We start from the raw sequence: 46,622 nt of genomic DNA on the forward strand, positions 1-46,622 counted from the left end.
AAATAATTCTTTTGATTTAAAGGTTTCGCCTTTGGCATTGGTTGCAACCACGTTGCCGTGAAATTCTATGAGCTTTTCCTTCTCCCGCTGAATGCCGGTATCGGCAATGATATTTCCCGCAAAATCGCCTGTGGCCCGATCATAATAATCGATCTTGACACCTTTAGGCATAATTTTATAAGGCTTCTTGATCTGATACTCAACCATAAGCGGCGCCGTAAGATGGATCTCCACTTTGGTCGAATCGCTCATGATCACATCGAGCCCGGTAGTGCGCTGGGCCACGGTATCAACTTCATTAGCCGATATTTCCCTAACTTTTTTCAGATCGTTTTCGCACGAGGACAGGAAAGCCGCCAATGGCAACAATAACAGGCATAATACCGGTATGTTAACTGCAGAGCGGCTCATGACAGCGAATTAGTCAAATTTATACTTGGTAAACCACTTATCGTTAAGCGTAAAGCCCAAGTGAATGTTAACGTAGTTTTCTTTAACCAAACCGTTAACCAATGAACCACGCTGACCAACTTCTGCAGCGATGTTGATTTTGTAGTAACTACCGTTGTTTGAGCGAAGCGGTAAGCCCAAACCTATAGTACCGGCATACCTTTTAATAGTACGGCCATTGATGTGCATATAGGTTTCATCATAAAGAGCACCTAAACGGTAATCAACAGTGGCAAGGTAGTTTCTGATGGTTGAGATATTAGGCGTATATGAACCACCTATGTTGAATGTTTTGCTATCCTGTAAGCCCTGGTTTACACCGGCAATTGATAAGTCGGACCATTTACCCATAGAGTAATCGGCACCAACAAGAAACTTTCCATCGTTTTGAAAAGAGATACCGAACCTGTTGATCTGCGGTAGTTTCAGTTTTGATTTTGGGCCGGTTGTACTCACCACACTATCGGCAGCTATGTCCTGGTTACCGTTGGCGTCATTAAAATACTGGCTAACAACAAAACTGCTTTGCGTATGTAGCTTTGTACCCGCCGAAGCCGAATAGCCGAAAACGAGGTGTTTTGTTTCAGAAAAATCAAATGAATATTGCAAACCGTAATCGTAATTGATACCACCAATGGCATTGCTCGATTCAATTTTTGAATTTATTGCACCTGCAAGATTAGGGATTTCGGTGGTGGCAATATCTTTAATGTTACCAAATATGTATGATACGTTTGCACCTAATAGCAAGTGCTTGCCTATACCAAAACCATATCCAAAATATGCTTTTGATAAGCTACCATCGCCGCTGTAGCTATAATTGGTTACGTTGGTATCAGCAGGCGAACCTGAATTTCCCATTTTATTAACCGTTCTTTTATAGTTGTAACCACGCTCACTGTATGGCAACAAACCAAAGCTTAATGCCGAACGCTTTGAAGTAGGAATAGCGAACGCGATATGATTAAGCCTGAAATTGCTGTTTTTTTGACTTGCCGCTCCTGTTTGGTTCAGTGTTAAAAAGTTGGCATATAAACCCACATCAATAGTTGTAAGGTTAACGGCGCCGTATGATGCCGGGTTTATAACGTTGATGTTATTAAAAAAACCTATTTTGTTGGTAGCAACAGCTATACCGCCCATACCTATATTCTGGCCCATAAGTTGAGGATCAATATCGCCAATACCGTAACGTGAATATGGAGAGCTTGAAGTTGCCGTTGATTGCGCGTGTACAGAGAAAGCGGCAACAGCCAATAAAAGTGTTATAAAAAACCGGGTATATTTAATCATTATGCTTTTGTATAGCTGCGTTTAATCCTTTTAAAACCAAATACGGTTCAATTTTTATGTAGCGGGCAAAGATGCTATTTTTCAATAGAGTATCAAAAAAAATGCTGTCGCCCCCGCTTAATATAATGTTCAGTTGCTCACCGACGGTTTTATAACTTTCAATAAAACCGGTAAGCTCATATTTTATTCCGTTTTGTACTCCCGAACGGATGGCGGTTGTTGTATTGTTACCGTATGCCGCATCAAAATCAGCGTCGGCCTCAATGAGCGGCAAACCTGCCGTGTAATTATTTAAAGCCTTATAACGCATATTTAAGCCCGGCGATATACTCCCGCCAAAATAATTCCCTTCGGCATCAACACCATCATAAGTAATGGCAGTCCCTCCGGTTATTACCAGGCTGTTTTGCCCCGGGAACATGTGATACGCGCCTATAACAGCCGCCAGCCTATCGGGGCCGAGGGTTTCGGGGGTTAAATAATGGTTATTTATTCCGCTGGTCATAAATGTATTAAATTGAATCAGCGGAATTTTTTGCCCCAGTATAGCCTGCCAGGCTTCTTTACTTTTTTTTACCGATGATACAATTGCCTTAACAGGGTTGTATTTGCTAAGTAAACCATCAAGAGCTGGCTCGTCAATGGATTCATATTGGTTCGCCTCAAGCATTACATCCAGGTTAAAAACCGCGATTTTGATGAGGGTATTACCAATGTCGATAACCAGACTGGTCATCAGGCCCTAACTATTGATAATATTGATTCAAAAATAGCTAAACCGTCCTCATTGGCTAACAAGCTATCGGCAGCACGCTCAGGGTGTGGCATTAAACCAAACACATTCCTGGTTAGGTTGGTAATACCAGCTATGTTTTCCAATGAGCCGTTAGGGTTCGAATCGGCAGTGATATTACCGGCCTCATCACAATACCTGAACATTACCTGGTCATTATCATTAAGGGCTTTAATTACATCGGCATCAGCAAAGTAATTACCTTCACCATGTGCAATCGGGATCCTTAATGGTTGCTGAGGATCAAGCTGCGCTGTAAGCAGCGACTGTGATGTTTGTGGTTTTAAGTAAATGTTGCTGCAAATAAATTTGCGGTTGGTGTTGTGCAATAAAGCACCTGGCAACAAACCTGCTTCGGTCAGGATCTGGAAACCGTTGCAGATCCCCATTACGTAACCACCTTTTGCTGCAAACTGGATCACCTCCTGCATAATTGGCGAAAAACGCGAAATAGCGCCTGAACGCAGGTAATCGCCAAATGAAAAACCACCGGGTAAAACAACAAAGTCAACACCTTGCAGATCATGATCTTTATGCCATAACCTTACTACCTGCTGACCCATTATCTTTTCTAATACATAAATGATATCTTCATCACAATTAGAGCCGGGAAATATAACTACTCCAAACTTCATCAGTATTACTTTTAAAATGGGGTGAACCTAAATAGCTTGTTATTATAGTTTCAGGCTACAAAACTAACATAACCACCGAAATAAGGACGAATGTAAAAGTTAAAATTTGTTAAACTGAAAATAAATAATGCTGATAAACAACAGTAGATACAGTATTTCATAAAACCAGCGCTTTGTTGCATACAAAAAATAATAGGCAAAAAACACCGTTGCCGGCACCACGCAAAGCAAAAAATGGCTCAGGCGAAACTCTGAATTAAGATAAAATGAAAGCGCCGTAGTCAGAAAAATGAAAAACAACAACTGAAATGTTTTACGGATCTGTACGTAACTTTTAAAGAAATTTTGTTGCAGTTTAAAAAAACAAAGCACCAATATCAAAATAACCGGCGCCAGCAAAAGGTAGTTATAAGAGTTTATGCTGATATGATCCGGAAACTTTTTACCTAAGGGCAGCCAGATATGCGTAAACCGGGGCAGCATGTCGTTCAGGAAATAGATAACCGCCAGGAAAAAAAATACGGTTACATAACCCAGTATCGAAATAACCCACTCGCGCCAGTTAAACGGCCGGTACACAATAAGCGCCACCCAGATAGCTAAAAACAAATAAATAAACGGGAAATACACAAGCGAGCCCACCGCTACGATCATGCCTACATCATAAGTTGCCGATTTAACATCCTCACCCTTATAAAGGTTGAATAATTTATACAGCATCCATATAAGCAGAAAATTACATATAAGCGGCGCACTTAATGTTAAAAAAGGCGTAAACAAACCGGCAAGCGTAACATACATTAACGCTGGTAAAAAAGTTGGTTTGCCCAATAAGTTATGGTGATTGATGAGCGAATTAAGCAATAATGCTTGCGCGAATACCAGCCCGCCCGCAATTATCACATTCAACAGTGGCGAAAAAGCGTATTCATATTTTACCGGGACCAGCAGCCGGGCAAATGGTTCAACAAAAATAAATTCAACCTTTTCGGGGACTTGTGCCATATAACCCACCCGGAGCACGAACAGCAAAATAGCCAGCCATAAAATATTAAGGGGATTATAGTTCCGGAAAAGATTGATCATATTATGCGGCCGTATTTGCGGTTGCAAAATTAGCAGAAAAACAGCTTACGTTGCAATGCTTTAAACTCTTGCGTATTGCTTTACCAGTTTATCAACTATAGCGGCTGTTTCGTCAGGAAAATCAACGATGATTTTTTTGCTGTCGTTTATCCAGTTACTTAAATGGCCTGTGAATTTTTCATTGATTTCACTCACCACCGGAACGCCCAGTTTAGAGGCCGATAGCGCGTTGCACTGCTGCTCATATTGCCCCTTCATGGGTATCATCATTACCTTTTTCTGCAAAAACAACGCTTCGGCAGGGCCTTCAAAACCACCGCCGGTAAGCAAGCCGGTACAGCTGGCCAAACTTTTATTGAAAGCCTCATTATTTACCGGGAATATCTCCACGTTACCAGACTGATAGGCTTGTTTCTGGCGTTTTGAAAACACCTGCCATTTAACCTCTTTTTGTGTACTCAGGTACTTCAGCAGGGTTTTATCGTCATATGCCGGCAAATAAACGGTATAATGCCCCAGATCAGAAGTTTCCATCTGCCTGATCTCGCTGCGGATCACGGGCGTATTGATAAACGTATCATAGCGCTCAAAATGGAACCCCACATGATAAGTGGTAGGCGAATAATTTTTTAAAAGCCACTGCGCAAAAGGGTCCTTTTTTTCGGGCCTCGGCGTATTGGGCGATACAAATGAACACTGATGGCTTAATGAAACAGACGGCACGCCTCTCAATTTGCAGGCCCAGGCACTTACAGGTTCAAAATCGTTGATGATAAGATCATACTGTTTCAGGGGGAGGCTCCGTAAATCGCGCTGAAACTGACGAAGGTTCATGATTTTCCAGGTGGCCCAGTTATCTACGCCACCATTAGTGCCAAATACAAAACTTACGCCATGAAACTTATATTTCAGGGGTTGAGATAACGAAACTTCCGCTTCGGTGCCGCTCACCAGCAGGTCAACCTCACCGTACTGTTGCAGCAGGGGTACAATTTCCCTTGCCCGGCTAATATGTCCGTTACCTGTTCCCTGTATACCAAACAGTATCTTCATTAAAATAATTTCTTTTCAAAAAGGATGATGATTGCGCGGTGCAGGTGTAGCAGACATGCTGATTTACCTCCGCCAATATTCAGGGGGTTAATTTAGTAAAGAAAAATGTTTTCGCCGTGTAATTTAATCGTGTTCGTGCTTAAAACGCTCCAGCAGGTTTTTAACGTCAAGCATGGCGTTCAAATCTTCCGAATCGGTTTTATCTTCTTCATCCGCATCGGTATTGAAATCATCAGGCTTATATCTGAATACTTCCCACTTACCGTCGTTATACTCCAACGCGCTCAGGCTTTCTACCCAATCGCCCGAGTTTAGATAAAGTACCGAACCGTTATTTTGGGTTGATGTAATTTCCCTGATCTCGGCGTGGTGAATGTGACCACAAATTACATAGCTGTATTCTTTATCCACAGCCAGGTCGGCCGCGGTTTGTTCAAACTGGTTAATGAATTTTACAGCCTCTTTAAAACTGGCTTTCACCTTTTGCGAAAAGCTCATTTTCTGCCTGCCAATAGCTGTCAGGAACCAGTTCACAAAACTGTTAATCAAAATAAGCGTATCATAACCCACTGCGCCCAATTTGGCCAGCCACTTAGAGTGCTGCATGGTAACGTCAAAAACATCCCCATGAAAAATCCAGGCCTTTTTACCGTCGATATTAAGCACAAGTTTATCAAGCAGCTGAAAAGTGCCCATGTTAAAATCGGTAAACTTGCGCAGCATTTCGTCATGGTTGCCGGTTAAATAATAAACCGGGATACCATCAGTAACAAACTTAAGGATACGGCGCACCACTTTCATGTGTGCTTCGGGCCAGTACGATTTACTAAATTGCCAAATATCAATAATATCGCCGTTCAGGATAAGGATTTTGGGCTTGATGCTTTTTAAATATTTAAGCAATTCTTTTGCGTGACAGCCGTAAGTACCAAGGTGCACATCAGATATTACTACAATATCAACTTCGCGTTTTGCCATTAAATTAAGGGGCTATTTTACAGGCCGGCATGATTTGGTTAGCCGGAAAAAACAATATGTTATTAATAAAGCAACGATTACTCGTCGTCCTCATCTTCGTTAACTGTCAATTCATATGGACTTGCGTAGAAGCAGCCGACAAGTATCAGCAACCCTATAACTACCAAATAAGCATACTCAAAATTCATTACAAAGATTTTTACAAATGTCTGAAATCTAACATTATCCTACTGTTAAGACTACATTAAATGTAAAAGGTTACTTTGCTGTACTAAATTTATTTTTTATCCTGTCGAGCTGTTTTAAGTGGTGCTGTAAATGGATGCGGATAAACTTAAACCATTGTTTGGCATTAAGCATTCCGAGGCGGGGATGTCTGTATTTATTGGCCGGCGAAGAACCTGCAATAAGCGGCATGGTAGTATCAACCCGCTTGCGGCATTTTATGATCAGGTTTTTAGCATCTTCCTTACTGATTTTATTGGCAGCCATTTTATCACCAACCGTATTGGGAACTGTTGTTTTAACGGGCGGAAACTTACCCAACAGCAGCAAGATCCTACCTTCCCAGTTAATGCCTTTTTTGGTGGGTTCGCAATTGCCATGCGTACAACGTTCAAGCGCTATTGATGAACCAAGCGTAGCCTGCATAATGTGACTATACACCTCCGCAAACGACCAGCCGCCATTTGGCGGAGCAACATCAAACAACTCATCGGGTATAATATCCAGTTGTTTGCGGTATTCGTCAAGGGCTGCGTCAATGGCTTTACGTTCTTTAGCAATACTCATAAAAGTAAAGTTAACTCTTTTAAATGAGCAATCTGCACGGTTACATCATCCGGCTTTTCGAGGTTAAAAGGGTTAAAATAAATGGCGTCCATGCCAAAATTCAGCGCCCCGCGAATATCGGCCTCTATGCTATCTCCTATCATTACGCTTTCGGCTTTTGATGCACCAGCTAAATCAAGCGCATGCTGAAATATCGCTTTATCGGGTTTATTGACGCCTATATCTTCAGAAATGATGATGTTTTGAAAATATTTTGCCAGGTCAGTTCCGGCTATTTTTATGCGGGTTGAATCTTTAAATCCGTTCGAGATCAGGTGCAGGGTATACTTCGATTGCAGGTATTGCAAGGTTTCGTGCGCGTGCGGAAACAGGTTGGTTTTAGTAGGACAAAGTTTTACGTACTCGTCCTCAAAATCAAGCGGCATCAGGTCGGGGTGCAGACCAAGATCAGTAAAAGTTGACTTGAAACGGGCTTCGCGCAATTCATCTTTGGTGATCTCGCCAATATGGTATTGTGCCCAAAGACGGTGATTGTTACGGGTATAAGTTTCGATAAATAACTCGGCAGACTCCAAGCCTATTTCTGCAAGTTGATGGATCACATATAACTCCTGCAAGGCTTCTTCGGCATTTTTATCAAAATCCCAGATGGTATGGTCGAGGTCAAAGAAGATGTGTTTATACTTTATATAGGATTTCGGATTTTCGATTTCGGAATTATTCATTTTCGGATTTTCGATTTCGGAATTTTTTATTCCCTGATTAAAAATTCAAAATTAAGAAATTCAATCCTACTAAATCCGAAATCCAAACTTCGAAATCCGAGATCAGAGTAAATTCGAAATCAAAATAAATCCGAAATCGAAAATCCGAAATCCGAAATCGGACTACGATTTCTCTCCAAAGGCCAGATCCCCTGCATCGCCCAAGCCAGGTACTATATAAGCTTTGCTGGTCATTTCATCATCAACAGCGCAAACCCAAATTTTGGCTTTGGGCAGGTTTGCTTTTACATGAGCTACCCCTTCGGTGCTGGCAATTACAGCGGCAATGTGCAGTTCTTTTATAGAGTATTGGGCCATCAGCTCCTTGCAAACGGCAACAACGCTTTGCCCTGTAGCCAGCATGGTATCGCACAAAATAAAAATCTTATCATCAAGGTTAGGTGTAGCGATATGATCAACCTGGATCAGGAAGCTGCCATTGCGTTTCACCTTGCGATAAGCGGTGATAAACGCCGATGACGACTGATCAAAGAACTGCATAAAGCCTTGATAAAACGGCAAACCGGCCCGCAATATAATGCCCAATACCGGCTCGTCTGCAAGTACGTTAACGCTGGCGGTGCCCAGCGGGGTCTGAATTTCTTTTGTTTCGTAATGTAATGATTTGCTCAGCTCATAAGCCAGTATGGCGCCCAGCCGCTCCTGGTTTCGCCTGAAGCGTTCCTTATCCTGCTGGATAACAGCATCCCGCAATTCGGCCAGAAACTGGTTGGCAATGGTATCGGTTTTATTGAGGATGAAAATCATGCTTAAATTTAAGCGTTTTTCGGCAATAGCATCATTATTTGTTTATTAAATGTCATATCGGGTCGTCAGTAATAAATTTTATTTTGAATATATGTAGTCAACTACGTAGATTTGTACATAAATATTAAAGTCATGAATACTACACCGATTATAAGCTCATTAAACAATACCTATTGCCAGCAGATCATTGATATCATTTTGCCAATTCAACAAATAGAGTTTAACGTGCCCATTACACTTGAAGCCCAACCCGACTTGTTGGATATTGAAACCAACTACCACCAAACCGGCGGCAATTTTTGGGGCGCTAACTACAACGAACAGCTTGTTGGCACCATAGCTCTGATTGCTTTTGGCGATAATGCCGCGGCTATCCGCAAAATGTTTGTGCTTAAAGATTATCGCGGCAAGGAGCTGGGCATTGCGCAACTATTGTTGGATAACCTTATTGCCTATTGCAGGCAAAACAATATTACATCCATTTATTTAGGTACGGTTGAAGTGTTGAAAGCCGCTCATCGCTTTTATGAAAGAAATGGCTTTACACGGCTTGCCAAAAACGATCTGCCAGAATCATTCCCGCTTATGGCTGCGGATACTATTTTTTATGAGTTACATTTGAACAACTAATAGCGGAATAATGAATGTAATTGACGAATCGGGAATTTTAGCGATCTCAACAAGACTGCAGCGTTTGGCCGAGCAGCTGCGTAAAGAAGGGGTACTCATTTACAAAGCCAACAATATTGAATTTGAACCCAAATGGTTCCCGGTTATTTATACGTTGCATTTTAAGCCGATGCTGAGCGTAGTTGAAATTGCCGCCGAAATTGGCTACACCCATCCTTCAACAATAAGCCTGTTAAAAGAGTTGGAAAAAGAAAAACTCATCCGCTCAAAAAAAGATAAGGCCGACGAAAGGAAGCGGCTTATTATGTTAACAACAAAAGGCCAGGAACTTATAGAACGTATGAAACCGGTTTGGGAAATTATAAAAGCAGCCGCCGCCGAAATTGCCGATACCCAAAACAACCTGATGAAGGCAATTACCGAAGCTGAAGAAAAATTAAAACAGCAAAGTTTTTTGGATAGGGCACTGCGGTTGAAAGCGGAGATGTAAATGATTACCACTGGTCACGAGTTAAAATCATCTTAAAAACCATGTCATTGCGAGGAGCAGACAGGGCCGTGCAATGGGGCGACGCGGCAATCTCGTCGTTATGCCTGTGCGGTATGCAAAGCCGCTAAGCATAGCTACGAGATTGCCACGCTATCGCTCGCAATGACATAACTTTCTATTTTATCTCCCCCGGCACAACAATGTTGACATACGGTTGTCATTACCATGTACTTATTTTGATTTACAAACCCTGTTTCTGGATTATTTGTATTTTTACATAACAACATGGATTTTCAATTAACATCTCAATATAAACCCACCGGCGATCAGCCCGAAGCTATACGGCAGCTGGTTGAAGGTATCAACAATGGCGACCAGTATCAAACCCTTTTGGGTGTTACCGGATCGGGCAAAACGTTTACAGTTGCCAATATTATAGCACAAACACAAAAGCCCACACTCATCCTGAGCCACAATAAAACCCTGGCGGCGCAGCTGTATGGCGAGTTTAAGCAGTTTTTTCCCGAAAACGCGGTAAACTACTTTGTGTCATATTACGATTATTATCAACCGGAAGCGTTTATCCCTACCACAAACACCTACATAGAAAAAGACCTGCAGATAAACGAAGAGATAGAAAAGCTTCGTTTACGCACTACTTCGGCTTTAATGTCGGGCAGGCGCGATGTTATCGTGGTATCATCCATATCATGCATCTACGGTATGGGTAACCCGGACGACTTTGCAGATTCGGTTTTCAAATTTGCCGTGGGTACCCGTATCAGCAGGAATGCTTTTTTGCACCGTCTTGTCGAAATTTTGTATGCCCGCACCACTGCCGATTTTAAACGCGGAACATTCAGGGTAAAAGGTGACACCGTGGATATTTTTCCAGCTTATCTGGATTACGCGTATCGAATTTCATTTTTTGGCGATGACATTGAAGAGTTAAGTGCCTTTGACATCGGTACCGGCAAAACCATCGAAAAAATGGCCCACATGGTGGTTTATCCCGCCAACCTGTACGTAGCACCCCGTGAGCGCTTTTTGCAGTCTATCTGGGCCATACAGGAAGAATTGGAAACCCGCAAAAAGCAATTTATTGACGATGGCCGTTTCCTGGAAGCTAAACGTTTGGAAGAAAGGGTTAATTACGACCTGGAAATGATCCGTGAGCTGGGTTACTGCTCTGGCATCGAGAACTATTCCCGCTTTTTTGACGGACGCAAGCCTGGTGCAAGGCCATTCTGCTTGCTCGACTATTTCCCGGAAGATTACCTGATGGTGATTGACGAAAGTCACGTAACCGTTCCGCAGATCAGGGCCATGTATGGCGGTGACCGTTCGCGCAAGATCTCATTGGTTGATTATGGTTTCCGCTTACCGGCCGCTTTGGATAACCGTCCGCTTAATTTCCAGGAGTTTGAAAACCTGGCGCCGCAAACTGTTTACGTAAGTGCTACCCCGGGCGATTTTGAGCTGGAAAAATCGGGTGGTGTTGTGGTTGAACAGGTTATTCGCCCTACCGGACTGCTTGACCCGGTTATCGATGTTCGCCCGGTAATAAACCAGGTAGATGACCTGCTTGACGAAGTAGATAAAACCATTAAAAAAGGCGATCGCGTGTTGGTAACTACACTTACCAAACGTATGGCCGAAGAGTTGGCCAAATACATGGACAGATTGGGCATTAAATGCCGTTACATCCACTCAGAGGTTAAAACCCTGCAGCGTGTGGAAATTTTACGGGGCCTGCGCCTTGGCGAATTTGATGTACTGATAGGTATCAACTTATTGCGCGAAGGTTTGGATTTACCTGAAGTATCGTTAGTGGCCATTTTAGATGCCGACAAAGAAGGCTTTTTAAGATCGGAACGTTCATTGATCCAGACTATCGGTCGCGCTGCCCGTAATGACCGTGGCCGGGTGATCATGTATGCCGATACCATAACCGATTCGATGCAGATAACGATGGATGAAACCAACCGTCGCCGGGAAATCCAGATTGCCTACAATACGCAGCATGGCATTACACCGCTAACTGTTGGCAAAACCCGCGAGGAAATTATGGAACAAACATCGGTTGTTGACTTTAAAGGCGGGGTACAACAAGCCTACGTAGAAACGGATACCGTTACCCTTGCTGCCGACCCTATTGTTCAATACATGACCAAAGCCGATCTGAAAAAATCAATCGACAATACTAAAAAAGACATGCTTGCCGCCGCCAAAAACATGGATTTCCTTTTGGCAGCCAAGCTACGCGACGAAATGTTTGCTTTGGAAAAAATGATGGAGGAGAAGTTTTAGGCTTCAGATTTCAGATGTGCAAATTCCAAATGTGCAGATGATTGTCTGAACCTGGATTTATCGGATTTTTGGATTGATAGAATTAGCAGCTGTTTTTTTCATTTGCATATTTGCACATCTATAATCTGCATATCCATTAATTTGCACATCTGCACATTTGAAATTTGCACATTATCAACTCAAATCATAATAAAACATTTTTAACGTTATATACCTTATATTTGTAAGCTCAAAATTAACAGTATGATTCTTATTCGTTTCCTGATCATATCTATCTGTATATTATACATAGTACGCAGTTTGGCGCGTTACCTGCTGCCATTCCTTTTTGAAAGCGTGGTAAATAAAGCGCAACAACAATATCAGCAACAACAACGTAATTATAACGAGGGTCCAAAACCTGATGGCAAAATCAGGATTGATCATATTCCGCAGCCTAAAAAAGGCAGTGTGCCCGATAGCGAAGGTGAGTTTGTTGATTACGAAGAAGTAAAATAACCTAAATCAATAAACTATGGACACTAACCCGGTATTTAACAGGCGTCATAACCATAATAATACGCCCGCCTCGGTAACACTTATTATCACCAACTTTATAGTATTTGGCCTGTCCACCCAAATGTTTACTTCCTGTGCCGGCATTAACACTTTCTTCTGGGTGGTTTTGGCGGCTTTAGCTGTATATAATTACTTTACCATTCGTAAATACCGCGAAGATTATGACAAACCCCAGGTCATAGCCTACGTGGTGAGCCTTGTTGTAATGATAGGCTTATATTTTGTTTTGCGGTACGCACAACACTGCTAACAAATTCCTTAACAAAACTTATAATTCCTATTCTCATTGTAATTTCTATTTTTGAGGAATATAATATCCATTTCAAAAAATTTAAATGAATAACTGGTTTAAGCGTAACGGCATTCATTTTGCCATAGCTGCAATTTTCTTAGTGATCTGCTTTATCTATTTAACCCCGGCATTTCAGGGTAAAACGTTAGGGCAAAATGACGTTACAAGGGCACAATCAACCCAAAAAGAAATTAATGATTATAAGGCCAAAGATACCACCATACTTTGGACCAATCAGATTTACGGGGGCATGCCTACCTACCAGGTTTGGGCACCTTATAAAGCCAACTTAACAACCCATATTGTTGATATTATCAACAGAACGTTCCCTGCGCCAATAGGTACAGTATTGTTGTTTTTATTGGGCACATACTTTTTATTCATTGTATTAAAGGTAAATCCATGGCTTTCGGCGGCGGGAGCGGTGGCATTCACCTTTTCATCATATAATATCATTCTTTTGGTAGCCGGTCACTCAAACCAGGCATTTGCTATAGCCTTTTTCGGGCCGATACTTGCGGGTATTATCCTCACACTTCGTGGTAAGCATTTGTTAGGTTTTTCGGTTACCGCGTTGTTTTTGGCCATGGAGATCAGGGCCAACCACGTACAAATGACCTATTACCTGATGCTGGCTCTATTGATCATGCTGGGTATTGAACTTTACCACGCTATTAAAAATAAAACCTTAAATGATTTCATTAAATCGGTTGGATATATAGCAGCAGCGCTTGCACTGGCGGTGGCGGTAAACGCATCTATATTATGGAGTACTGCCGATTATGGCAGCGAAAGCATCCGCGGTAAATCAAACCTTACCAGGCAAGCCTCAGAACCAAACAACGGTTTGCCTCGTGACTATGCCTACGAATGGAGCCAGGGCGTGGGTGAATGTTTAACGTTCCTTATCCCTAATGCTTATGGCGGTAGTAGCCAGGGATCAATTGACCCTGAATCACATGTAGTTAAGGCTTTAAGCGGTACGGGCGTGGACCCTAATCAAGTAGTTGGAATTTCGGCTCAATATTTACCGCTTTATTGGGGAGATAAACAATTCACAGAAGGGCCGTTTTATTTCGGGGCTGTAATTTGCCTGTTGTTTGTGTGGGGCTTAATGATTGTTAAAAACCGTATCAAATGGTGGTTATTAGGCGCGGTTGTTGTAACCATGTTACTATCTTTTGGCCGAAACTGGCCTTACCTGTCTGATTTGTTCTTTAATTACTTCCCGCTTTATAATAAGTTCCGTGCAGTAGAATCAATATTGGCTGTTGCCGGATTTTGCTTCCCTATCCTTGCCGTATTGGCGGTTAACGAGGCCATAGTGAATGAAGACAAGGCAAACTTATTCAAAAAACTCAAGATTGCCCTTTATATTACAGGAGGTATAACACTTGTTGTTGCAGCTATACCTTCATTACTCCTATCGTTCAGCGTTCGCGAACAAACTGCTGGTATTATCTCTCAAATAGCTCAGCAATTTAAATTAGATGGAGCATCCGTTACCCGTGCATTAATTGCAGACAGGGAATCAATAGCACAGGCAGATGCTATCCGCTCACTTATATTTATCGTCATTTCATTTGGTTTGGCCTGGGCTTTCCTTAAAAAGAAGATTAACCCAACTGTCCTATCTCTCGGCTTTTTAGCGTTGATTCTTGTTGACCTTTGGAGTATCGACAAACGGTATTTAAACACAGATAGCTTTGCTCCAAAACAGGACAACGAAACCCCGCAGCCACGCGAGGTTGACCAATTTATCATGAAAGATAAAGACCCTGATTTCCATGTATTTGACGCTACGAAGTATCTTCCTGGTGATGGCTTTACCCCGTTTTTCTACAAATCTTTAGGTGGCTATTCTGCAGCGAGGTTAAAACGCTGGCAAGAATTATTTGATAATCAATTAACCAAAAGTATCAACCAGGATGTGCTGGATATGATGAACGTTAAATACATCATCAATTCTGATCCTAAAACACAAAACGTAGGTATGCAGGTAAACCAAACTGCCTGCGGTCATGCATGGTTTGTTAAAAGCATTAAATATGCTGATAATGCCGACCAGGAAATGGTTGCCATCAGCAGCTTTACACCCAAAGATGAGGCCATTGTTGATAAACAATACAAAAGCGTTATCGACGAAAAAACTTTAGGTGCCGGAGCCGGTGAAGGAAAAATTGAGCTTACCAGCTACTCACCAGATCACATGGTTTACCAAAGCGGTTCTACTGCATCACAAATAGCAGTATTCTCTGAGGTATACTATAATAAAGGCTGGAAAATGTATATCGACGGTGTTGAAAAACCTTATTTCCGTGCCGATTATCTTTTACGTGCCGCACAGATCCCTGTTGGTAACCACAAAATTGAGTTTATATTCCACCCGGCATCTTACTACACCGGCGAGAATATCTCTTTAGCAGGTTCAATCCTGCTGGTACTTGCCTTAGGTGGTGCCGCTTATACCGAAAACAAAAAGAAAACTCCGGCTACAAAACCGGCTGATAAAAAAGCATAAGCATTAAGCTTAGAAATAAAAAAGCGATGGGCAATGCTCATCGCTTTTTTTGTGGGATTTACTCAACCAACTCTTTTACTGGCGCAAGTATGAAGGGATGGGAATTGCGTAAAGGCTACTTGTGCCATCGTCGAGGCACAAGTAGCGATTGCCCACAAACGGCCCTACATACTTGCGCCAGATCTTAAATTGTTATATTCGGTTAATCATTCGTCCTCCTGTTCTTCAACCAGTACCAGCCTAAATTAAAGGCGATAACAAAATGGTTAAAAACAGTGGGGATTAAGCCATAATTCCGTTTCATGATGTCAAAGCGCTCCATCAGGCTTTGACGATGCTTTTTCTTCGACATGCCCCCTACCAGGTATTTAGCTACGTAACGGTTAACGTTGACAATATTTTTGGCCTTTTTTGCCGCACGGATTATCCAGTCGATATCCGAACTTAATTGATAACGACGGTCGTAAGGTTCGGCCAGCGAACGCTTGATATAAATAGCCTGGTGACTAATGCTCATGCCATATTTAAAACCACGCCAGGTAAACTTAGCCGGGGCTTTATGCCGGCGCTGCCCTAAACTATGGCCTTCATCGTTAATCATTTCGGTTTCGCCATAGTAGATATCGGCATCATCTGCCGAAGCAAACACCGCGGCCGCAGTTTCAAGATCATAAAACTCATCTCCCGAATTCATGAAGATCACGTAATCGCCGGTAGCCAAAGCAAGGCCTTTGTTCATGGCGTCGTAAATCCCTTCGTCTTTTTCGCTGACGAGCTTTGCTATTTGGCTTTTGTATCGATCAATTACCTGTAAAGTGCCATCGTTGGATAAACCATCAACAACAACATATTCAATATTAGTATAAGTTTGATCAACTACCGACCGGATAGTACGCTCAATATCCCTAACATTATTATAAACAATGGTGATAACGCTTAACCGGGGATTAAACATCGTCACCTCCATTATTCAGTAATTGTTGATATACTTCGATATGTTTTTTAGCGATCACTTCTTCCGAAAAGTTATCCATAATGGTTTGCCGGGCCTGCTGGTTCAGCTTGTCCTTTTCAGGATGTTTAATGATCCACTCCATCCCGTCAGTAAAACTTTCGGACGAACGATAGGTAGCTAAATAACCGCTGTATTGATGCTGTACCATATCGGGGATCCCGCCGGTAGTAAACGCAATTACCGGAGTACCACAGCTCAGGCTTTCCATCACGGTGTAAGGCAAATTATCTTCGAGCGAGGGAATCAAAAAAGCATCGGCCGCGGCATAGTGCAGGGCCAGTTTTTCATCATTATTGATGGTACCTAAAAAACTGGTTTTAAAAGGAAAGTCGGGCAGATTTTCTGTACCACGATTACCAAACACCACCAACTCCACCTGATCAGTATTTGCACCTAAACGCTGCTTAAGCAATTCCATACTCTCCAGCAGGTATTGGGTACCTTTATGCAAATCCTTGCGCGATGGCATAAATCCGCTTAAAAAAATGAATTTATCAGTTGGCAATCCGGCTTGTTGTTTTGCCAGCTTTTTATCAATAGGCTTAAAAATATCGGTCTCCAGCGTGTTGGGGATATTACTGACAGCCCTCCCCTGCATCAAACTGCTTTTGTTTACAGAAGCTTGCATCCATAAACTTGGTGCTATGATGTTAAAGCCGAGTTGCTGGTAGGCCTTATTTTTTTGCTGCCAGATGCGGTGCGAAATATCATTATCTCCGGCATTGATCAACAGCGGGCAATTACCGCATTGCTGCTGATAATGATCGCAAGTGTAGCGCACATGGCATCCGCCGGTAAAGGCGTTGCTATCATGAAAAGTCCACACCACAGGTTTGCCCAGCTTTTTAATCTCGGCTAAATGTTTAGGATCTAAAAATCCATGGTTGATCCAGTGCAGATGAATAACATCAGCATTTTTAACATCGGGATGTTTAATTACCGAACGGCCAAACCAGGTGAAGGAAAACGGTGTACGGCTATCGGGTTTTAAAAACCGTTTAGCCAAAATCCGTTCAAGAATAATAGTAGCGGCTGTATATGATTTCTGGATAATACTACGGTTAAAAGTCTTGATATCAGGATTATTTCCAAATTTATAATGTACTATAATTTTAGAATCGATAATTTGGCTTAGTAATGCCCGGTTAAGGCGCATGCAGGCCCTGCCTGCGCCGCCATTACCGTCATACGTATTGAGGTGCACCACTTTTAACATGGCTCAAAAATACATTTATTCATAACACTTAAACCACATGAAGAAACTATACATCGTATTGTTTTCGGCAGTATTGTGTCAAACAAATCTTAAAGCACAAACCGCCGGAAACTATTTCACATCCAACCCAACCCTTACACCCGATGGCAAGACCGTAATTTTCACTTACGAAGGCGACCTGTGGAAAGCCGATATTAACAACCCCGCTGCAACAAGATTAACCGCGATGCAGGGCGATGAAAGTAATCCACGGGTGTCTCCAAATGGACAATGGCTGGCCTTTTCGTCAAACCAGTTTGGCAACACCGATGTATATGTAATGCCCCTCGCCGGCGGCGATATTAAACAGATCACCTTTAATGACGCGGCCGACAATGTGGATTCATGGACCTGGGATTCTAAATCTATCTATTTCAACTCTACCCGTTACAATGGTTTTAGCGAGTACAAGGTTGCAGCCACCGGCGGCACACCGGTGCGCTTGTTTGGCCATTACTTCAATACCATACACGGGGTAGTTGAGCATCCGCAAACCGGTGAACTGTTTTTCAGCAATACCTGGGAAAGTATCTATTTTCCAACCCGCAAGCACTATAAAGGTGCTTATAACCCCGATATCCAATCGTACAATCCTAAAACCAAGGCTTATAAAAAATATACCGACTGGCAGGGCAAGGATTTCTGGACTACCATCGATCAGAAAGGCAACATTTATTTTGTATCCGACGAGGGTAATGAGGAATATAACCTTTACACATTTATCGATGGTAAAAAAACTGCTTTAACCCAGTTCCCAACGTCCATTAAACGCCCGCAGGTAAGTGCCGATGGCAGCAAGGTGGTGTTTGAAAAAGATTACCAGATTTTTGTTTACGATGTCGCTTCTAAACAAACGCAAAAGCTAACGTTAAACCTGTTCCGCAATAATGTACTGCCTAAAGATCAATCATTTGAAACAGGCGGCAAAATTGGAGCGGCGGATTTATCGCCAGACGGTAAAAAACTGGCTTTTGTATCACGCGGTGAATTATTTGTAAGCGACGCTGAAGGCAAATTCATAAAAAAACTGGAGCGTAACACCAGCGAACGTGTTACCGAAGTTGACTGGCTAAGCGACAATAAAACCTTAATTTTTGGTCAAACGCTGGGTGGCTTTCCAAACTGGTACACCATAGCTGCCGACGGTACGGGAGACGAAAAACAGCTTACTACCGATAAAGGCAGCAATCGTATGCTAAGCATGAATAAGGACAGATCAAAAGCTATTTACTTGAGTGGCCGAAACGAGCTGAAGCTTTTAGACACAAAAACACTTACATCAAAAACTATCGTTACCGATGAGTTTTGGGGTTTTGAAAATCTCGCGCCGAGGTTTTCGCCGAATGGCGAGTATGTGGTTTATAACGCATACCGCAATTTTGAAATGGATGTTTTTGTTTACGAGATAAAAACCGGGAAGATCACCAACCTTACCAACAGCGGTGTTACTGAAGCGGCGCCATTCTGGTCGCCGGATGGTAAGTATATTTACTTTACTTCATCGCGTACGCAGCCGGAATACCCTTATGGTTCAAAAGATTCCCACATCTACCGGATGCCTTTGCAAAAATATGATGATCCGTTTAAGATGGATAAGTTCAATGCTTTATTTAAAGAGGAGAAAAAAGACGATGATAAAGACAAAAAGGATAAGGACAAAAAATCGTCTAACAAAAAGAAACCTTTATCTGAGCAGCCTGCACCGAAAGCACCGGATGATATTACCATAGATACTGAAGAGCCTATGAAACGCCTTGAGCGCATCAGTCCGGAATTTGGGCAGGCTCAAGGTTCATATGTAATTCAAAAAGGCGATAAAACGCTGGTATACTATGCATCCAACCATAGCGAAGGTAAGGCAGCGCTTTATCGCACAACCCTCGAAAACTTTGAGCAGCCTAAAACAGAAAAAGTTGGCGGTGGCGACTTTGGCAGTTTTGACATTTTTGGCAACAGCGATAAATACTTTTTATTGGCAGGCGGCAATGTTTATACGCTAAATATTGATGCCAATAAAGTAGATAAGGTAGAGCTCAACTACACCTTCGCCCGCAACATGGCCGGCGAGTTTGCGCAGATGTTTGATGAAACCTGGGCAGGCTTGGATGAAAACTATTATGACGGAAATTTCCATGGGGCCGACTGGAAAAAGGTGCATGATACTTATAAAGCTTTTGTGCCTTACATAAACAACCGCGCGGATCTTCGCCTGTTGCTGAATGATATGCTTGGTGAACTCAACTCATCGCACCAAGGCTTTTATTCCAATGGCAGTGAGGAAAAGAAAACACTCTCCTACCGCACCATGGAAACGGGGATCATTTTTGATAACGATTCGCCATACAAAGTTAGCGGCATAGCCACCCGCAGTAATGCCGATAAAGCAGGTGTTGACGTAAAGCCAGGAGATATATTAAAAGCAGTTAATGGCGTTACCGTTGATGAAAAACAAGACCGTAACTATTACTTCAGCAAACCATCGCTTGACAAAGAAATTGAACTAACCTTTAACCGGGGAGGTAAAGAAATTAAGGTAAAGCTACACCCCGAATCAACCGGTGACCTGTCGGGTAACCTTTACGACGACTGGATCAAGACCAACGCCAAAACTGTAGCAGAAAAAAGCAAAAACCGCATAGCTTACTCATACATGAAAAACATGGGCGACGGCGCATTGGAAGATTTCCTGGAGGATATGGTTGATGATGCTTATAACAAGGATGCCCTCATCCTTGACCTGAGGTATAATACCGGCGGTAACGTGCATGATAATGTGTTGAAATTTCTGTCGCAAAAACCTTATTTGCAATGGGCTTATCGTGATGGCAAAAAAGCACAGCAATCAAACTTTGCTCCGGCAGCAAAACCAATTATCCTGCTTATGAACGAACAAACCCTGAGCGATGGCGAAATGACATCGCAGGGCTTTAAACAATTGGGCTTGGGCAAGATCATCGGCACAGAAACCTACCGCTGGATTATTTTCACCAGCGGCAAAGGCCTGGTTGATGGCTCTTTTTACCGTATCCCGGCCTGGGGATGCTATACCCTCGATGGCAAGGATATTGAAAAAAACGGTGTATCACCAGATATCTATGTAAAAACAGATTTTGCCGACAGGCTGGAAAATAAAGACCCGCAATTGGACAGGGCTATTGAGGAGATTTTGAAACAGTTGAAGTAATTAGTGGCAGGTTTTAGTAGCAGTTGCAGTTCGAAATAGCAGTGATTTAAACTACGTAACTGCCACTAAAACCTGCAACTAACCAATCCTTACTGCCACTGCTACTAAAACCTGCCACTAACCTCCAATCACTTATTTAGAACATATCCAAATAACATTTGTATAAAGCACTAACCGCTTTCAAATGTTATTTTTTGTAAATTCGCCGCTCTAAGGCCAGTTAATGGGCTTAACGTCAATTTCTTTTACTTTTCACCTAAAAATCAAATACAAATGGCTTTTGATTTAGATATGATCAAAAAGGTTTACGACCGCTACAGCACCCGCGTTGAGGCTGCCCGTAAAGCGACCGGTAAACCCCTAACTTTAACCGAAAAGATTTTATATGCCCACCTTAGCGAAGGCGATGCTCAAAAAGCATTCGGTCGTGGAGTGGACTATGTTGATTTTGCACCAGACCGTGTAGCTATGCAGGATGCTACGGCGCAAATGGCCCTTTTGCAGTTTATGCAAGCTGGTCGCCCGCAGGTTGCCGTTCCGTCTACCGTACATTGCGATCACCTTATACAAGCTAAAATTGGCGCTGTTGAAGATTTAAGCACTGCTGTTGACGTTAACCGCGAAGTTTATGACTTCCTGGCTTCAGTATCTGATAAATATGGTATCGGTTTCTGGAAAGCCGGTGCAGGTATCATTCACCAGGTAGTGTTAGAAAACTACGCTTTCCCTGGTGGTATGATGATCGGTACCGACTCACATACACCTAATGCGGGTGGTTTAGGTATGATTGCTATTGGTGTTGGTGGCGCTGATGCCTGCGACGTAATGGCCGGCTTACCATGGGAGCTTAAATTCCCTAAACTGATCGGTGTTAAATTAACCGGTAAACTTTCTGGCTGGACTTCAGCAAAAGACGTAATCTTACGTGTTGCTGGTATCCTTACCGTAAAAGGTGGTACAGGTGCTATTGTTGAGTACTTTGGCGAAGGTGCACGTTCAATGTCTGCTACCGGTAAAGGTACTATCTGTAACATGGGTGCCGAAATCGGTGCTACTACCTCTATCTTCGGTTACGACGAAAAAGCTGCCGCTTACTTAAAAGGTACTAAACGTGCTGATATCGCTGACTTAGCTGACGCTATCGCTGAGCACTTAACCGGCGACGAAGAAGTTTACGCTAACCCTGAGCAATATTTCGACCAGGTTATCGAGATCAACCTGAGCGAGCTTGAACCACACGTAAACGGTCCGTTCACTCCGGATTTGGCATGGCCTATCTCTAAATTTGCTACCGCTGTTAAAGAAAACGGCTGGCCTACCAAATTAGAGGTTGGTTTGATTGGTTCATGTACCAACTCATCTTACGAAGATATTACCCGTTCAGCTTCTATCGCTAAGCAGGCTATCGATAAAAAATTAAAAACTCAGGCCGAGTTTACCATCACTCCGGGTTCTGAGCAGGTACGTTACACTGTTGATCGCGACGGTTACCTTGATACATTTGCTCAAATGGGCGGTGTGGTATTGGCTAATGCCTGCGGACCATGTATCGGCCAGTGGGCTCGTCATACTGATGATCCTACCCGTAAAAACTCTATCATCACTTCGTTTAACCGTAACTTCGCTAAACGTCAGGATGGTAACCCTAACACCCACGCTTTCGTAGCTTCACCAGAAATTGTTACCGCTTTTGTTATCGCGGGCGATTTAACTTTCAACCCACTTACTGATACGTTAACTAACGAAGCCGGCGAACAGGTTAAATTTGATGAGCCTCAGGGTATCGAATTACCGGTAAAAGGTTTTGAGGTTGAAGATGCAGGCTACCAGGCACCAGCCGAAGATGGCAGCAAAGTTGAAGTTATCGTTTCTCCAACTTCATCACGCTTACAATTGCTTGAGCCATTCAAAGCCTGGGAAGGTACCGACATTACAGGCTTGAAACTGTTGATCAAAGCTAAAGGTAAATGTACTACCGACCACATTTCAATGGCCGGTCCATGGTTGAAATTCCGTGGTCACCTTGATAACATTTCAAACAACATGCTGATTGGTGCTATCAACTACTTTAACCTTACTGCCGATAGCGTTAAAAACGAATTAACCGGCGAGTACGGTCCTGTTCCGGCTACTCAGCGTGCTTACAAAGCAGCAGGTATCGGTTCGATAGTAGTAGGCGACGAAAACTATGGCGAAGGTTCATCACGTGAGCACGCGGCTATGGAACCACGTCACCTTGGTGTACGTGCCATATTGGTAAAATCATTTGCCCGTATCCACGAAACCAACCTTAAAAAACAAGGTATGCTGGGTATCACTTTCGCTGATAACAACGATTATGATAAGATCCAGGAAGATGATATCATCGATATTACTGGCTTAACTACTTTTGCCCCAGGCAAACAGTTAACCGTTGTATTACACCACAAAGATGGTTCAACCGAATCATTCCCTGTAAACCACACTTACAATGCGCAGCAAATTGAGTGGTTTAAAGCAGGTGGTGCATTAAACATCATCCGTAAACAAATGGCATCTTAATTTCGGATATCGGAATTTTGATTTTGGATTTAATATTGAAAGCCTTCCCATACGGGGAGGCTTTTTTTATTGGTTTATTTTCCCCGTTGGCCGTGTCCCCACGGCCAACTATCTTCAATAAAAAAAGCGCCCGTGGGGACACGGACGCTGGGAAAAATATGGTTGTTGATCTATTAACTATGATCCATGAACTAAATAATCCATGAACTAAAATTAGAATTTATACCTAACAAACGCTTCCATCGCCTCGTATTCGGCAAGACCAAGACGATCGTAGCGTTGAGCCGTGTCGCGGGTACGGTCTTCTGCCCTTACCCAAAACTCCCTTGCGTCATCGCCAGGGAACACCGGAGTATCTTTCTGCGACTGGTGCTTAAAGATCGCGTTACGTTTGCGAATTACTTCTTGTGGCGACAATGGTACAGCCATCTCTATCTCGTAGGTTTCAAACTCGTGCCATGCACCACGGTACATCCATAACCAGCAGTCTTCTACCCAGGCTTCTTTACCTTTTAATCTGTCTAATGCCGCCAGGATGATCTTAAAGCATACCAGGTGGGTACCGTTAGGATCGGCAAAATCACCCGCTGCGAAGATTTGTTGTGGTTTAATTTTCTGAAGCAGTTCAATAGTCAACTGGATATCTTCCTCGCCGACTGAGTTCTTTTTGGTTTTACCTGTTTCATAGAATGGTAGGGCCATAAAGTGGATATGATCATCATGTAAGCCTGCATACCTTGCACCTGAAATCGCTTCTGTTTTCCTAATGAAACCTTTTACGTTTCTGATCTCCTGGGTATCAATTTCGTTAGGCTGTTTGGTAGGGAAGAAAGCACGCATATCCTCGTACGATTTTTGAAGATGAGCAGTGTCTTCACCAATACTTTTTGTGAAATCGATAGCGAATTCCATATACCTTAACACATCGTCATCCCATACCGCGGTATTGCCTGAAGTTTGGTAAGCTACGTGCACATCATGGCCCTGATCTACCAAACGGATGAATGTACCACCCATTGAAATCACATCATCATCCGGGTGTGGTGAGAAAATGATTGAACGTTTTTTGGCTGGTAATGCCCTTTCCGGTCTTTGCGAATCATCAGCATCAGGTTTGCCACCTGGCCAGCCGGTAATGGTATGCTGGATCTGGTTAAAGATATCTATGTTTATATTGTATACCGGGCCTTGCTCTACCGCAAGCTGTGCCATACCGTGATTATTGTAATCTTCTTCGGTTAGTTTTAGCACGGGTTTGTTAACCTCATTTGCTAACCAAATAACAGCTTTCTTTTTCAGCGTATTTTCCCATACGCAATCTTTTACCAACCATGGGGTATCAAACCTGGTTAATTCTGAAGCCGCATCTGCATCAAGTACAAACTCCACATGCTGTGATAATTGCAGGTAAGTTGCAGGTACTTCACCAGAGATCTCGCCTTCTACCGCTTTTTTGATGATCGGGGCTTTCTTCTTGTTCCAGGCCATCAGGATGATCTCCCTTGCCTTGAAGATGGTACCAATACCCATCGTGATGGCCTTAGTTGGCACATCAGCTTTACCACCGAAATCGCGGGCAGCATCACGCCTGGTCAGGTCGTCAAGAGTTACCATCCTGGTACCTGAATTAGGTGCAGAACCCGGCTCGTTAAAACCAATGTGGCCGGTACGACCGATCCCCAGGATCTGAAGATCTAACCCGCCCAGTTCTTCAATCTGCTTTTCATAGGCTAAACAAAATGCTACAACTTCGTCTTTATCCAATGTACCGTCGGGAATGTGGATGTTCTCCTTTTCAATATCAATATGGCTGAACAAATTTTCGTACATGAATGTCACATAGCTTTGCGCTGCTGTGGGTTTCATCGGGTAGTACTCATCCAGGTTGAAAGTGATCACATTTTTAAAGCTTAAGCCTGCTTCTTTGTGTTGCCTTACCAGTTCGGCATACACGCCGATAGGAGTTACACCGGTGGCAAGTCCTAATACCGCTTTTTCGCCTTTGGCTTGTTTTGAGCGGATCAGATCTGCTATCCGGTTCGCTACTGCCACTGAGGCTTCTTGCTGGTTGTTGTACACGCTCACAGGTAACTTCTCGTAACGCGTCTCTTCCAATAAATTTAATCGTGCCATAATTTGTTCAGAACCTATATGTTATATGTTAAAGTTTAAAAAAGTCACTATACAAAAAACCCCCGCCATGGGCGAGGATTTTTATCAAACCAATTAACAAAAATGTTTATCCTCACCGACATGAGGGTAAAGTAAAGTGCGTATAATAATATGCTGTGCATTATCAATACAAACTTAGTAAAACAAAATTTGAATTAAAAGAACTTTTTAAATTTTTTTAATAAGTATTTTATCCGGAAAAGTATGATTTGGCAGACACTTTGGTTAAAATTTGCATTGTGACAGATTTCATCTCTTCTCATCAGAAATTGTCATTTCAATTGAGCAAGCGAGGGCATAAACATGGGGCGAAAGAGAAATCTTATACGCCATGAAAATCCAACCTAATTAGTTCGCCTACATATGGTATAAGATTTCTCCTCTTTCCTCGTTCAAAATGACAATTATTATATAGAAACTTCTCCAAAAAGGCAAAAGAGTTCCTGATGGGCAGGAAGACTCTTTTTGCTAACCAATTATAAAACATAAATCATGAGAGGAGAAGAGATGCAGGGGTGGAGTCGAACCATCCGTTTGCTGCCGGCCAGCACCTGCCATTTAGTTTAAAAATGAACCCCATTTGCAAACTAATCTGTTGCAAATATATAAATATTCTATTAAATCTATATACTTAGTAGAATTTATTCATAAAACATTCATCTTTTATAAAAACCTCTTAGTTATCAGGCTCATTAATTTTTATTATTAACGTTGGTCTGACTTATTGGAGCAAATCTTTTCGAAAGGAACAGGGTATTCTTCACCTAATGATTTTTCATATTCGGCACTAAACTCTTCGTATATTTTCCGGGCATGTTCAATACCCTTAGTTCGGCGCAGGGCTTTGAGTTTAAACTTAATGCCGATATCGTTAAATGGATCGATACTTAACACAACACGCGAAATTTCTAACGCTTTCTTATAATCCTGGGCATCATAAACCTTTTTAATCACCGGCAAAATAACAGGCATCAGCGCTTCTTCGTAATCCTGTTTAAAGTCATCAAGCCATATTTCCAGGATATGCTGTAGCAGCCCGCCGCGGGAAACCAAATCAAAATGATTAAACACGGCCGGTTCAACGTTATTAGTTTGTTTGAGTGCATCTCTTACTACAAAGTAGTCGCAGTAAAAACCTTCTGTAATAATAAAACTATAGGTATCGTTCAAAAACGCGAGCTCAAGCCCCTCAATATCCGAGAGGATATTACGCAGGTGATTGATGGTTACGCCACGGATATTTTTGGTTTTAACCACATCTTTATCAGGCCAAAGTGTAGTCGAGATCTTTTTAGATACAACCCCATTTTTTTCTCGGCTGTTTAACAGAATGAGGATGAACAACTGTTTAATCTTAGGGCTAAACAGGTAAGTAATATCCCGCTTATTCTTATCAAATACGGTGAACTCGCCTAACAGGTAAACCGCGTTGGCTTTATTATCTACAACTACTTCGCTAACTTCTTCAACAATACTTTCTTCCGGAGCTGCAGGTGCAGATTCATCATCGGCCTTTTTCCTCCTTAGGAAAAACGCCACAACACCACCCAGTAAAATCAATGCAGATGCTCCACCCAGTACCCTGTACAAAGTAAAAGATTTACTTTTAGGCTGATGTGCGGCTGCAAACTCGGCCTGGCTTACAGGTGGTGCAGTAAGCGCGAATATTTTTATGGTTGACCGGGATGGGGTTTCAAACTCTTGCGTTGTACAATAAAACACATCCTGTTTAGCGTTGTAAAACAGGTTATGATCTGTTTCAATACGTTCAGATACCACTGGAATAGTGCCGCTTACCACCTGGTATGAACCATCTTTTATTGAAAATTTATACAGGCGCAAACTTGTTTTTGGCCGCTCGTGCGGATAGCACAGCACGTAAAGAAACTGCTTATCTTTTGAAACAATGAGATTATTAGCCGGTACAAATGCTTCTTCATCGGGCTTGATCTCCCATAATTTTTTAATGGTATGATTGGCAAGATTTACCCTGTACAGGTCATAATAATGCATCCCTCCTACTACCTGGTTACCTGACTGATTACCATATCCACCGAAGATATAAACAGCATTATTTTGATCGGCAGCACTCGACGCTGAGAAAAACCGGGGATTAATTACATCGCCGGTAAAGCTTTGTTTTTGCCAGTTATCGGTTACCTTATCGTATTCGAAAAAGTTATTATAGTATTTGAAAGACCCATAGCCACCAAACAGGTAAAAGTTATTGAAATCTTTATCGTAAAAAATGTTGTGGTGGTGCCTTTGTTCCATTATGGTAGATTTACCATAGTAATCCCAGTTAAGGCTATCAAGGTTGAAGGATGCAATACTCGGCGCCGGTTGCGAAGCACGGAGTACTTCATACAGATAACATTTATTCTCCTTAGGGTTTATGATACTCTTGCCCAAATGCAACGGCACTTCCAGCTTATTTTTAAACGGTTTAGACCAGACCGCATCGCGTTCAACATCATAAAACATGAGCGAATCACTTTTGAAAATAAAGAACTGCTCATTTTTTTCATTAAAGTTGATACCAGCCACCTCATTAAAAATGTGTACAAACTTTTGCTTCCAATAATAGGATTCGTTGATAAGCCAGGCGGGGTTATCCACATAGCCCAAGTTGTCGCCATCGCTGTTAAAAACATCATTCCCGGCCCATTCATTAAGCGGAAAAGTATAGGTTTTATCATCATTGCTAACAACCAGGTTTTTAATGGCCATATTAGGCACATCTGAATAATGCTCGTTTTTACCAAACGTGATCTTAGCCTTTATTTTACCGGTAAAACCCAGTTCATTGGCCCGGTACCATTTCCCGTTTACCGAGATTCCTACCTTATCGCCTTTCAAATCAAGATCAACAATAACCTTAAACCATTTACGCCTTTTCAGCAGCGCATTGGCAAGCGGAATGTTGAGCTTATTACTCCGGCTGTCAATATTAAAATTAAGGAACGAGCCCTGATCGTAAATAGCACTCAAACTATACGAGTTGCCCTTATCGTCGGTTAAATTTAAAATATAGCCAAGATGCTGGTTATCCCATAATGAAAGGTCAAACCCGATAACCAAACGATCATGAAAAGTAGGTAAATCTTCTTTAAAAACCTGGTACGAGGTGCGTTTGCTCATCAGGCTATCGTTTGAACCGAATTGTAAACCCTGCCCCATGCCTTTCATCGCGGGCAGCAGTAAAACAAAAAGCAATACAAGCTTATATGCCCTTTTGGAAAGCATTAAAACCTTACTTTTTTTTATCATTTACAATACATGTTTAAACTCGCTGATCGGGCAGCGCTGTAGGTTAGAATAATGTGCTAAAATATAGATTTTTTGGGTATCGGGCGATGTAGATTTTCATCATTTCGACTATGACTTATTGTACCGGCATTCATTTTATCAGCCCCCGAAACTCTTTTTTTATCTACCGTAAAAAACTTTTTACATAACCACACTAAACCCGCTTCAAATACGCTCAAAGGCGCTTTATTGGTTACAAACCTACTTATCAGCCACTTACAGTAATAAAAATAATACATTACTTACGGGTGTAAGCGTAGTCATACTAAAACATTTTGCCCAAAGGCGATATTCTTACTTGCAAAATGAGCAGGTATTAGCCGCTACAGGTATAATTTTAAAACTATGCCATTGAAAGTAAAACATATCATAACGTTCTTTTTTTTGCTCGCAGTCAGTTCGCAGCTCCGCGCGCAGGATAGCACGCTGGTTGGGCAATCACTTAAATGGGACCTGGCTAAGTGTATCGACTATGCCAAAAAGAACAACATCCAGATCAACTCGTTGCGTCTTTCGCAGCAAACCAGTCAGCAGGAGTATTTACTGGCCAAAGCCGCCCGCCTGCCCGATCTTTCGGCTACGGGGTCACAAACCTTTGCGCACGGCAATAATTTCAGCAATGGCGATAACGGCAGGCATTCGGGTTACAACGTTTCCGGCTCGTATGGCTTAAGTTCCAACGTAACGCTGTACAACGGCAGTTATATTAATAATAACATTTCTCAAAAAAACCTGCAGGTACAATCGGCTAACCTGAGTATTCTCCAGCAGGAAAATGATATAGTACTGCAGATAACCCAGGCTTATCTTACCGTACTGCTGGATAAGGAATCTGTTATTTATAACACCGATCTGCTCAGTACCACTCAGGCGCAGGTTAAATTACAGCAACAACGGTATAACGTGGGCAGCGTAGCCCGTAAGGACCTGATCCAGTTACAGGCACAACAAGCAACTGATCAATACACATTGGTTAATTCACAAAACGCCGTCCGTAATGATCTGCTTACCCTGAAACAATTACTGGTACTGCCAACCGATCTGAGTTTTGATATTATGAAGCCCGATACAGTGATGGCACCTATTGATAGTGTATCCTCCTTCCCTGAAGCCGAGCAAACAGCCCTGCAAAATCGTCCCGAGGTTAAAAATGGTGAGTTAGGTGTTAAAATTGCACAATTTGACGTAGATAAAGCCAAAGCAGGTTATAAACCCACACTTACTGCCGGTGCTTCACTTAATACGGGGTATGCCAACGGACAAGGTGTTTCATTCGGCAACCAGATCAATAATAACTTTTATCAGCAACTTGGGGTCAATCTATCCATACCCATATTCACCAAAAGGGTTGTTAAAACTCAGGTTGAAGAAGCCAGGATCAACGTCAAGCAATCGCAACTTGATCTGAAAAACACCAAGATCACACTTTCGCAAACTGTTGAGCGGGCTTACATCAATGTACAAAACGCGCGCAGCCAGTTTAGTGCCGCTGCCGAAGAATATAAATTCAGCAAGGAAAGCTACCGTATTGCCAGCGAACAACTTAAAGTTGGCGTAGCCAATACCGTCGACTTTTTGTTGCAGAAAAACCTGTTTGTACAGGCGCAGCAATCATTTGTGCAGGCCAAATATAACGCCCTGCTCACATTAAAAATCTATGACTTTTACAGGGGAGTACCTATTACATTATAATACCGGTTTATCATGAAAAGCAGTTATAAAAATATACTCATTATTGCAGGCATAGTGGTGGCACTGGTGCTCATCTGGTTCCTGTTCATCAGGAAAAAAGAGGAGCCTGTTGTGCTGCAAACTCAAAAGCCGGCTAAAGGTTATATAGCCCAAAGTGTAACCGCCACAGGCCGCATTGAGCCGGTTGATACTGTAACAGTAGGTACCCAGGTATCGGGCATTATTAAATATGTTTATGCCGATTTCAATTCGAAAGTGAAGAAAGGCCAGCTTATTGCCGAGCTTGATAAATCGCTGTTACAGGCCACGCTTGACCAGGCAAGGGGAACGTTGCTTAATGCCCAAAGTCAGCTGGTATTTGCACAAAATAATTTCGGCAGGCAAAACTTATTATTTAAAACAGATGCTATTAGCAAGGCCGATTATGATACAGCCCTTAATACGTTGAACGCGGCAAAAGCCCAGGTTAAAAGCGCTGAAGCGCAGGTGCGTTCGGCAGAAAAGAATTTATCATATGCTGATATTTATTCGCCCATTGATGGTGTAGTGCTTAACCGAAATGTAAGCGTAGGCCAAACTGTTGCAGCAAGCTTTAGTACGCCAACGCTTTTTGTGCTGGCAAAAGATATCACCAAAATGGAAGTTGAAGCTAATGTTGATGAAGCTGACATCGGTGATGTAAAATCGGGCGACCGTGCTTCATTTACGGTAGATGCTTTTATTAACGACCAGTTTGCCGGTACCGTAGAAGATATCAGGCTGCACCCATCGGTATCGTCAAACGTGGTTACTTACACCACCATTATCAATGCTCCTAATGACGATATGAAACTGAAACCCGGCATGACGGCAAGCATCATCATTTATACCAAGGAGGTGAATAATGCCCTGCTGATCCCGGCCAAAGCATTGAGCTTTACTCCCGATTCGGCATTAATGAAAGATTATGAGATAGTAGGTAAAGTAGGACATAAAGGGAACAAGAAAAGAAGTGGCGGACAAGGTGGAAATGCTTCATCAGGAAGCGGCGGAAACGGAGGTGCCAATGATAATTCTCAGGCATTGCATACTGCCAAAAGCCGCAAGGATAGCAGTGGCGTAAATAAACAAACGGCCATAGTGTGGGTATTGCAGGGTAAAAAGATAGTCCGCAAAAAAATCCAGACCGGTTTGAATGATAATACCCAGGTTGAAGTGCTTTCGGGCTTAACAGCTGATGACGCTGTAATCACTGGTGTTACCGGCGGATCATCCGGTTCATCAACAGCAGCAGCTAAACCGGGGGCAAGTCCGTTTATGCCGCAAAGACCGCGTGGCGGAGGGGGAGGACGCCGGTAATGAGCAAAAAGATTTTAGATATACGCGAACTGAAACGCGAGTTTCAGATGGGCAGCGAAACCGTTCGTGCGCTTAAAGGAATTTCTTTTGAAGTAGAAGCTGGTGAATTTGTAACCATCATGGGCAGCAGCGGCAGCGGCAAAACCACCCTGCTTAATATTTTAGGCTGTTTGGACAAACCCTCTATTGGTGATTATTTTTTGGATGGCGTAGATGTAAAAAAACTCTCGCGCGATGAGCTGGCACAATTACGCAACCGCAAAATAGGGTTCGTTTTCCAAGCCTATAACCTGCTGCCCCGTACATCGGCATTAGAAAATGTGGAGCTGCCACTTTTATATAACAGGGAGATCAGCGTAAGTGAACGCCGCGACAGAGCCATCCACGCGCTGGAAGCCGTAAAACTGGCCGAGCGCCTGGATCATACCCCAAGCCAGCTTTCGGGCGGGCAGCAGCAGCGTGTAGCCATTGCAAGGGCACTGGTGAACGAACCTGTAATGATCCTGGCCGATGAAGCTACTGGTAACCTGGACAGCCGTACATCGTACGAAATTATGTCGTTAATGCAGGAATTGAATTCGCAGCAGGGAAAAACCATTGTGTTTGTAACGCACGAGCCGGACATTGCCTCGTTCAGCAGCCGTACCATTCAATTACGTGATGGCAGGATCCAGAAGGACACCCGAAATACCGATCAGCGTTCGGCAAAAGAAGTACTTGCGGGCTTACCTATTACCGATGATTATTAAAGCGAAGCAGCTATGAATTTTTTTAACCTGATACGGATAGCTTACAAAGCCCTGCAACGCAACAAGCTGAGGGCCTTTTTAACCATGCTCGGGATCATCATCGGTGTAGCCTCCGTAATAGCGATGGTAGCTATCGGGCAGGGGTCAAAACAAAGTATCCACGACCAGCTATCCAGCATGGGCTCTAATATGATCACCGTGTTGCCAAGCAGTAACCTTAACGGCGGTGTGAGGATAGCCGGATCAAGCTTTCAAACCCTTACTCAAAAAGATATCGTGGCCTTAAAAAAGGCTCAGTATATCACCGAGCTATCTCCATCAATAACGTCAAAAGGACAGGCCATCAACGGCGCATTAAACTGGCCTACAACTATTCAGGGTGTTAGTCCGGATTATTTAGATATCCGTAAACTAAGCCTGAAGGATGGTATAGCTTTTACGGAAGATGACATTTTAACTTCAGCCAAAGTTTGTTTGATCGGGCAGACAGTGATCGATAATTTATTCCCCAACGGCGAAAACCCGATAGGAAAAGTGATCCGCTTTAATAAAATCCCTTTCCAGATCATTGGCATTCTTAACCCTAAAGGGCAAAACGCCTTCGGGCAGGATCAGGATGATATCTTGATAGCGCCTTATACCACTATTCAAAAAAGGATCCTGGCTACTATCTATTACCAAAATATCTATGCCTCGGCCGCCAGTGAGCAGGTAACCGATGCAGCCGTATCCGAAATGACGCAGATACTCCGCGATTCGCACCGTTTACGCGACAGTGAGGATAATGATTTTACCGTTCGTACCCAGGCCGAGCTAATCAATACCTTGAGTTCAACCAGCGGCCTGCTCACAGTATTACTTACGGTAATCGCGGGCATTTCGCTGGTGATAGGCGGTATAGGTATCATGAACATCATGTATGTTTCGGTAACGGAGCGCACCCGCGAGATAGGTCTGCGCATGTCTATCGGTGCTCGCGGAAAAGATATTATGCTCCAATTTTTAATGGAAGCTATCCTGATCAGTATTACAGGCGGTATTATTGGCGTGGTGCTTGGTATTGTATCATCAAACCTGGTTACGCTCACCTTATCATGGCCAACTATCGTATCTGAATCATCGGTGCTGCTGTCGTTTGTGGTTTGTGCCATTACGGGGATTTTCTTTGGGTATTACCCGGCACAGAAAGCAGCAAGGTTGGATCCTATTGAGGCGTTGCGGTATGAATAGGCTTAATCGCACTCTCAATCATGTCATTGCGAGCGAAGCGCGGCAATCTCGTAGCCAATGCGTGTCCGATATGCATAGCTACGAGATTGCTTCGTCGTTCCTCCTCGCAATGACATAACGTTATATGCCTAACGCAGCCGCTCGCGTCCTCGCGAGTAGCAACTATTTCCCGGCCTCCGGCCGGTCTACACCATGCAAGTACTTCGCTAAATAAAATTTAACACTTCCATCCACGACCAAATGTTAAATTTCAGCGATGAAATGTTAAATCTACAGTATAAAATGTTAAATCGCTTGCATAACTAACCATTTAGTTATATTTTGGCTTTCATAACGAACCTTATGAAAATCACATTTATTGGAGTACTCCTGCTTTGCCTGGGTTTTAATACCTCCTTTGCCCAAACCGGTTATAGTATTAAAGGAAAAGTGGCCGACACAGTAGCTAACACAAACCTTATTAACGCCAGCGTAAGCGTAATCACAGCCAAAGATTCTATCCTGCAAAAATTTACCCGCATTAAGGACGATGGTACATTTACCATCAACAATCTTAACAAAGGCAAGTTTATTTTGGTGGCTACCTATCCCGGGTATGCCGACTTTGTTGAACGTTTCGCTTTGGATTCGGCACACACTACTCACAATTTCGGTCGTATCAGCATGCTGCTTAAAGAAAGGCTTTTACAAGAAGTAATTGTAAAAGGCAAAGCCGCGGCTATCAAAATTAAGGGAGATACTACCGAGTTTAACCCGGCTGCTTACAATATCCAACCTAACTCAAAAGTCGAAGATTTACTGAAACAATTACCAGGTATCGAGGTAGACAAAGACGGTAAAATCACCGCGCAAGGCCAAACTGTAAAAAAAGTATTGGTTGACGGCGAGGAATTTTTTGGGGATGACCCTACCCTTGTTACCAAAAACCTTCGTGCCGATATGGTGGATAAGGTACAGCTTTATGATAAAAAAAGCGACCAGGCCGCATTTACCGGCATTGATGATGGCGTGAAAGATAAAACCATTAACATTAAACTTAAAGAAGATAAAAAGAACGGCTACTTCGGCAAACTTGACGGCGGTATAGGCACCGATGGTTATTACCAGGGACAGGCCTTATTTAACCGCTTTAAAGGCAAACAGAAGTTTTCGGTGTACGGCACGCTTGGCAATACCGGTAAAACAGGTTTAGGCTGGGAAGACAATAACAAGTACGGCGGCGGTGGCGGCATGGAGTTTGGCGACGACGGCGGCTTCTATATCTTCGGCGGTGGTGATGACCTTGATAGCTTCGATGGCAGGTACAATGGCGAAGGTAAACCTGTAGCCCGTACCGGTGGCGCACATTATGATACTAAATGGAATAATGATAAGGAATCGATAAACACCAACTATAAAATAGGTTCGCTTACTGTTGACGGTACCAAGAACACCCAGCAGCAAAACAACTTCCCGGGTAACATATCAAATGTTAACAGCGACCAAAACAATCATAATTACATGTTTCGCCAAAAGCTGGATGTAAATTACCAGGTAAAGATCGATTCGATGCAGAACCTGAAGATTACCGCCGACGGAACATTAAAAAACAGTAATACCCGAAGCAATTTCGCTACACAAACCCGCCGTTTAGATGGCAGCCTGATCAACAGCAATGATCGTGAAAACAGCGCCAATGTTGATGGCAAAGTATTTAACGCGAATGCTTTCTACACCAAAAAATTCAAGAAAAAAAGCCGTACACTTTCGGTAAACTTCAGAACTGCTTATAACGAAAGTGACTCCAAAGGTTTCTTAAAGTCAAACACCCAATTCTATGATTCTGTTGGTACCTATGTAAACAAAGACACCATTGATCAGTACAAGGTAAATAAAACCAAAAGCACCAATATCAATACCAACATCACCTATACCGAACCATTGGCCAAGGATTTCACCCTTGCCCTGAGCTATGCCTTAGCGGTTAATAATGCCACCGCCGACAGGCGCACGTTTAACAAACCGGTTAGCTCGGCTGCTATTTACACCGCTTTAGACAGCGTTTACAGCAGCGACTATAAACTCAACCAGCTTTCAAACCAGGGAGGCGCGGTATTTAATATGCAAAAGCAAAAATACTCGTTTAACTTTGGCACTAAGGTAGCCGGCGTAAAGTTTAAACAGGTTGATGAGTTTGGACGAATCGCTGACCTGGTGCGCAATTTTACTAACTGGTATCCGCAGGCTTCCTTCCAGTACAAGTTTTCCAAGCAATCAAGCATCCGTGTAAGCTATAATGGTAATACCACCCAACCTAATATCGATCAAATTCAGCCGGTGAGAATAAACACCGACCCGCTGAATATACAGGAGGGTAACGCCGATTTAAAGCCGTCTTTCACCAACAGGTATAACATCAGCTATAACTCGTACAAGGTGATCAGTAATCAATATATCTGGATCAGCGGATCATACTCAACTACCAGCAACCCTATCGTTAGCAATGTTATGCGCGATACTACAACCGGTATCAGCACCTATAAATCATCAAACCTAAAAAATAAATCGACAAACAATTTCTGGGTGAATACTTATTTTGAAAGGAAGATTCCGGGAATAGGAATTAATGCAGGCCTGGAGGTTTATGCCAATGGTAATACCTATTACAATATGTCTAACGATGTACTGAACGAAACCAAATCATATAGCTATTCGGGCAGCGTCAGGCTATCTAAATATAAGGAAAAGAAGTATGACGCATGGGTATCAGCAGGGCCTACTTATACTATTAACTCGTCATCGCTTAACACCATCCTGAACAATAACGGTCGCGGCTTTAATGCCAACGGAGGATTCAATATCTATCTGCCGGGGAAATTCCAGATTGGCTCGGACGGTAACTACACTTATAACGCGCCAACAAAATCATTCCCGCAGGATTTCAGGAGATTTTTGTGGAACGCGAACATTTCAAGAACATTCTTTAAAGATGCTTTAAAAGCCTCTGTTACGGGTAATGACCTGCTAAACCAAAATACCGGTTATAACCGTACTGGATCGGCCAATGTACTTACCCAGGAGCGTTATACCACCATTAGGAGATACTTTATGTTTTCACTAACCTGGGATTTTAACAAAGTTGGCGGCGGAGCACCTAAAAAATAACCTATCATGAAAAAGATTTTAACCTTAACAACCATACTATTATTAAGCGCAAGCCTGCTGCGGGCACAGGGCAATAAGCACTTCACTTTTCACGGTACCATTGAATATGATAAATCATCAAACATGTGGGCCATGCTACAAAAACTGATCAATAAGGATAATGAAAGTTGGTACCAACCCATGTTTGATCAATACAAGAAAAACAAACCACAGTTTAAGGTTTTGAAAAGCACCTTAAAATTTGGCAATAATCAAACGTTGTTTACCCCTATAGAGCCGGAATACACGCCCAACAATTTTGGCGATGAGCTGCCAATGGCCGTGCAGAATAATACCATATTCACCGACTATAATACAGGAATAAGCACCAGCCAAAAAAAGGTATTTGAAGAAACTTTCCTGGTAAAGGATACCACAAGGCATATTAAATGGAAACTTACCGGCGAAAGCCGGGAGATTGCAGGCTATAACTGCCGCCGGGCAAACGGGCTCATACTTGATTCTATTTATGTAGTAGCTTTTTATACCGATGAAATCCCTGTTTCCGGCGGGCCGGAATCATTTAATGGTTTACCCGGCATGATATTAGGCGTAGCCTTACCGCATGAAAACATTACCTGGTTTGCCACCAAAGTTACCGAACAACCGGTAGACGAAAAATCGCTCATGGCACCCAAAAAAGGGAAAGCTGGAAATAATAAAAGCTTTCTTACTGTACTGCAAAACGCCATGAAAGACTGGGGCGAAACTTATGCGAAGCAGTATTTAAAAGGGTTTTCGTTGTAGGAAATTGCAGAAATCAGACTTACGAAGTTTTAAAAACTTCGTAAGTCTTCTAAATCATACCCGGCGTTCGTGTCCTCACGGACGCTTTTTTTTATAAACAAGTTGACCGTGAGGACACGGTCAACGGGGGATCAATTCGATGATTATTTAATTCCTTACGCGTTAGCCAGCGCCCTATCTAAATGCACATAACCGCCATCAACATAAATTAACTGACCGGTAGTATGGCTTGATGCCGGCGATAATAAAAACGCTACGGTATTGGCAATTTCTTCGGCAGTGGTCATACGGTTACCCAACGGAATTTTTGATTCAATCTCTTTTAACTTAGCTTCCGGATCGGGCAGGGTTTTAATCCAGTTAGCATATAGCGGCGTCCAGCATTCGGCTACTACCAGCGCGTTTACGCGGATACCATATTTTAAAAGCTCTACAGCCCATTCGCGTGTAAGCGCGTTACGCCCACCGTTTGATGCTGCATAACCCGAAGTATTACCCTGACCGGTATCAGCAGTTTTTGAAGTAATGTTCAGGATAGCGCCCTTTGATTTTTTTAGTTCGGGCAGGGCATGGTGTGCCATCAGGTAATAATGCACCACGTTTTTATGTAACGATGCCATGAACCCTTCGTAATCGCCGCTTTCCAAACCAACACCATCGTTTACACCCGCATTGTTCACCAAACCGTCAATACGGCCAAATTTGGCTACAACCTCTTTTACCGCTTTTTCGCAAGCGCTGGGTTCTGTCAACTCTGCAACAACCTGGTGGGCTTTGTGCCCTGCCGCTTTAACAGCTTCAACTGTTTTCAAGTTATCAGCCTCGTTACGACCTAAAACAACAGGAATAGCACCTTCAGCTGCCAACACCTTCACTATGCCCTCGCCTATGCCTTTGGCGCCGCCGGTAACTATAATTACCTTATCTGTAAGTTGTAAATTCATTTTATTTATGATAGATATATTAATGAGCTGTAACCATCTCCACTTTTTTTACTTTAAGGTTTATTATCGCAAAATAACCTATGTACACAAAGCAAACCACAGGTACCAAATAAGATGTTTGAATGTTGGTTAAATCAGAAATACGACCCATAATTGGCGGGAAGATAGCGCCACCAACAATCCCCATGATCACCAGTGATGAACCTAATTTGGTTTTAGCACCAAGGCCGCGGATACTAAGCGAGAATATAGTAGGGAACATGATGGACATAAAGAAGAACACGCCCATTAAAGCGTATACCGCCAAAGCACCGTGTACAGATACGGCCACAAACAATAATGCAACATTGATAATTGCATAAGTGATCAACAGCTTAACCGGGTTAATAATCAGCATAAGTGCTGTGCCTAATAAACGACCAATCATAAAGCTCAGCAAAGCCATCGATAAATAGAAAGATGCCGGTTTTTCAGCAAAACCTGCTACCTTTTCTGAAAAGCGGATAAAAAAGCTGCTGATACATGATTGTGCACCTACGTAAAAAAATTCTCCCAATACACCCTGCATCAATTGTTTTTCTTTCAACAGTTCACCAATCCTGGTCATCAGCGAACGCTTATCGTCCTCCAACTCATGGCTTGTTTCTTCAACAATTGGCGGGAAAGTGGTTTTATAGATCAAGAATGCAACCACCAATACAACTATACCTATTATTATAAAAGGTAGCTGTACAGATGATGCTTCTTTATTTAAGTAATTGTTCAATTCTGTTGCCGACATGCTTTTTGTTTCGGCTTCAGTTAAATTTTTGCCCGACAATATGAACAAACCGCCCAGGTAAGGAGCAAGCGTTGCGGCCAGTCCGTTAAATGATTGCGAAAAGTTGATACGGGTTGTCGCTCCGGCTGGATCACCCAATACAGTAATGTATGGGTTTGCAGCTGTTTCTAAAAAAGCCGCACCCGAAAATACCACGAACAATGCACCGAGGAAAAATGCGTAGTTGCGTACAGCGGCGGCCGGATAAAACAAAAATGCGCCGGTGGCAAACAGCACAAGACCTAAAAGGATCCCGCCTTTATAGCCGTATTTCTTCATAAACTGTGCTGCAGGAATTGGCAACAGAAAATAAGCAATATAAGATGCCGAATCGATTAGTGACGATTGAAAATCATTAAGCTGACAGGCTTTTTTTAAGTGTGGAATAAGTATCGGATTAAGATTGAGTGCAAATCCCCAGATAAAGAACAGGGAGGTAATTAATGCTACTGCGAACAGGGCTTTGTTTTTTGACATTGAGTATTTATTGGTTGGTTATATATTGATCTGTTATTTAAATGCTGCCGAGATGTCATCTAAGGAAATCCCCAGCGTTTTTAATGCTATTTTATTTAATGCGGCTTTATCACCTGTAAAATGGAATACGCTGTGTTTATGTATTAGCTTTTCGCCCGGTTTCAGGAAAGCGGCAGGTGATACACTTTCTATTTCGTAAAACGGCCCCATTTGTTTACCATCAGCCAGTGGGCCATCGTTATAGGCATTTACCGCGTCGCCACTGTAAGGTGCGGTATCCGTCTTCCACTCCTGGTTTAAGTACGATGCAGTGCTATCCACATCAAACATAGTTATTGTTAAAACATCATTCTCCGCATCGTAGCTACCGGCCATATTTTTTGCCCGATGAGGTGGAATACCCAGCTTGCCCCGGCTTTTGCCATCAGCCTTAAACAATAGTATTCCGTTTTTATACGTGATCCTGTCTTTCGGAATCTCACCGAAATAATTGGTTGTAGCAACTTTACCCGCAGCATTTTCATCGTACGGAACTACGATCACCACTTTTGGCGAAGGGGTAAACATATCTAAATTCCACAAACAAGGTGCACCTGTTGTTTTGTCCCAGGCTTTATCCCCTGCATTAATGATGGAATTTACAGTGTTAAAGCCAACCGATTTTACAGATGTATCGGCATCAATACCTAATAGCTGCTGTATTGCTTTGGGCTCCACGATCTCAACATCCCGCTCCAGCTTTATTGATAATTCGGTACCGGCGTAATTTTGCAGATGTGTGCTTTTGCTCATCGATACCTTTTTATCCGAAGATGAAATAAGCTCCCAGCTTTCATTATCAACAGCAGCAGGTGTATGCCAGTTGTCGAATTCCATTTTGGTGCCCGGCTTAAAAAACAGCGAAAACAGCCCTCCTTCCGGCCCGAGCCACAGACGGTCTTCTCCACCAAAAGCATTCATGTGCAGATCGGGCTGCTTCAGGTCGAACGTTTCATACTTGATCCAGCCAAAACTTTTCCCATTTAAACCGTCAGCAGTCGAAGTAAAAACCTTTGCCTGATATTTAGGCGAGACAATAACCTGCCCCAAACCACTATTATCTTTTAAAACGATAACACTATCCTTGGCCTTTAAAAAATCAAGATCAGATCCAAAAGTTCCTTTCATAGGTAGTTGAGGGTTGCGCATAGTACATGCAGCCAAACCGCCGAGCAGCAAAACTAATGATGACTTTTTTAAAAGCTGCACCATACCGCTTATTTATGTTTAGGGTTTAAACCAATCACATTTACCATTGTGCCTATGTGGTCAATGCTGATCTCTACCACATCACCGGCCTGTAAAGTAAAGCTTGGCGGTGGTACCAGGCAGGTGCCTGTCATTAAAAAGCATCCGTAAGGAAAATCACATTCACTGTATAAATAGCCGGTAAGCTCAGTAAATGAACGCTTAATACGAGATACCGTGGTTTCATCTTCAAAAACAAGCTCACCAGCACGCCTGATGTTCATACTGATCACGGTTTCACCAGGAATAGGAGATGAAGTAACATATAAACAAGGCCCAAGAGCCGCACTTTTTTCGTATACTTTGGCTTGCGGCAAGTACAAGGCATTTTCGCCCTCAATACTCCGCGAACTCATATCATTGCCAATGGTGTATCCCTGAATATTGCCATTACTGTTTACAAACAGCGTAAGCTCAGGTTCAGGTACATTCCATTCCGAATCTTTGCGGATATAAACTTCGCCATTATGACCGGATACCCGATGTGCAAGCGCTTTGAAAAATAGCTCGGGCCGGGGCGCGTCATAAACCTTATCATACAAACTTGCACCTGTTTCTGATTCTTCCATCCGCGCATCACGACTGCGTAAATAAGTGACACCGGCCGCCCATACTTCCTGGCTGCCTATCGGCGGTAATATGTTGCCATTTAAATGTTCGGCCTCTACTTCGGTACTTAAAGCTGTAGTATCGGTAGTAACCGATACCAGGTAAGCGGCCAAATCATCGCGATTGATCAGTTTGTCCCATTCATCATCAATAATGTATGATGAACCGTTATGTTGCAGTAAGCTGCCTTTTGCCAGTTTATATAATTTCATCAGTTTACTTCCAATTCGTCTTTTGAGGGAAATTTAGGGAAAGGGCCATGCTCACCGGTTTGATACCAAAACACGGTCGAGGCTATATCATCCTGCAAAGGCATATAACGGCCATCATGCCGCCAGCCTAACGCCTGTATGGTAACTTTCAAACTTTTTTCAAAGCGGATAGGGTCAACAATATGCCAGCGGTACAAGCCGAAACGTTGAGCTATATTATAGTGCCCATCGCCCCGAATCACCTGTGGCAAACCGCTGTAAGGGCTGCAAAACTCGGTGTATTCGGTACCCGGCTTTTCCTTACCGTCGGCATCTCTATGGCGGGTGTCGAAATCGTACGATCCGCAAAAATAATCCTCAGTACCTGTACCATTTATGGTAGGAAATTTAGTGTCACCATCCATAAAAAACTTGATCTCACCTTCGCCCCACCAGCCATTTTTATTTGAGCCGTAGGCGATATAAGTACCTACGTACTGTCCTTTTCCTTTAATGCTATCTACTAAAACAAAATCCTTTTTATAAGGCAATGGATTTACGCGACGAAACTGTGCATGGAAATAACCTGCATCTTCAGGTACATCGGTCAGCGTATAATCAACCTGGTAATAGAGCACCATATCCTCATCATCGATGTTTTCCATGGTGATACGGCATTTTTTACGGAACGGCATAGGCCAATAGCAATTAAAGGCACTGCCCGGGTTTACGGCCACTGCCAATGAAGTTACCGGCGCATATTTACCCCAGCCCATACAAAAAAAATCGCCTACCGGCACCTCAACCGATGGGGTAGTTTCGTCATCCCAATAAAAACGGATAATGGAATAGCGCCAGTTACCGGTAGGTGTCATCCAGATATGCTGAATTGCTCCCGAACCATTAATTTCGGCAACAGTAAATGTTGTATGTTTTTTGATGATAACGCTTGGACTTACTTTCCAGGTTTGGCCCAAATCGCGCGAGGCATTGGCGCCGGTTCCGGTTGTAGCCATGCCGCCTTTACCTTTTTCACCCGTAAAATTTTCCGGACTGATAGATCTTGTTTTGGCATCAGACGTACGGTAAAGATTCCCGAGCCCAACGTCAAGCCCATTAAATTTTTGTTGCGCGTTAGCAAATGAAGCCACAATAACACACAGGCAGATCGTTAAAAAATAATTTTTCACCATAAAATTTATCTTTAAAATCAATTAACGCAGTAATTGGTAATGCGTTCCAGGTTTATTTGTTTATGCTTCAGGCCTCGTTTAAAAAGCCATTCACAATCATATTGATAATTTTTCGCTATCCATACCGCTTTATAAGCATAACATGCGCATATTTTGGCATGGCTTGTTTGGCGGTTGATAAAGCTAATTTAAAATTTATTAAATACATGCCCCATCCTGTAAAAAACCGGATAGATTAATTGGTCAATCTTCGGTAATGAGCCAAATAAAACACATTTTTGCATATGCCGCTTGATCTGATACTAAATAATCTCGAAAAACACATCCACTTAACCCGCGAAGAGCAGGAACTTTTCACTGCCTATTTACAGCCGAAAAAAATAAAACGCAAGCAATTTTTGCTCACTTACGGTGAAGTGTGTAAATATTCGGCTTTTGTAACAGCCGGTTGCTTGCGGGGATACACGGTTGATAAAAGCGGCATTGAACACGTGCTGAGTTTTGCCCCGGCCGACTGGTGGATTGCTGATATGTACAGCCTCATTTCGCAAAAGCCCGGAATCCAGAACATCGAGGCATTGGAAGACACTGATGTGCTTCTGCTTTCTAAGGCAAACCAGGAAAAGCTATATACACAGATCCCTAAGTTTGAACATTTTTTCAGGATCCTGACCGAAAACTCCTTAGTAGCCAGCCAACAACGACTAATTGATAGCCTAAGCTTAACTGCCGAAGAACGCTATAACAACTTTTGCAAACGTTATCCCACCTTGATCGATCATCTGCCCCAAAAGCAAATAGCATCATACATTGGTGTAACACCAGAATTTTTCAGCCGGATGAAAAGTGTGATGGTGAGGAAGAAGTAGGTGAATGGTTGATTGGATTGATTAGAGAGTGGTTTATACGCCATAAATAACTATTCTCCACTCACCTAATCAACCACTCACCAATTTCTTAACCTACATCAAGTGCCGCCAGGCAATGCCCCCCTTAAATTTGTGTTACAATTTAAAGGAAACACATCATGGCACAAACCATTTTACATAAAGCTAATACCCGTGGCCATGCAGACCATGGTTGGCTGCACAGTTATCAATCATTCAGTTTTGCAGGTTACTATAATCCTCAACGAATGAACTTTGGTGCTTTAAGGGTATTAAATGACGATACTGTTGATCCGGGCATGGGCTTTGGCAAACACCCGCATGATAATATGGAAATTATCTCCATTCCGCTGGAAGGTGACCTGGAGCATAAAGACAGCATGAACAATGTGGCTGTTATTAAAAACGGTGATATCCAGGCTATGAGTGCCGGTACCGGGATCTTCCATAGCGAATATAATTTTGACCGTACCAGCGAAGTTAAATTTCTACAAATCTGGATCTATCCTAACAAACGCAATGTTGAACCGCGTTATGATCAGATCTCGTTAAATCTTGAAGACAGGCATAATAAACTGCAACAGATACTATCTGCCAATCCCGATGGCGCCGGTGTATGGATTCACCAGGATGCATGGTTTCATTTAGGGAAATTTGATAAAGGTTTGACGACTGAATATACCATCAAAAAAGAAGGTAACGGTGTTTATGCTTTTGTTTTAAGCGGAGAGGTAATTATCAACAGCGAAACATTGAGCAGTCGCGATGCATTGGGCATTTGGGATACTGATAAATTTACCATTGAGGCCGGTACCGATGCTGAGTTTTTACTGATAGATGTACCAATGAAATTTTAAGATCATGGAAAAGACACAGATACTGGTAATTGGCCGGCACCCCGAAATACTGGCCACTGTAGTAAGACTCGTGAACAATAATCCTCACTGGAACGCAACAGGCTGCCTCAGCGATGAGGAAGCCATTGCGGCGTTCCCTACGCAAGACTTTAAAGTGGTTTTGATGGGCGGTGGAGTTGATGAAAGATCGGAAGGAAAACTAAACGAGTACTTTTATAACAGAAACCCCAACATTAAGGTAGTGCAACATTTTGGCGGAGGTAGCGGGCTGCTTAGTGCCGAAATATTTGAAGCGTTAAACAAATAATAAATTAATTAATGTCCGCTGCTGCATCCTGATGACGAACATCCGGAGCATCCGCTATGCCCGCCACAGCCACTATGGTTATTACAACCGCTATGGCAGCCATGCCCGGAGTGGCCATGATGGCCTGTATCCAGATCACCGTAAGCTCCAAAACCTCCGGTATTACAACCAGAAGTTTCACCTGCGTCATTTTTGTTCCAACTCTCCCGTTTAAAAACAACTACCAGAAGAACAATAAAAAACGCTAAAAAGCATAAAACAAACATCCCCCCGTCGCCCGACTTCATCGCTATCACGCCGAAACCGAAAGTAAAAATCAAAAGTACCGGCCATATCTTATTTGCCCTGGGCTTGCGAATTACCCAATTACGCCGTTTGTTAACCCGTTGAAAGTCTATATCTGAGAACCGGGCATTATTTTCAGGCCAAATATCAGGCGGAGGGTATTGTTGAAATACCTCCGTGTATAGTTTATTGGTATCCGTATAACAAGCATCATATTTAACAGCCTCACTGTCCCCTCCTTTTGTAGGGTTATGATGAATTTCCCGGCCAAGCGTATCACGACAAAGATCAATCCAGTATGAGCGTGTAAAGGTTAGATGCAGATGCCAGGCCTGATCAACAGCATCGGATGGTGTTACACCATTGTCAGATATACAACAAAGGAAAATAAACTTCTTATATTCGGATATAACACGGAGAGCATAATTGGGGTTCCAACCGTTTTCACGGGCCAAACGCTCCGAAAATTTAAAAGCAGCTTCAGGATCATTCAATTGAAAATTGAGGATCTTTTGCCAAAGTACGGCTTGTTCTGCTGTAAGCATATTGTTTAGGTATATGCACTAAGATAGGAAAATTACTTTCACAAATAAATGGTGAGTGGTTGATTGGAGAGTGGTAAATGGTTGGGTTTTATCAGGGCGTTTCCTTCGGCCGGGCTATGCGCTCATACGCCTGCAGGCATTAGGCGCGGGGCCGGTATCCGCTGCTATCCCTAACGCGGGTTGATGGTGAGTGGTTGATTGGTGAGTAGTGAGTAGCCGGGTTAGGACGTTACTGTGCTGGTCACAGGTATTAGTAGTAGATAAAACAGCCTTTTAAATGCAAAAAGCCTTAGTGATTAGCTAAGGCTTTTGCAATGTTGCACCATTAAAGGTGATAAAGGGTGGCACCGACCTACTCTCCCACGTTTTACCGCAGTACCATCGGCTCTGGC

General features: G+C 42.8%; 37 protein-coding genes (1 of these 37 cut by a window edge). 17 read left to right on the forward strand and 20 right to left on the reverse strand.

Going from position 1 to position 46,622, the window contains the following annotated elements:
* From lptC to upp, 10 genes are all read right to left on the reverse strand, one after another.
* On the reverse strand, positions 1–411 hold the 5' portion of the coding sequence (gene lptC, locus EAH55_RS29885; RefSeq protein ID WP_121812917.1) for an LPS export ABC transporter periplasmic protein LptC. The gene continues 168 nt to the left of window position 1, outside the view; only the first 411 of its 579 coding nucleotides appear in the window; it begins with the start codon at positions 409–411; the stop codon falls past the left edge of the window.
* Positions 412–420: 9 nt separating this feature from the next.
* A complete protein-coding gene (locus EAH55_RS29890) occupies positions 421–1,743 on the reverse strand; it encodes a hypothetical protein (RefSeq protein ID WP_114941586.1) in 1,323 nt (440 codons plus the stop codon).
* A complete protein-coding gene (locus EAH55_RS29895; RefSeq protein WP_121812918.1) occupies positions 1,736–2,479 on the reverse strand; it encodes a type III pantothenate kinase in 744 nt (247 codons plus the stop codon). Before EAH55_RS29895 ends, EAH55_RS29890 begins: the two co-directional genes overlap by 8 nt.
* On the reverse strand, positions 2,479–3,171 hold the full coding sequence (gene purQ, locus EAH55_RS29900) for a phosphoribosylformylglycinamidine synthase subunit PurQ (protein ID WP_121812919.1): 693 nt from the start codon (positions 3,169–3,171) through the stop codon (positions 2,479–2,481). The genes EAH55_RS29895 and purQ overlap by 1 nt, the downstream gene beginning before the upstream one ends.
* Positions 3,172–3,270: 99 nt before the next feature.
* Positions 3,271–4,257: a DUF6427 family protein gene (locus EAH55_RS29905; RefSeq protein ID WP_121812920.1), complete on the reverse strand. Its 987-nt coding sequence runs from the start codon at positions 4,255–4,257 to the stop codon at positions 3,271–3,273.
* Positions 4,258–4,317: 60 nt separating this feature from the next.
* Positions 4,318–5,310, reverse strand: a complete 993-nt coding sequence (locus tag EAH55_RS29910; protein ID WP_121812921.1) for a glycosyltransferase family protein — start codon at positions 5,308–5,310, stop codon at positions 4,318–4,320.
* A gap of 123 nt (positions 5,311–5,433) precedes the next feature.
* Positions 5,434–6,288 carry a UDP-2,3-diacylglucosamine diphosphatase gene (locus EAH55_RS29915; RefSeq protein ID WP_114941591.1) on the reverse strand — a complete coding sequence of 285 codons (855 nt, stop codon included), beginning with the start codon at positions 6,286–6,288 and terminating at the stop codon, positions 5,434–5,436.
* Positions 6,289–6,546: 258 nt separating this feature from the next.
* Complete coding sequence (locus tag EAH55_RS29925; RefSeq protein ID WP_121812923.1) at positions 6,547–7,080, reverse strand: DinB family protein; 534 nt, start codon at positions 7,078–7,080, stop codon at positions 6,547–6,549.
* Entirely contained in the window at positions 7,077–7,805 is a 729-nt protein-coding gene (locus tag EAH55_RS29930; protein ID WP_121812924.1) for a YjjG family noncanonical pyrimidine nucleotidase, read from the reverse strand. The genes EAH55_RS29925 and EAH55_RS29930 overlap by 4 nt, the downstream gene beginning before the upstream one ends.
* Before the next feature lie 162 nt (positions 7,806–7,967).
* Positions 7,968–8,612 (reverse strand): uracil phosphoribosyltransferase, encoded by a 645-nt coding sequence (gene upp, locus EAH55_RS29935; protein ID WP_121812925.1) that lies wholly within the window; start codon positions 8,610–8,612, stop codon positions 7,968–7,970.
* 132 nt (positions 8,613–8,744) lie between these two features.
* Here upp and EAH55_RS29940 point away from each other — a divergent pair, with 132 nt between their 5' ends.
* From EAH55_RS29940 to EAH55_RS29965, 6 genes are all read left to right on the forward strand, one after another.
* The gene (locus EAH55_RS29940; RefSeq protein WP_121812926.1) at positions 8,745–9,242 is read left to right on the forward strand and encodes a GNAT family N-acetyltransferase; all 498 of its coding nucleotides are present in this window, start codon (positions 8,745–8,747) and stop codon (positions 9,240–9,242) included.
* Between the two features lie 10 nt (positions 9,243–9,252).
* The gene (locus EAH55_RS29945; RefSeq protein WP_114941597.1) at positions 9,253–9,732 is read left to right on the forward strand and encodes a MarR family transcriptional regulator; all 480 of its coding nucleotides are present in this window, start codon (positions 9,253–9,255) and stop codon (positions 9,730–9,732) included.
* A gap of 285 nt (positions 9,733–10,017) precedes the next feature.
* Complete coding sequence (gene uvrB / locus EAH55_RS29950) at positions 10,018–12,042, forward strand: excinuclease ABC subunit UvrB (RefSeq protein ID WP_121812927.1); 2,025 nt, start codon at positions 10,018–10,020, stop codon at positions 12,040–12,042.
* Positions 12,043–12,285: 243 nt separating this feature from the next.
* Positions 12,286–12,540 carry a DUF4834 family protein gene (locus EAH55_RS29955; protein ID WP_114941599.1) on the forward strand — a complete coding sequence of 85 codons (255 nt, stop codon included), beginning with the start codon at positions 12,286–12,288 and terminating at the stop codon, positions 12,538–12,540.
* Positions 12,541–12,556: 16 nt separating this feature from the next.
* A complete protein-coding gene (locus EAH55_RS29960; protein WP_112575671.1) occupies positions 12,557–12,850 on the forward strand; it encodes a hypothetical protein in 294 nt (97 codons plus the stop codon).
* An 85-nt stretch (positions 12,851–12,935) separates the two neighbouring features.
* The gene (locus EAH55_RS29965; RefSeq protein ID WP_121812928.1) at positions 12,936–15,413 is read left to right on the forward strand and encodes a glycosyltransferase family protein; all 2,478 of its coding nucleotides are present in this window, start codon (positions 12,936–12,938) and stop codon (positions 15,411–15,413) included.
* Positions 15,414–15,615: 202 nt separating this feature from the next.
* Here the strand turns inward: EAH55_RS29965 and EAH55_RS29970 are convergent, their stop codons facing one another.
* Together EAH55_RS29970 and EAH55_RS29975 are read right to left on the reverse strand one after the other, a co-directional pair.
* Positions 15,616–16,380 (reverse strand): glycosyltransferase family 2 protein, encoded by a 765-nt coding sequence (locus tag EAH55_RS29970; protein ID WP_244228406.1) that lies wholly within the window; start codon positions 16,378–16,380, stop codon positions 15,616–15,618.
* The gene (locus EAH55_RS29975) at positions 16,361–17,644 is read right to left on the reverse strand and encodes a glycosyltransferase (RefSeq protein WP_121812930.1); all 1,284 of its coding nucleotides are present in this window, start codon (positions 17,642–17,644) and stop codon (positions 16,361–16,363) included. The genes EAH55_RS29970 and EAH55_RS29975 overlap by 20 nt, the downstream gene beginning before the upstream one ends.
* A 37-nt stretch (positions 17,645–17,681) precedes the next feature.
* Here EAH55_RS29975 and EAH55_RS29980 point away from each other — a divergent pair, with 37 nt between their 5' ends.
* On the forward strand, positions 17,682–20,867 hold the full coding sequence (locus EAH55_RS29980) for a S41 family peptidase (RefSeq protein ID WP_121812931.1): 3,186 nt from the start codon (positions 17,682–17,684) through the stop codon (positions 20,865–20,867).
* 273 nt (positions 20,868–21,140) lie between these two features.
* The gene (locus EAH55_RS29985; protein WP_121812932.1) at positions 21,141–23,408 is read left to right on the forward strand and encodes an aconitate hydratase; all 2,268 of its coding nucleotides are present in this window, start codon (positions 21,141–21,143) and stop codon (positions 23,406–23,408) included.
* Between the two features lie 213 nt (positions 23,409–23,621).
* On the opposite strand, the gene nagB is transcribed toward EAH55_RS29985, so the two are convergent.
* Positions 23,622–25,541 (reverse strand): glucosamine-6-phosphate deaminase, encoded by a 1,920-nt coding sequence (gene nagB / locus EAH55_RS29995; protein WP_121812934.1) that lies wholly within the window; start codon positions 25,539–25,541, stop codon positions 23,622–23,624.
* Positions 25,542–26,285: 744 nt separating this feature from the next.
* Complete coding sequence (locus EAH55_RS30000) at positions 26,286–28,850, reverse strand: Kelch repeat-containing protein (protein ID WP_121812935.1); 2,565 nt, start codon at positions 28,848–28,850, stop codon at positions 26,286–26,288.
* Positions 28,851–29,234: 384 nt separating this feature from the next.
* Here EAH55_RS30000 and EAH55_RS30010 point away from each other — a divergent pair, with 384 nt between their 5' ends.
* The 6 genes from EAH55_RS30010 (at position 29,235) to EAH55_RS30035 (ending at position 37,828) form a co-directional block, all read left to right on the forward strand.
* Positions 29,235–30,581 (forward strand): TolC family protein, encoded by a 1,347-nt coding sequence (locus EAH55_RS30010; protein WP_121812937.1) that lies wholly within the window; start codon positions 29,235–29,237, stop codon positions 30,579–30,581.
* Positions 30,582–30,593: 12 nt separating this feature from the next.
* Positions 30,594–31,919 (forward strand): efflux RND transporter periplasmic adaptor subunit, encoded by a 1,326-nt coding sequence (locus EAH55_RS30015; RefSeq protein WP_121812938.1) that lies wholly within the window; start codon positions 30,594–30,596, stop codon positions 31,917–31,919.
* On the forward strand, positions 31,919–32,668 hold the full coding sequence (locus EAH55_RS30020) for an ABC transporter ATP-binding protein (protein ID WP_121812939.1): 750 nt from the start codon (positions 31,919–31,921) through the stop codon (positions 32,666–32,668). The genes EAH55_RS30015 and EAH55_RS30020 overlap by 1 nt, the downstream gene beginning before the upstream one ends.
* A 12-nt stretch (positions 32,669–32,680) precedes the next feature.
* A complete protein-coding gene (locus EAH55_RS30025) occupies positions 32,681–33,898 on the forward strand; it encodes an ABC transporter permease (RefSeq protein WP_121812940.1) in 1,218 nt (405 codons plus the stop codon).
* A gap of 342 nt (positions 33,899–34,240) precedes the next feature.
* Positions 34,241–37,042, forward strand: a complete 2,802-nt coding sequence (locus EAH55_RS30030) for an outer membrane beta-barrel family protein (RefSeq protein WP_121812941.1) — start codon at positions 34,241–34,243, stop codon at positions 37,040–37,042.
* Between the two features lie 6 nt (positions 37,043–37,048).
* Positions 37,049–37,828 (forward strand): GLPGLI family protein, encoded by a 780-nt coding sequence (locus EAH55_RS30035; RefSeq protein ID WP_114941613.1) that lies wholly within the window; start codon positions 37,049–37,051, stop codon positions 37,826–37,828.
* Between the two features lie 155 nt (positions 37,829–37,983).
* Here EAH55_RS30035 and EAH55_RS30040 read toward each other — a convergent pair whose 3' ends face one another.
* From EAH55_RS30040 to EAH55_RS30060, 5 genes are read right to left on the reverse strand one after another with little or no spacing between them, the layout of a single operon-like run.
* On the reverse strand, positions 37,984–38,772 hold the full coding sequence (locus EAH55_RS30040; protein WP_121812942.1) for an SDR family oxidoreductase: 789 nt from the start codon (positions 38,770–38,772) through the stop codon (positions 37,984–37,986).
* Between the two features lie 19 nt (positions 38,773–38,791).
* Positions 38,792–40,069 carry an L-fucose:H+ symporter permease gene (gene fucP, locus EAH55_RS30045; protein ID WP_112575686.1) on the reverse strand — a complete coding sequence of 426 codons (1,278 nt, stop codon included), beginning with the start codon at positions 40,067–40,069 and terminating at the stop codon, positions 38,792–38,794.
* A gap of 33 nt (positions 40,070–40,102) precedes the next feature.
* Positions 40,103–41,320 carry a DUF6786 family protein gene (locus tag EAH55_RS30050; protein WP_121812943.1) on the reverse strand — a complete coding sequence of 406 codons (1,218 nt, stop codon included), beginning with the start codon at positions 41,318–41,320 and terminating at the stop codon, positions 40,103–40,105.
* A gap of 5 nt (positions 41,321–41,325) precedes the next feature.
* Positions 41,326–42,177, reverse strand: a complete 852-nt coding sequence (locus tag EAH55_RS30055) for a fumarylacetoacetate hydrolase family protein (RefSeq protein WP_121812944.1) — start codon at positions 42,175–42,177, stop codon at positions 41,326–41,328.
* Positions 42,177–43,349, reverse strand: a complete 1,173-nt coding sequence (locus tag EAH55_RS30060; protein WP_121812945.1) for a glycoside hydrolase family 172 protein — start codon at positions 43,347–43,349, stop codon at positions 42,177–42,179. Before EAH55_RS30060 ends, EAH55_RS30055 begins: the two co-directional genes overlap by 1 nt.
* A gap of 284 nt (positions 43,350–43,633) precedes the next feature.
* On the opposite strand from EAH55_RS30060, the gene EAH55_RS30065 reads away from it, so the two are divergent.
* The 3 genes from EAH55_RS30065 to EAH55_RS30075 all read left to right on the forward strand — a co-directional run bounded on the left by EAH55_RS30065 (position 43,634) and on the right by EAH55_RS30075 (position 45,400).
* The gene (locus EAH55_RS30065; RefSeq protein ID WP_121812946.1) at positions 43,634–44,218 is read left to right on the forward strand and encodes a Crp/Fnr family transcriptional regulator; all 585 of its coding nucleotides are present in this window, start codon (positions 43,634–43,636) and stop codon (positions 44,216–44,218) included.
* A gap of 158 nt (positions 44,219–44,376) precedes the next feature.
* The gene (locus EAH55_RS30070) at positions 44,377–45,093 is read left to right on the forward strand and encodes a pirin family protein (RefSeq protein WP_121812947.1); all 717 of its coding nucleotides are present in this window, start codon (positions 44,377–44,379) and stop codon (positions 45,091–45,093) included.
* A 4-nt stretch (positions 45,094–45,097) separates the two neighbouring features.
* Entirely contained in the window at positions 45,098–45,400 is a 303-nt protein-coding gene (locus tag EAH55_RS30075; protein ID WP_121812948.1) for a hypothetical protein, read from the forward strand.
* An 8-nt stretch (positions 45,401–45,408) separates the two neighbouring features.
* Here the strand turns inward: EAH55_RS30075 and EAH55_RS31215 are convergent, their stop codons facing one another.
* Positions 45,409–46,230: a glycine-rich domain-containing protein gene (locus EAH55_RS31215; RefSeq protein ID WP_208644986.1), complete on the reverse strand. Its 822-nt coding sequence runs from the start codon at positions 46,228–46,230 to the stop codon at positions 45,409–45,411.
* Positions 46,231–46,622: the final 392 nt, after the last annotated feature.

Source organism: Mucilaginibacter kameinonensis, from assembly GCF_003675385.1.
In the GTDB taxonomy this organism is placed as follows: domain Bacteria; phylum Bacteroidota; class Bacteroidia; order Sphingobacteriales; family Sphingobacteriaceae; genus Mucilaginibacter; species Mucilaginibacter kameinonensis.

Bases quoted from the DNA above. Each gene is read 5' to 3' on its own strand.
- EAH55_RS29890 (WP_114941586.1), bottom strand. From the start codon at position 1,743: ATGATTAAATATACCCGGTTTTTTATAACACTTTTATTGGCTGTTGCC.
- EAH55_RS29895 (WP_121812918.1), bottom strand. From the start codon at position 2,479: ATGACCAGTCTGGTTATCGACATTGGTAATACCCTCATCAAAATCGCG.
- purQ (WP_121812919.1), bottom strand. From the start codon at position 3,171: ATGAAGTTTGGAGTAGTTATATTTCCCGGCTCTAATTGTGATGAAGAT.
- EAH55_RS29905 (WP_121812920.1), bottom strand. From the start codon at position 4,257: ATGATCAATCTTTTCCGGAACTATAATCCCCTTAATATTTTATGGCTG.
- EAH55_RS29910 (WP_121812921.1), bottom strand. From the start codon at position 5,310: ATGAAGATACTGTTTGGTATACAGGGAACAGGTAACGGACATATTAGC.
- EAH55_RS29915 (WP_114941591.1), bottom strand. From the start codon at position 6,288: ATGGCAAAACGCGAAGTTGATATTGTAGTAATATCTGATGTGCACCTT.
- EAH55_RS29925 (WP_121812923.1), bottom strand. From the start codon at position 7,080: ATGAGTATTGCTAAAGAACGTAAAGCCATTGACGCAGCCCTTGACGAA.
- EAH55_RS29930 (WP_121812924.1), bottom strand. From the start codon at position 7,805: ATGAATAATTCCGAAATCGAAAATCCGAAATCCTATATAAAGTATAAA.
- upp (WP_121812925.1), bottom strand. From the start codon at position 8,612: ATGATTTTCATCCTCAATAAAACCGATACCATTGCCAACCAGTTTCTG.
- EAH55_RS29940 (WP_121812926.1), top strand. From the start codon at position 8,745: ATGAATACTACACCGATTATAAGCTCATTAAACAATACCTATTGCCAG.
- EAH55_RS29945 (WP_114941597.1), top strand. From the start codon at position 9,253: ATGAATGTAATTGACGAATCGGGAATTTTAGCGATCTCAACAAGACTG.
- uvrB (WP_121812927.1), top strand. From the start codon at position 10,018: ATGGATTTTCAATTAACATCTCAATATAAACCCACCGGCGATCAGCCC.
- EAH55_RS29955 (WP_114941599.1), top strand. From the start codon at position 12,286: ATGATTCTTATTCGTTTCCTGATCATATCTATCTGTATATTATACATA.
- EAH55_RS29960 (WP_112575671.1), top strand. From the start codon at position 12,557: ATGGACACTAACCCGGTATTTAACAGGCGTCATAACCATAATAATACG.
- EAH55_RS29965 (WP_121812928.1), top strand. From the start codon at position 12,936: ATGAATAACTGGTTTAAGCGTAACGGCATTCATTTTGCCATAGCTGCA.
- EAH55_RS29970 (WP_244228406.1), bottom strand. From the start codon at position 16,380: ATGGAGGTGACGATGTTTAATCCCCGGTTAAGCGTTATCACCATTGTT.
- EAH55_RS29975 (WP_121812930.1), bottom strand. From the start codon at position 17,644: ATGTTAAAAGTGGTGCACCTCAATACGTATGACGGTAATGGCGGCGCA.
- EAH55_RS29980 (WP_121812931.1), top strand. From the start codon at position 17,682: ATGAAGAAACTATACATCGTATTGTTTTCGGCAGTATTGTGTCAAACA.
- EAH55_RS29985 (WP_121812932.1), top strand. From the start codon at position 21,141: ATGGCTTTTGATTTAGATATGATCAAAAAGGTTTACGACCGCTACAGC.
- nagB (WP_121812934.1), bottom strand. From the start codon at position 25,541: ATGGCACGATTAAATTTATTGGAAGAGACGCGTTACGAGAAGTTACCT.
- EAH55_RS30000 (WP_121812935.1), bottom strand. From the start codon at position 28,850: ATGATAAAAAAAAGTAAGGTTTTAATGCTTTCCAAAAGGGCATATAAG.
- EAH55_RS30010 (WP_121812937.1), top strand. From the start codon at position 29,235: ATGCCATTGAAAGTAAAACATATCATAACGTTCTTTTTTTTGCTCGCA.
- EAH55_RS30015 (WP_121812938.1), top strand. From the start codon at position 30,594: ATGAAAAGCAGTTATAAAAATATACTCATTATTGCAGGCATAGTGGTG.
- EAH55_RS30020 (WP_121812939.1), top strand. From the start codon at position 31,919: ATGAGCAAAAAGATTTTAGATATACGCGAACTGAAACGCGAGTTTCAG.
- EAH55_RS30025 (WP_121812940.1), top strand. From the start codon at position 32,681: ATGAATTTTTTTAACCTGATACGGATAGCTTACAAAGCCCTGCAACGC.
- EAH55_RS30030 (WP_121812941.1), top strand. From the start codon at position 34,241: ATGAAAATCACATTTATTGGAGTACTCCTGCTTTGCCTGGGTTTTAAT.
- EAH55_RS30035 (WP_114941613.1), top strand. From the start codon at position 37,049: ATGAAAAAGATTTTAACCTTAACAACCATACTATTATTAAGCGCAAGC.
- EAH55_RS30040 (WP_121812942.1), bottom strand. From the start codon at position 38,772: ATGAATTTACAACTTACAGATAAGGTAATTATAGTTACCGGCGGCGCC.
- fucP (WP_112575686.1), bottom strand. From the start codon at position 40,069: ATGTCAAAAAACAAAGCCCTGTTCGCAGTAGCATTAATTACCTCCCTG.
- EAH55_RS30050 (WP_121812943.1), bottom strand. From the start codon at position 41,320: ATGGTGCAGCTTTTAAAAAAGTCATCATTAGTTTTGCTGCTCGGCGGT.
- EAH55_RS30055 (WP_121812944.1), bottom strand. From the start codon at position 42,177: ATGAAATTATATAAACTGGCAAAAGGCAGCTTACTGCAACATAACGGT.
- EAH55_RS30060 (WP_121812945.1), bottom strand. From the start codon at position 43,349: ATGGTGAAAAATTATTTTTTAACGATCTGCCTGTGTGTTATTGTGGCT.
- EAH55_RS30065 (WP_121812946.1), top strand. From the start codon at position 43,634: ATGCCGCTTGATCTGATACTAAATAATCTCGAAAAACACATCCACTTA.
- EAH55_RS30070 (WP_121812947.1), top strand. From the start codon at position 44,377: ATGGCACAAACCATTTTACATAAAGCTAATACCCGTGGCCATGCAGAC.
- EAH55_RS30075 (WP_121812948.1), top strand. From the start codon at position 45,098: ATGGAAAAGACACAGATACTGGTAATTGGCCGGCACCCCGAAATACTG.
- EAH55_RS31215 (WP_208644986.1), bottom strand. From the start codon at position 46,230: ATGCTTACAGCAGAACAAGCCGTACTTTGGCAAAAGATCCTCAATTTT.